The organism is Acidovorax sp. GW821-FHT09B03 (assembly GCF_059418305.1).
In genome coordinates this window covers 1-56361 of the sequence record NZ_JBWKPP010000009.1, presented here as the reverse complement: position 1 = coordinate 56361, position 56361 = coordinate 1, and the positions used below count along the sequence as shown (strand labels likewise).

Sequence of the window (56361 nt, the reverse complement as noted above, 5' to 3'; positions counted from 1 at the left end):
ACCTTTCTGAACCTGGCGGTCTTCGTAGGGCTGGGCGGCGTGGCGTTTGCCGTGCAGGTGCCGGTGGCCCAGGCCCTGGGTGCCGGCCAGGTGCAGGCCGCACGGGCCTACCTGCCCGCGGGCCTGCTGGCCGCCGCGCTCACCCTGCCCTGCTTTTGGGCGCTGGCCTGGGCCGGGCCCTGGCTGTTTGCCCTGTGGCAGTTGCCCGCGGAGTCCACCGCGCAGGCCGTGCAGTACTGGCAGCCGCGCATGGCGGGCGGGGTATCGGTGGTGCTGCTGTTTGCGCTGTCGAGCTACCTGGCCGGCCTGGGCCGCACGCGGGCCAGCCTGGGGGCCAACCTGGCGGCGGCCGTGGCCAATGTGCCGCTCAACCAGTGGCTGATCTTCGATGCGGGCCTGGGCCTCGCAGGTTCTGCCCATGCATCCACGCTGGCCAACCTGGTCGGTGTAGCGGCAGGGCTGGGCATGGTTCCCCGCGCGGGCTGGAGATCGTCCCTCGGCTCCCTGCGGGCCCGCACCGTGGAGCTGCTGCGCACCGGCCTGCCCATCGGCGTGGCCGCCGCGGCCGATGTGCTGGCGATGGCGTTGTTCCAGCTCCTGATGTCGCACATCGGCCCCGCCGAGGGTGCGGCCACCTTGCTGCTGCTGTCGCTCACCGGCCTGGCCTTCTGGCCGGCGCTGGGCCTGGCCACGGGCAGTGCCACGCTGGTGGGCCATGCCATGGGAGCGGGCCAGCGCCACCAGATAGCGCCCCTGGTGCGCGCCAGCCTGTGGCTGATGGCGGGCTGGATGGCCCTGGTGGGCGCCGCCATGGTGCTCGCCGGCCCGCCCCTGCTGGCGGCGCTGCTGGGCAGCGATGCCGGGGCCGGCGGCCAGGCCGCGCTGGCCCTGGCCACCTCGCTGCTCGGGCTGGTGGCCGCGTACCAGGTGCTCGATGCCATCAACCTGGGCAGTGCCTTTGCCCTGCGCGGCCTGGGCGACGTGCGCTGGGCCAGTACCGTCAACACCGTGTGCTCGCTGCTGCTGTTCGTGCCGCTGGCGGCATGGTTGTCACTCGATGCGCTGGGCGCCAGCGTGCCGGCCCTGGGCTGGGGCGCATGGGGTGGCTGGATGGCGGCGGCGCTGCTCAGCGCGGTGCTGGCTGCGGCCTTTCACGCAAGGCTGCGGTGGGTGCTGCGGGGTTTCCAGGAGAGCGTCAGCCCTGCTCGTCGTCCGGCGTGAACACCTGGCCGGCCACCATGTCCCATTCGGCGATCTGCTCGTTGGCGGCGACCAGCCGGCCCACCAGCAGCTTGATGAAGGCCTTGTCGAAGCGCGACTGCAGGTCTTCGGACGCCTCGCGCAGCGCGGGGTTGCGGATCTTGAGCACCAGCACCTCGGTCTCGGCCACGGCGGTGGCCGTGCGCAGGCGGTTGTCGGGGCGCAGGTAGGTCATCTCGCCCAGGGTCACGCCCGGGCCCAGGGTGCTCAGCGTCCAGCCCTGGCGGCTCACGGTCACCTGGCCCTCGATGAGGATGCAGAACGAGTCGCCGGGCTGGCCCTCGCGCATGAGCACCGTGCCCTGCTCCAGCCGGCGCCAGTTGCCCAGGCGCATCAGCTCCCACAGCGCCACGTCGTGGAAGTCGGCAAAGAAGGGCAGCTCGCGCAGGCGGCCGAAGCGCTCGGCCTCGGTGTCCTGCGAGCGCTGGCGCGGCAGGTCGCGGTGGGCGTCGAGCAGGGCCTGGGCGAAGTCGCCCCAGGTGGCAAAGCGGTCGGTCGGCTTCTTGGCCATGGCGCGCAGCAGCACCGCGTCCACATGCCCGGGCAGCGACACGCGCAGCAGGCTCGGGGGCGTGGGCTCTTCGTGGCTGATCTTGTAGAGCGTGGCGAAGTCGGTCTCGCCATCGAAGGGGCGGCGGCCGGTGAGCAGCTCGTACACCACGATGGCCAGCGAGAACATGTCGCTGTGGTGTGTGAGGTCTTCCTCGCGTACCTGCTCGGGCGACATGTAGGAGGGCGAACCCACCATGCCCGAGAGCTGCGTGGCATCGCTGCGCAGCGACAGCGCGGCGCCGAAGTCGGTGAGCTTGACGTCGCCGTTGGCGGCCAGCATCAGGTTGGCGGGCTTGATGTCGCGGTGCACCAGGCCTTCGCGGTAGGCGTATTCGAGCGCATTGCAGCACTTGAAGGCGATGTCCAGCACCTGGGGCACGGGCAGCAGCGCATCCGCCCGGGCATGGGCCGCCAGGGGCTGGCCGTCCACGTATTCGAGCACCAGGTAGGGCTGGGCGGCGTCCTCGTCGGCGTCGAGCAGGCGCACGATGTGGGGGTGCTTGAGCCGGCCAGACATGGCCGCCTCGTTGCGCAGCAGGCGCCGGTAGCGCTCGGCCTGGTCGGGCTGGGCCAGCAGGTGGGCGTGCATCTGCTTGATGGCCACGCGCTTGCCGCGGAACCCGTCGAGCCCCAGGTACACGATGCCGCTGGCGCCGCGCCCAAGCTCGCGCTCGATGCGGTACTTGCCGATGGTCGGGGGGATGAGGGTGGGCGTGGCGGTCATGGGCATCCGGGTGGCGATGCCCGCATTGTGGCAAAAGCCGCGGCCTGCAACCGCATGCGGCATCCCCACGCGTGGCTTTTTGCACGCCGGCAGCGGTCCGTGGTGTGCCGCAAGTGTCCCGCCCGCTGTTCCATTTCTGAACAAGGGCTGTGCCATGGCACACCGTGCACACGGCCTGGGCGCTGGCGGCAGATGGGGCCAAAGCCGCATGGATGCTGGGTTTGCGCGCTGCCAGCGCTCCCATGCTGCGGCTGGCACGGGCATTGCGCCCATCTACTGCTGCAGGCCCCACGACAGGGCCTGGCACAACCCAACCACCGCAGGAGACAAACGCATGAACATGGCAGAAATCGCGAGCCTCGGCATCGCCAACCCCTACAAGAAGCAGTACGGCAACTACATCGGCGGCCAGTGGGTGGCCCCCATCGACGGACAGTATTTCGAGAACAGCTCGCCCATCAACGGCCAGGTGTTCACCGCCATCCCGCGCTCCAACGACAAGGACATCAACGCCGCGCTGGACGCCGCCCACAAGGCGAAAACGGCCTGGGGCAAGACCTCGACCACCGACCGCGCCAACATCCTGCTAAAGATCGCCGACCGCATGGAGGCCAACCTCTTGACCATCGCCGTGGCCGAGACCATCGACAACGGCAAGCCGCTGCGCGAGACCATGGCCGCCGACATTCCCCTGGCCATCGACCATTTCCGCTACTTCGCGGGCGCCATCCGCGCGCAGGAAGGCGGCATCAGCGAGATCGACCACGACACCATGGCCTACCACTTCCACGAGCCGCTGGGCGTGGTCGGGCAGATCATTCCCTGGAACTTCCCCATCCTGATGGCGGTATGGAAGCTCGCCCCGGCCCTGGCCGCCGGCAACTGCGTGGTCTTGAAGCCCGCCGAGCAGACGCCCGCCTCCATCCTGGTGCTGCTGGAGATCGTGGCCGACCTGCTGCCGCCCGGCGTGCTCAACGTCGTCAACGGCTTCGGCCTGGAGGCCGGCAAGCCGCTGGCCAGCAGCCCGCGCATCGCCAAGATCGCCTTCACGGGCGAGACCACCACAGGCCGGCTGATCATGCAGTACGCCAGCCAGAACATCATCCCCGTGACGCTGGAGCTGGGCGGCAAGAGCCCCAACGTGTTCTTCGAGGACGTGATGGACGCCGACGACGGCTTCTTCGACAAGGCGCTCGAAGGCTTTGCCATGTTCGCGCTGAACCAGGGCGAAGTCTGCACCTGCCCGAGCCGCGCGCTGGTCCAGGAATCGATCTACGAGCGCTTCATGGAGCGCGCCCTGAAGCGCGTGGCCGCCATCAAGCAGGGCCACCCGCTCGACAAGAGCACCATGATCGGCGCGCAGGCCTCGCAGGAGCAGCTCGAAAAGATCCTCTCCTACCTCGACCTGGGCAAGCAGGAAGGCGCCCAGTGCCTGATCGGCGGCGAGCGCAACCACCTCGCGGGCGACCTGGCCGGCGGCTACTACATCCAGCCGACCGTGTTCAAGGGCCACAACAAGATGCGCATCTTCCAGGAAGAGATCTTCGGCCCCGTGCTGTCGGTCACCACCTTCAAGACCGAAGAGGAAGCCCTGGAGATCGCCAACGACACGCTCTACGGCCTGGGCGCCGGGGTGTGGAGCCGCGACGGCAACCGCGCCTTCCGCATGGGCCGGGGCATCCAGGCCGGGCGCGTGTGGACCAACTGCTACCACCAGTACCCGGCGCACGCGGCCTTCGGCGGCTACAAGCAGTCGGGCATCGGCCGCGAAAACCACAAGATGATGCTGGACCACTACCAGCAGACCAAGAACCTGCTGGTGAGCTACACCCAGGCGCCCCTGGGCTTCTTCTGAGCCCGCAGCCCATGGCCGATACCCTGGCCCACGAAGCCGCTTTGCCCGTCCAGGACACGGGCCCACCAGCCCGTGTCCTGGCCACGCCCGAGGCCCTGGAACTCATCGCCCGGCTGCACGCGCAGCACGGCCCGCTGATGTTCCACCAGTCGGGCGGCTGCTGCGACGGCAGCGCCCCCATGTGCTTTGCGCGCGGCGAGTTCCTGGTGGGCGACTCGGACGTGCTGCTCGGCCACATCGGCGGCGAGCCCTTCTACATGAGCCGGCCGCAGTTTGCGGTGTGGGAGCACACCCAGATCACCGTGGACGTGGTGCCCGGCGGGGGCGGCATGTTCTCGCTGGAGCGGCCCACGGGCCTGCGCTTCCTGATCCGCTCGCGGCCGTTCACGGAAGACGAGTCGCATGTGCTGAAACTGCACCCGGTGGCTTGACGCGAATCCCCCTGGCGCGCGCCGCGCCCAGGGGATTTCATTTTTCCGGCCAGGCAGCCATGGCGGTCCGGGCCATGTCCTCCAGGTCCGCCAGGTCGGCCCCATCGCGCCCCTGGATGGCCATGCCCTGCACCACGCCCAGGTAGAAGCGCGCCAGCCGGTCGATGTTCGTGGACTGCGGCAACTCGCCCGCAGCCGCCGCACGCTGGAGCCCCGCGCGCAGCTTGGCCAATGAGCCCTCGCGGGCATGCCGGGCCGTGTCGGGCGAGCCGCCCGGGCACTCCTCGCCCGTGGCCAGCGTCACCATGCAGCCCGAGGGCATGCCCTCCTGGCCCGCCACGACCCCGGCGGCAGCCAGCAGTGCTTTCTGCATGCCCGCGCGCACCGTGGCGCTGCCATCGACATGGTCCCAGATCAGTTCATTGGCCGCTGCGCTGTAGCGCCCGATGGCCTCTGCGTACAAGGCCTCCTTGCTGCCAAAGGCCGCGTACAGGCTGGGCGAGCGGATACCCATGGCTGCGCACAGGTCGTTCATCGAGGTGGCCAGGAAGCCCTGGCGCCAGAAAACCTCCACGGCGGCCTGCAAGGCGGCATCGCGGTCGAACGCTCTCGGTCGGCCCAGAACCGGCATGGAATCCATCCTTTCATCATTTTTGTGTTGATCGACACAATAAATCGATTGACAGCAAAGATCAATGCCGCAATCATTCTGTGTCGATCAACACAAAAAGGTAATTCATGCTGCTTTCCAACAAACGCGCCCTCGTCACGGGGGCCAGCCGGGGTATTGGCGCCGCGATTGCAAAGACCCTGGCCGCCGAGGGCGCCGACGTCGCCATCACCTATGAAAAGTCGGCCGACCTGGCTGCTGGCGTCGTCCGCGAGATCGAGGCCTTGGGGCGACGAGGCACCGCCATCCAGGCCGACAGTGCCGACGCTGCGGCCGTGCAGGCCTCGGTACAGAAGGCTGTGGCCTTCCTGGGCGGCATCGACATCCTGGTCAACAACGCGGGCATCTTCCACATGGGCCCGGTCAAGGACGCCGTGCTGACGGACATCGACGCGATCCTGAACGTGAACGTGCGCGCGCCGGTCATCACCAGCCAGGCGGCCATCCCCCACCTGGGCCAGGGCGGGCGCATCATCCACATCGGCAGCTGGTTCGCCGAGCAGGTGCAGTGGCCGGGCTTGAGCATCTACGCGATGTCCAAGTCCGCACTGGCCTCGTTCACCAAGGGCCTCGCGCGCGAGCTCGGGCCCGAGGGGATCACGGTGAACCTCGTGCAGCCGGGCGCCATCGACACCGACATGAACCCGGCCGCCGGGCCGCTGTCCGACCTGATCCGCCAGCCCATCGCCGTGGGCAAGTACGGCAGCGGCGAGGACATCGCCCACGCCGTGGCCTTCCTCGCGAGCGCCAAGGCGCAGTACATCACCGGCACTGCGCTCACGGTCGACGGCGGTATGCTCGCGTAAAGACTTATGGAGGAGACCCCTTGACCGCACCCGCAACCACTTTCCGCACGCTGCATGCCAGCCCGACCCTGCTGCGCCTGCCCAATGCCTGGGATGCCGCCAGCGCCCGGCTCTTCGAGAGCCTGGGTGCGACGGCCATCGCCACGACCAGTGCCGGCGTGGCCTGGTCGCAGGGCTACCCTGACGGCTACGCCATGCCCGTCGACGTGGTGCTGGCGTACGCGAAGAACCTGGTGCGGGTGCTCAAGGTGCCCCTGTCGGTGGACATGGAAGACGGCTATTCGGACGACCCGGCCCAGGTCGCCGACCTGGCCGCGCGCCTGGCGGGCGAAGGCGTTGCGGGCATCAACCTCGAAGACGGGCGCAAGCCCCCCGAGCTGCTGGCGCGCAAGGCCGAGGCGATCCGCGAGCGGCTGGCCAAGGACGGGCTGGACCTGTTCGTCAATGCGCGCACGGACGTGGTGCTGCAGCGCCTGGTCGATGAGGGCAGCCAGGCAGGTGAAGCCATCGCACGCGGCCAGCTGTACCGCAAGGCGGGCGTCGACGGCCTGTTCGTCCCCGGGCTCACCGATGCTGGGCAGATCAAGGCCATCGTGGCCGGTGTCGACCTGCCGCTGAACCTGATGGCCTGGGGCGGCCTGGCCAATGCCACGCAACTGCAGGCCCTGGGCGTGAAGAGGCTCAGCGCGGGCTCCGGTATCCCGCAGGTGCTGTGGGGCCATGCCGCGAAGCTGGCGACCGATTTCCTGCAGGGCGGCGAATCGGACAAGCTGCAGGGGCAGATCCCCTATGGGCAGATGCAGGGCCTGTTCAGCTGACCTGGACGTTGGTCACGCGACCTGGGCGCGCAGGTGCCGGTACACGGTATTGCGCGACACGCCCAGCGCACGCGCCACGGCCGACACATTGCCGCCCTGCGCGGCCAGGGCCTGGGCGATGGCGGCGGCGGTGATGGCCTGCAGGGGCTGCGCAGCCGGTGCCGCTGCAGGCCCTGGGGGCATGGCGGCAACCTCTTCGCACTCTTCCAGAAAATCCTCGGGCAGGTGCTCGCGCCGGATGACCGTATCGCCCTCGGCCATGAGCGCCGCCGTGCGCAGCACATTGGTCAGCTGGCGCAGGTTGCCCGGCCAGGCGCAGCGCGCGAAAAGATCCATGACCTCAGGGCACACGGGCAGCGGTGGCGAGCCGCCCTCGGCTCCTGACTGCTGGATGCGTTGCACGATGGCCGCCAGGTCGCTGCGCTCGCGCAGCGCGGGCAGGCGCACCACCAGGCCGTTGAGGCGGTAGTACAGGTCCTGGCGGAAGCTGCCCTCAGCCATCATCTCGCGCAGGTTGCGGTGGGTGGCGCAGACCACCTGGATGTCCACTTCGACCTGGCGCGTGCCGCCCAACGGGGCCACGCTGCGCTCCTGCAGCACGCGCAGCAGGCGGGCCTGCAGGGCCAGGGGCATGTCGCCGATCTCGTCGAGAAACAAGGTGCCGCCATGGGCCTGCACGATCTTGCCCGGGCTGCCCTTGCGCCGCGCGCCGGTGAAGGCCCCCTCCTCGTAGCCGAACAGCTCCGACTCGATCAGCGACTCGGGGATGGACGCGCAATTCACCGCCACGAAGGGCGCATGGCGCCGTGGCCCGTCGTGGTGGATGGCACGGGCCAGCAGTTCCTTGCCGGTGCCGGTCTCGCCCTGGATCAGCGTGGCGATGTCGCGGCCCAGCAGCTTGGTGACGCGGGCTATGGCCAGGGCCAGCACGGGGTCACCGGTATTGAGGTAGCGCAGGCCCGAGAGCCCGGAGGATCGGGCGGCGGCGCGCGCGGGTTCGGCCGGCCGGCCCGCGACCCACAGGCGCTCGGCCTGCGGCCGGTACGCGGGCCGGGCCATCACCGTCACGCCGCCCGGCAAGCGCAGCGTGAGCGACTCCGCGTGCCCCCTGCGGCAGTGGTCGAGCACCTGGCCCATGTCCACGCCGAACAGCGAGCCAAAGGTGTGGGCCTGCAGCGCGCTGTGCGACAGGCCCAGCTGGAACTGGCCGCTGCGGTTAGCCGAGAGAAAGCGCCCGTCGGGGCTGAAAGCGGCCAGGCCCTCGACCAGCGTGCCCAGGAACTCCGGCCGGGCATGGAAGTGCAGGCGCACCGCGTCCTCGTGCACCTGGTTCCAGAGGTGGTTTTCCACCATCTGGGCGGACATGCGCACCAGGGCCATGGTGTGCTTGCTCTGGCTGCGGTGGTCGCCGCTCACGTCCAGCGCGCCCAGCGCCCTGCCCTGCGGGTCCAGGATGGGCACGCACGAGCAGGTGAGGAACTGGTTGGCACGCAGGTAGTGCTGGCCGGCGTGCACCTGCACGGCCTGGCCCAGGGCCAGTGCGGTGCCGATGGCATTCGTGCCCTTGCGCTCCTCGGTCCACACCCCGCCGGGGCGCAGGGCCACGCGGTCGGCCCGGGCCACGAAATCGTCGTCGCCCAGGGCGTGCAGGATGACGCCCTCGGGATCGGTCAGCAGCACCATGCTGTGGGTGCCCGCGATCTGGTGGTAGAGCGTCTCCATCACCGGCAGCGCATGGTCGGCCAGGGTGCGGTTGCGCTGCAGCGCACAGCGCAGGTCGGCGCTGGCCAGGGGCATGGCATCCATGGCGTCCTGCGCGCGCAGGCCGAAGGCGGCCGAACGCGCATGGGCGTGGGGGATCAGGTCGCGCGGCGCCGCCAGGGCGGTTGGCTCCAGGTGCATGGGTTTGTCTCCTTGCGGCCGGGGCAGTCAGTGCCACCTGGCATTTCAGGAAACCTTAGCATGCCCAGCTTGGCGCCAGCTTGCACGGCAAGCCGGCACCAGGGGTTTTCAAGCGAGTGCCTGCGCGAAATCCGCCTGCAGGTCTTCGAACTCTTCGAGCCCCAGCGACAGGCGGATCATGCCGTCGCCAATGCCCATGTTGGCGCGCACGGCCGGGCCTGCCTCCCAGAAGATGGTGTGCGCCACCGGGATGATGAGCGTGCGCGTGTCGGCCAGGCCCGTGGCCTTGATCGGCAGTTGCAAGCGGTTGCAAAAAGCCAGGCATTGGTCGGCATCGCGCAGCTCGAAGGCCAGCAGCCACGAACCCGCCTTGAAGTGCTTGCGCGCAATCGCGTGCTGCGGGTGCGATTCGAGCATGGGGTAGTGCACGCGGGCAATCGCGGGGTGCTGCTCCAGCCATTGGGCCAGGGCCAAGGCCGTGGTGCTGGTGCGGTCCATGCGCAGGGCCAGGGTCTCGGCGCCCAGCGCCAGTTGGTGCGCGGCCTGCGACGAGAGCATGCCGCCCATGTCGCGCAGGCCCTTTTTGCGGATCTGCTGCAGGCCCCAGCCCTTGGCGTCGCCCTTGCGGTAGGGGGCGAAGATGTTGGGGTAGCTGCTCCAGTCGAACAGGCCGGTGTCGGTGACCGCGCCGCCCAGGGCATCGCCCAGGCCGCCGATGCTCTTGGTCAGCGAGTTGACGACCAGGCCCGCGCCCACGGTCACGGGGCGGAACAGGTAGGGCGAGGCCACGGTGTTGTCCACCACGTAGAGCAGGCCGCGTTCCTTGCACAGGGTGCCGATGGCTTCGAGGTCGGGGATCTGCGTGCCGGGGTTGGCAATGGTCTCCACGAACACCATGCGCGTGTTGGGGCGCACGGCGGCGGCGACCTGGGCCGCATCGGTCACGTCCACCGTGGTCACTTCGATGCCCAGGTCGGCCAGGGTACCAAAAACGCTGTTGGTGTTGCCGAAGACAAATTGGCTGGCCAGCAGGTGGTCGCCCGCCTTGAGCAGGGTGAGGAACACGGCGCAGACGGCCGCCATGCCAGTGGAGAACACGATGGTGCCCTGGCCACGCTCCATCTGCGTGACCTTGGACTCCAGGGCTGCAGTGGTGGGCGTTCCCTGGCGGGCGTAGTTGAAGCCGCCCTTGAGCGTGCCCTGGAACACACCGATCAGGTCTTCCACCTTGTCGTAGCCGTATTGCACGGAGGTGTGGATGGGTTGGTGCACCGCGCCGTATTCGGTGCCGGCCAGGCGGTCGGCGTGCACGATCTGGGTGGTGAACTGGCGGGTGGGCTTGTCGTTGCTGCTGCTCATGGGAATGCGGGCTTGCTGCTCTGCGGAATCGGGGAAAACAAAAACTCAGCGCTCGGGCGCTATCTGCTCGGCGTAATCGTACAGCGCGCCGAGGATGTCCTGGGTGCGGTCGTCGTCGGCGGTCTCCGACAGGTTATCGATCTCGGTGAACAACTGCTCCACCGTGCGCGCACCCCCGGCACCGTCGAACAGGCAGGCGGCGCGGTGCTTCTCCCAGCGCTCGTGCTCTTCGGGCGTGAGCGTCTGGGGGAAGTTGCGGGCACGGTAGCGCCAGACCAGCTCCTTCAGGCGCGCGTCGTCGAACGACAGGCGCGTGCGCGCCAATTTCTCGCCGCTCATGGCGCGCATGTCGGTGAGCTGGCGCCGGTCGCCATTGCCCACGAAGCCGCCGTACAGGTCCTGGTCCACGTCGGGCGTGGGCTCTTCGGGGCGGGCGAACACCTGGGGCCAGATGCCACTCATGTCGGGCAGCACGCGCGCGATCTCGGCGTGCTGCGCGGCCTGGGGCAGATCCATGTTCCAGTGCCTGGCGCGCTCGGCCGTGAGGGTGTTCACATTGCCCACGACCATGGGCGACTTGTTCAGATGGATGGTCTTGATCGGCAGGCGAGTCACGCCCTCGGGCAGGTCGGCCGCGCGCGAGAACATGCGCAGGCGGATCTCCTCCACGCCCATGCTGGCCAGCGGCGTCGGGTCGTGCGCCAGGTCCCAGGCGATCAGCTCGTTCTTGTTGGTCGGGTGGCTGGCCAGCGGCCACATCACGGCCAGACAGCCGCGCTCCACCGGGAACATGCCCGACACGTGCAAAAACGGCTTGGCCGTGATGGCCGTGGCCGGCAGGCGCAGCTCGGCGGCCACGCGGTCCTTCTTGTGCAGGCTGAGCGCGAAGTCGAAGAGCTTGGTGTTGTGCTGGCGGATGAGCCGCGCCAGGGCAATCGTGGCGCGCACATCCGACAGGGCATCGTGCGCGGCCTCGTGCAGCAGGCCGTTGGCCTTGGACAGGTGCTCGAGCTTGAAGCTCGGCGCACCGTCTTCCTTCTTGGGCCAAGTGATGCCGTCGGGGCGCAGGGCGTAGGTCATGCGCACCACGTCGAGCAGGTCCCAGCGGCCGCACTGGTTCTGCCACTCGCGCGCATAGGGGTCGATCAGGTTGCGCCAGAACATGAAGCGCGTGATCTCGTCATCGAAGCGGATGGTGTTGTAGCCCACGCCGATGGTGCCGGGGCGGGCCAGCTCGGCCTCGATGCGGGCGGCGAAGGCGTGCTCGGGCATGCCCTGCTCCAGGCACTGCTGGGGCGTGATGCCGGTGATCAGGCACGAGACCGGGTCGGGCAGGTAGTCGCTGGCGGGCTGGCAGAAGATGTTCAGCGGCTCGCCGATCTCGTTGAGGTCGGCATCGGTGCGGATGGCGGCGAACTGCGCGGGCCGGTCGCGCCGCGTGTTGGCCCCGAAGGTTTCGTAGTCGTGCCAGAGAAAGGTATGCATGAAATGAAATTGCTACGGTCAGAAACACCGGAACCCGCAAGTATGCCGGGCACGGGACAATGGGGAATGCCCATTTCGCTTGCCCCCCATTTTGCCCGCCGCGTCCTGCATGCCGCACCCCGCCCCGCCCTGACTGCTTTGGCCATGGCCTGCGCACTCGCCTTGCCAGGCTGCGCCACACCGCCCGCGCCCATCCCGCCTGCAGCGGCGCCCGCGCCACGGCCGCCCGTTGCACCGGTGGCACCCGCCCCGGTCACCAGCCCCACGCCCCAGGATACCGAGCAGGCAGGTTTTGCCGCCTGGATCGCCGGCTTCTCGCGCGAGGCCCTGGCCGCCGGCATCCGGCCGGCCACCGTGCAGCAGGTGCTGGCCCATGCCACACTGCAGCCGCGCGTGATCGAGCTCGACCGCGCCCAGCCCGAATTCAACCGCACGCCCTGGGCCTACCTCGACAGTGCGGTATCGGCCCAGCGCATCGCCCAGGGCCAGGCCAAGCGGGCCGAGCACCAGGCGGCCATCGACGCCGCGGCCACGCGCTACGGCGTGCCCTCCTCCATCATCACGGCCATCTGGGGCATGGAGAGCAACTACGGCAGCAACTTCGGCAACTTCCGCGCGGTGGATGCGCTGGCCACGCTGGGTTTCGAGGGCCGCCGTGCGGCCTGGGCACGCAGCGAATTGCTGGCCGCGCTGCGCATCCTGGACCAGGGCGACATCAGCGACGAGCGCATGGTGGGATCCTGGGCCGGCGCCATGGGCAACACGCAGTTCCTGCCCTCGGTCTTCCTGGCCTATGCGGTCGATGCCGACGGCGATGGCCACCGCGATATCTGGGGCAGCATCCCGGATGTGGCAGCCTCCACCGCCAACTTCCTCGCGCGCATGGGCTGGCAGGCCGGCCAGCCCTGGGGCGTGGAGGTGCGGCTGCCGCCGGGCTTCGACTACGCCCGCGCCGAGCAGAATGTGCGCCAGACGGCGGCCCAATGGGCCACGGAAGGCGTGCAGGGCATGGACGGACAGCCCCTGCCCCCTCTGGACGCGGCCTCCATCGCCACGCCGGCCGGGGCACACGGCCCGGCCTTCCTGGTCGGACAGAACTTCCGCACCATCCTGCGCTACAACAACTCGGTGAGCTATGCGCTGGGCGTGGGCCTGCTCGCGCGCCAGATCGACGGTGGCACTGGTGTGGTGGCTGCCTGGCCGCGCGACCTGGCGCCGCTGTCGCGCAGCCAGCTGCAACAGATGCAGACGCAACTCAACCAGCGTGGCTTCAATGCCGGCACGCCCGATGGCGTGATGGGCCCGGCCACGCGCGCAGGCTTGCGCCAGTACCAGCAGAGCACTGGCACGGTGGCCGATGGCTACCCCACGGCCGAGCTGCTGCAGCGCCTGGCCGCACCCTGATTAACAAACACATACAATCGCGCCCTGTTGGTGCTCGCAGTCCTCTTCTGGAATGCAGTTCAACGGGAAGCAGGAGGGCTTGGCAACCAGCCCGACCTGCGCTGCCCCCGCAACGGTCGGTGGAAAGGTCGCAAGACCAGGCATCTCCCTCATACATAGCCACTGGACGCGCACCGCGTCCGGGAAGGCCGGGGACGCTGTTTTTTCCACCCAGCCCGGATACCGGCCAACGAAGTGGTCCACAGGTTCGCCTGCGTGCCGTTCAGTCCAGACCCGGCGGGGATGCCGGCGAGGACGCCCGTATCCGTTGCTGTCCCCATGAACCAGAATCTTCGCCGCCCCTCGGCCGGGCATGCCCCCGCGCGTTTCCATTTCTCGTGCCTGTATGGCGCCGTGCTCACGCTGGCTGCCGCCACGGGTGCGCAGGCCCAGACCGCCACGCTGGCACCGGTCACCGTGCAATCCGGCACCTTCATCGAAGCGCCCCAGACGCTGACCACGCCCACCACCACCGGCAGCCGCCTGGGCCTCACGGCGCTGGAAACCCCGGCCTCGGTCGAAGTGCTCGAGGGCGAAACCATCCGCCAGCGCGGTGACCAATCGATTGCCGATGCCGCCTCGCGCGCCACCGGCATCACCCAGACGGCCTCGGCCGCGGGCGGTGCCCTGGTGGCGCGCGGCTTTGCCGGCAACACCTCGGTGATGCGCCTGTACGACGGCACGCGCCAGTACGTCTCGGGCGGCACGGTGACCTTTCCGTTCGACCCCTGGCAGGCCGAGCGCGTGGAGGTACTGCGCGGCCCCGCCTCCATCATGTACGGCGAGGGTGCCATCGGCGGCGCCATCAACACCGTGCCCAAGAAGCCCACGCGCAGCCCCATCTCCAATGAAGTGCGCCTGGCCTACGGTTCGCAAGACACGGTGCGCACGGCCTTCGGCAGCGGCGGCGCCATCAACGAGCAGTGGTCGTACCGCGTGGACCTGTCGCACAACCGATCCGACGGCCAGGTGGACCGCAGCGCCTCGAATTCGCTGGTGGCCGCAGGCGCGCTGCGCTTCGATGCCACGCCCGACCTGCGCTTCACCCTGTCGCACGACTACGGCAACCAGGAGCCCGCGCCTTACTTCGGCATTCCGCTGGTCAACGGCAAGATCGATCCGGCGCTGCGCAAGGCCAACTTCAACGTGGCCGATGCCTACCTGAAGTTCCGCGACCAGTGGACGCGCCTGGACACGGAGTGGACGCCGTCCTCGGCCCTCACGCTGCGCAACTCGCTGTACCGCATCGCCTCGGACCGCCACTGGAACAATGCCGAAGGCTATGCCTATGTGCCCGCCACGCGGCGCATCACGCGTTCGGGCTTCATCGGCATCGACTACACGCTGGACCAGGTGGGCAACCGCTTCGACGCCACGCTCAAGCAGCCCATCGCCGGCTTGCCCAACACGCTGACCGTGGGCTTCGATGTGAACCGGCTGGAGTACGCCAAGACGCGCGGCGACGGCGCGGCCGCCCAGTCGCTCGACCCCTACCAGTTCGTGCCCGGCAACTTCCCGACCACGGGCGTGACCGTGGGCGAGTTGTTCAAGGCGCAGACCGACACGCGCTCGCTGTTCGTGGAAGACCAGTTGCAGCTCACGAAACAGCTCTCGCTGGTCACCGGCCTGCGCTGGGATTCGATCTCGTACGGCAAGCAGGATGGCAAGCGCATCGACCCCGATGTGAACAAGAGCTTCAACCACCTGTCGGGCCGCATCGGCGCGGTCTACGCCGTCACGCCGGTCACCTCCGTCTATGCGCAGTATTCGACGGCGGCCGACCCGCTGGGTGGCGTGGTCAACACCTCGGCGCAGCAGAGCCAGTTCGACCTGGCCACGGGCAAGCAGGCCGAAATCGGCTGGAAACAGCTGTTCGACGACCGCAAGGGCGAGTTCACGCTGGCCGCGTACTGGATCGAGAAGAAGAAGCTGCTGATCCGCGACGCGGTGGACCCCAATCTCTTCCAGCAGGTGGGTGCCCAGTCCTCGCGCGGCATCGAGGCCTCGCTGTCCTACGCACCCACCACCACCGTGCGGCTGGACCTCAATGCCGCGGTGCTCGATGCGAAGTTCGACGACTTCAACGAGGTCGTCAGCGGCCGCGTGGTCTCGCGCAACGGCAACACCCCGCCCGGCGTGCCCGAGCGCACGGCCAACGGCTGGGTGACCTGGGCCTTCATGCCTGCCTGGGAGGCCGGCCTGGGCGTGCGCCACGTGGGTGCGCGCAAGGTGGACAACGCCAACAGCAGCAGCGCGGCCTCGTTCACCGTGGCCGACGCCAGCCTGCGCTGGGCCGTGCGCCCGGGCACGGTGCTGGCGCTGCACGTCTACAACCTCACGGACCGCATCTACGCACAGACGCTGTACAGCGGCAACAACCAGTGGATCCTCGGCCGCCCGCGCTCGGCAGAGCTGTCGGCCCATGTGCGCTTCTGACCGCGCAGTGTGAACCCCGCGCTGCACGCCCTGTGGCGCCCGCTGCGGCGGGTGCTGTACTTCACCCACCGCTGGCTGGGCATTGCCGGCTGCATCCTGTTCGTGCTCTGGTTCGTGTCGGGGCTGGTGATGCTGCATGTGCGCTTTCCGGCCCTTACGCCGCAGGAGCGCGTCGATGGCCTCCCGGTGCTGGACCTGGCACCGGTGCAGGTCACGCCCGCCGAAGCCCTGGCCAAGCTGCAGGTGAATGCCCCGCGCAAGGTGCTGCTGGAGCAGAGCCTGGACACGCCGGTCTGGCGCATCATCGATGCCAAGGGCAACCACCATGTGGTGTCAGCCTCTCTGGCGCCCATGGAGCCGGTGACGCCGGAACGCGCCGAAGCCATCGCACGCGGGTTCGCCCGCTCGGCGACGGCCCGCTACCTGGACACCAGCATCGACGACCAGTGGACCCTGCCCAACGCCAACAGCTTCGACAAGGCGCGGCCGCTGCACCGCATTGCCGTCGGTGACGAAGCCGGCACCGAACTCTATGTGTCAGAGAAGACGGGCGAGGTGGTGCGCGACACCAGCGCCTTCGAGCGTCGCTGGACGGTCTTCGGCACCCTGCTGCACTACTACACCTACGCCCCCATCCGCCGGCATGCGGACTTCTGGCGCCAGCTGGTGCTGTGGACCTCGGGCCTGGCCATGGTGTCGGCCGGCACCGGGCTCATCGTCGGCATGCTGCGCGTGCGCCTGCGCCGGCGCTACCGCGGCGATTCGCCCACGCCCTACCGCGGGTGGATGGCCTGGCACCATGTGCTGGGCCTGGTCGGCGGCATCGCCATCCTGACCTGGGTGTTCAGCGGCTGGTTCTCGATGGGCCCCAACCGCTGGCTCTCGCACAGCACACCGGGCCAGGCAGCGGCGCAGTTCGGGCAGGCCGGGCCGGTGTTCACCCACAGCATTGCCAGCCTGCACACGCTGGCCAACGGCGCAGCGCCCGCCAAGGCGGTGGAGGCCGCCTGGCACGGCGGCCGCCCAGTATGGGTGGTGTCGGACGCATCCGGCGGGCGCCGCAGCGTGGATGCCGGCACGGGCCTGGCGGTAGCAGCAATGCCAGAGGACCTGGCCAAGGCCGCCGCAGCGACCTACCCAGGGACCAGCGCAGACGCCCCGGTGCTGCTCACCGAACCCGACCGCTACTGGTATGCGCGCCACGTGCCGCCCGTGTTGCCGGTATGGCGCATCGTGCTGCACGACGGGGCGGCCACCTGGTTGCACGTGGATGCGGCCACGGGGCAGTTGCTGTCCACCAGCACGGCGGACAGCCGGTTGCGCCGCTGGCTCTTCAACGGGCTGCACAGCCTCGATTTTCCGCTGTTCCTCAAGACGCCATGGTGGTATCTCGCGATCTGGCTGCTGTCACTGGTGGGCCTGGCCGTGTCGGTCACAGGGGTGGTGATCGGCTGGCGCCGGCTGGCGAAATGACGGGATCGGGACGCTATTCGCGCAGGAAGTCGTGCATGCGCGAATGCTGCTCCACCAGGGCATCGAAACAGGCGAAGTAGAACGCGGGAGCTCCGTCCGTGGCCAGCAGTTCCTCGCGCCGCAGCAGGCGGCCCGGCCAGGACGCCGGCAAGGCGATGGGCGATGCCTCGGGGTCTTCGATGCGCGCACCCCTCGGCATCGCCATGCAGCGTGACCAGCCAGTCCCGGGGATCCTGCGCAGATCCACGCGTGGCGATGGACAGCCAGATGCTGGGCTCCCCGTCCGGTCCGCGCATCAGCAGCGCCCGAAAGTAGCCGCCGCCGTGGACAAAGTGCACCAGGCCGTCGTGCTGTTCGCACAGGGCCGCGCAGCCGCAAGGGCATGGAACCATGGCCTGGGCGGTTTCCTCAACGCGGAGGGGTCCGTGTTCCATGCGATGGGTTCTCGTGCCTCCAGGGCGGCAGCCCGGCCTGCCACGCGGGCGTCGCTCAGCGCGCCTTGGCCTGGACGGTCTGGCTGATCCCCACTTCGCGCGCCACATAGGCGTACTGGCGGCTGTGGATGTCGGCCACGGCCCAGGCGCTGGCCTTCACCTGCTTGGCGGCGGTGCATTTGGAGACCCGGGGGTCGGGGCCGGAGCTGGAGGTCACGGCCTGCATGAGCGTAGACACGTGCGGCTGCTTGGCCTTCTCGAGCTCCCAGTAGCCTGCAGAGCTGTAGGCCTTGCGCAGCATCTCGGCCTGCTGCTCCGGCGACCAGCCGCGCGTGGCCCCGCTGGCCTTGAGCTGGGATTCCAGGCGCGCCCGGTTGCGCAGCGGCCCATCACCCACGGTCTTGAGCGCGGCATCGATCTCGGCCTGTGCCGCGGTGAACCGGGCCCCCACACTGCATTCGGTCGGGCTCGCATGCGCGCCCCATGCCAGGGTGGATCCCAGCAGCAGCAACGATGCGGTGAATCGGGTCAGTGCCATGGTATCGGTGCCTCGGCGAAAGAAGGGGCCGCGCGGGAGCGGCCGAATCGCCCAATGTAGCGCGCACTCCACGCGGCGCCAAGGCCCGGCAGGCCCCAGGGGTCGCATACCGCGGCCGGGTGATGCGCAAACCAGACACTCCCTCCGGCCAGCCCGGTCCGTGGGGGCTTGCGCTGGCCTGCCCTGTGCGGTCGCCCGCCAGGCCGTAACATGCCGCCTTTGCCCTGCGCTGCTGCCCATGCCCCTGCTCGACCCCGCCCTGATCCGCGACTGGCACGCCCATGTCTACTTCGACGCCGAGAGCCGCGACACGGGCTGGGCACTGCGCGAGACCATCGCGCGCGAACTGGCGGGCCGGGTGGAGATCGGCCGGTTCCACGAGCGGCCCGTGGGCCCGCACCCGATGTGGAGCTACCAGCTCGCCTTTGACCCAGCCGACTTCACCCACGTGCTGGGCTGGCTGGCACTCAACCACGGCACGCTCGACGTGTTCGCCCACCCCAACACCGGTGACGGCCTGCGCGACCACCGCGATTGCGCCCTCTGGCTCGGGCACTCGCACACGCTGAACCTGGCGGGCTTTACCGGCTGAGCGAGCCCGGTCCATGAAAAAAGCCCACCGGGTGGTGGGCTTTGGCTGGCTGCAGCACCACGGGGTGCTGCGCCGGGGAGGATCAGCGTTCCAGGGCCAGGGACACGCCCATGCCGCCGCCGATGCACAGCGCAGCCACGCCCTTCTTGGCGTCGCGGCGCTGCATTTCGTGCAGCAGGGTCACCAGGACGCGGCAACCCGATGCGCCGATGGGGTGGCCGATGGCGATGGCGCCACCGTTGACGTTGACCTTGGCCGGATCGATCTCCAGCTCCTTGTTCACGGCGCAGGCCTGGGCGGCGAAGGCTTCGTTGAGCTCGAACAGGTCCACATCAGCGGCGCTCCAGCCGGCGCGCTGCAGGGCCTTGCGCGTGGCCGACACCGGTCCCATGCCCATGGTGGCGGGGTCCAGGCCGGTGGTGCCGAAGGAGGCGATGCGCGCCAGGGGCTTGAGGCCCAGGGCTGCGGCCTTCTTGGCGCTCATGACCACCACGGCGGCGGCGCCGTCGTTCAGGCCCGAGGCATTGCCGGCCGTCACGCTGCCGGCCTTGTCGAAGGCGGGGCGCAGGCCGGCCAGGGCTTCGGCATTGGTCTTGCGGTTGAGGTACTCGTCGGTGTTGAAGAAGATCGGGTCGCCCTTCTTCTGCGCCAGGGCCACGTCCACGATCTCGTAGGCGAACTTGCCGGCGTCCTGCGCGGCAGCGGCCTTGAGCTGGCTGTTCAGGGCCAGGGCGTCCTGCTGCTCGCGGGTGATGCTGTACTGCTTGGCCACGTTCTCGGCCGTGATGCCCATGTGGTACTGGTTGTACACGTCCCACAGGCCGTCCACGATCATGGTGTCGACCAGCTTCCAGTCGCCCATGCGCTGGCCATCGCGCGAACCGGGCAGCACGTGGGGTGCCAGGCTCATGCTTTCCTGGCCGCCGGCCACCACGATCTCGCTGTCGCCCCAGGCCACGGCCTGGGCCGCCAGCATCACGGCCTTGAGGCCGGAGCCGCAGACGGCATTGATGGTGAGCGCAGGCGTTTCCTGCGCTACGCCGGCCTTCATCGACGCCTGGCGCGCGGGGTTCTGGCCCACGCCGGCCGTCAGCACCTGGCCCATGATGACCTCACCCACCTGGCCGGCTGACAGGCCGGCGCGCGTGATGGCTTCGCGGATCACGATCGAGCCCAGCTCGGTCGCGGGCACCTTTGCCAGTGCGCCGCCAAACTTGCCCACCGCGGTGCGGGTGGCCGAAACGATGACGATGTCTTCCATGGAATGTCCTTCTTTTCTGGAGGTGGATGTCTTGGGTTGGATTGTCTCAGGTCAGCCGGTCACGCCTTTTGCTGGACATAGCGGCCGGGGGCCGGCTCGATGGCCTTGAATTTCGTGCCCTTGCCATAGCCCTTGGGCGCGGCGACCTGCTTGCCGGCGTGGCCCTTGAGCCAGGCGGACCAGTCGGTCCACCAGCTGCCGGGGTGTTCGGTGGCGCCCTGCAGCCATTGGTCGAGCGTGCCGGGGAACTTGCCGTCGGCACGGATCCAGTGGCTGCGCTTGCCCTTGGCGGGCGGGTTGATGACGCCCGCGATGTGGCCCGAGGCCCCCATCACGAAGCGCTTCTTGCCCGGCAGCACCTGGGTCGAGGCATAGGCCGCCGTGGCGGGCACGATGTGGTCCTCGCGCGAGCCGTAGATGTAGGTGGGCAGCGTGAGCTGGCCGAGGTCCATCTTCTCGCCGCAGACGGTGAGCTTGCCGGGCTTGACGAGGTTGTTCTCGAGGTAGAAGTTGCGCAGGTACCAGGCGTAGAACGGCCCGGGCAGGTTGGTGCTGTCGCTGTTCCAGTACAGCAGGTCGAACGGCGGCGGCGTCTCGCCCTTGAGGTAGTTGCCCACCACGTAGTTCCACACCAGGTCGTTGGGGCGCAGGAAGCTGAAGGTCGAGGCCAGGTCCTGGCCCTTCATCATGCCGCCGCTGCCCATCTCCATCTCGCGGTACTTCACGAAGTTCTCGTCGATGAAGACGTCGAGGATGCCGGTGTCGGTGAAGTCGATCAGCGTGGTCAGGAAGGTGGCGCTGGCCACGGGCTCGTCACCGCGCGCGGCCAGCACGGCCAGGGCGTTGGAGAGGATGGTGCCACCCACGCAGAAGCCGAGCGCATTGATCTGGTCGGCACCGGTGATGTTCTGCACCACGTCGATGGCGGCGATGGCACCGTCTTCGACATAGTTGTCCCAGGTCTTCTTGGCCAGGGCGTCGTCGGGGTTGCGCCAGCTCACCACGAAGGTGTGGTGGCCTTCACTCACCGCATAGCGGATCAGCGAATTCTCGGGCTGCAGGTCGAGGATGTAGAACTTGTTGATGCACGGCGGCACCAGCAGGAAGGGGCGCTCGTAGACCTTGGCCGTGAGGGGCTTGTACTCGAGCAACTGGAACAGCTCGTTCTCGAACACCACCGCGCCCTCGGTGGTGGCCACGTTGCGGCCCACCTCGAACAGGCTTTCGTCGGTCATCGAGACATGGCCCTGCTTCAGGTCGTGCAGCAGGTTCTGCATGCCCTTGGCGATGCTTTCACCCTTGGTCTCGATGGCCTTTTTCTGCGCTTCGGCGTTGAAGGCCAGGAAATTGCTGGGCGCCATGGCCGCCATCCACTGCTCCACGCCGAAGCGGATGCGCGCACGGGTCTTCTCGTCGGCTTCCACCGCATCGGCCAGGCCCATCAGCGTGCGGGCATTGAGCAGGTAGGCCGCGGCCGAGAAGGCGGCCACGGGGTTGGCGGCCCAGCCTTCACCGGCAAAGCGCTTGTCCTTGACCTCGGGCTTGCCCTGCAGGCCCTGGGCCCACAAGGCCTTGGCCTCTTCCAGGTATTGCTGCTGCAGGGCCTGCAGCTTGGCAGGCGACAATTGCACAACCGCCGGGGCAGCGGTGCCCGTGGGGGCACCCAGGTCCATTTTCTGGAAGGATTGGACGGCCTGTGCCCAACCTTGACCGAAAATCTGCTGGAACTGCTGGGCGCTCTGGTCCCAGATAGATTCTGAACTCATCCCGTCTCCTATCCCTGTCATGGTGTTCCGGCATCTCGGTGACCTGATTGTTGCCCACCCTGCAGGGGCTGGCAACCCGCAATCCTGTGAAGGGCTGTCAACAACCCTGATCACGCAAACACAATGTACCTGATCGTCATCGCCTGGCTTTACGTCACCCTCATGATGGCCGTGGCCGAAGCCACCAACACCACGGGCACGCTGCTCGGTGCCATCGTCACCTTCGTGCTCTACGGGCTGCTGCCCATGGGGATCCTGGTCTACATCCTGGGCACGCCCTCGCGCAAGCGGGCGCTCAAGCAGCGCGAGCAGGCAGAGCAGGCCGCCTGGGATGCCGAGCAGGCCGCGCAGCGGGCGGCGCAGAAGGACTCAGCCGCGCCAGATGCAGGCGGCGAAACGCCCGCTGCCCCCGAGGACGGCGGTGTCGCGCCGGTGCGAAAAGAACCGTGAGGCATTGCCCACGGTGCACCACGACGCCGTACCGTCGTTGCCGTAGACACCATTGATCCCCAGCGCCGCCAGGCGCAGCCGGGCCAGGCCCGCGAGGTCAGCCAGGAACTTGCCCCCGGGCCCGGCCACGAAGCAGGCCTCGGCAGCCGGATCCTGGTCGCAGAATGCGGCGCGCACCTCCGCCCCCACCTCGAAGGCCGAGGGCCCGATGCAGGGCCCGAGCCAGGCGATGACCTCGGCCGCAGGCGCGCCCTGCTCCGCCAGGCTTTTCACGGTGGATTCGAGCACGCCCAAGCCCGCCTTGCCTGCCAAACCACGCCAGCCGGCATGGGCGGCTGCCACCACGCTGCCCGAGCGGTGGGCAAACAGCACGGGCAGGCAGTCGGCCACCATGATGGTGCACACGGCACCGGGCACGCTGGCCAGGCAGGCGTCGGCCGCAGTGGCGTCGGGCGTGGCGGTGTCGATCACGGCGACATCGGTGCCATGCACCTGGTTCAAGAAGACGGCGCGCGCGCCAGCAGTGCGCTGCTGCAGCACGGACTGCAGCACCTGTCGGTTGGCCTGCACGGCCACCGCGTCGTCGCCCACATGGGCGCCCAGGTTCAATCGGTCGTACGGGGCAGCGCTCACGCCGTCGGCACGGGTGGTGCACAGCGCATGCACACCAGGCGGCGCAGGCCAGTCGGGCACCAGCCAGTCGGCAATCGAGATCAATGTGTGCATGCAAACAAGCGGTTTAGAACAAGGACGAAGCCTAAGGAACTGGCGCGGCCAAAGCCAGTGCCCCCGCGCAAGGGCCGCCCCGCCGCGAAGGCGGCGTATCCAGCGCTTGCGCTGGGGGCGTCCCCCTCCCGCATGGCGCAGCAATGCGAGAGAGGGGTGAAGGCGCGAAGCGACTCAGGGGGTGCTTCACCTCAGGCGCCGGAGGTGCCTGCGGGGTCCTGGTGCTGGTAGACGACCTTGGTCAGCAGGGCCATCAGGACGGTGCGCTCCTCGGAATTCAGGGGGCCCATCAGGCGCTCCTGCACGCGCTGGGCGGCGTCGCGCATCTGCAGCGCGGCGGTTTCGCCCTCGGGGGTGATCCACAGCAGCTTGCGGCGCCGGTCGCGGGTGTCGGCCTCGCGGCGCACCCAGCCGCGCTTTTCGAGCCGGCCGATGACCGATCCCGAGGTGGCGGCATCAAAGGCCACGCGCGAGGCCAGGGTGACCTGGTCCTCGCCCGGCTGGGCCAGCAGCTCGTGCAGGATGGCAAACTGCACCGGGGTCACGTCGAACCCGGCCGTCTCCTCCATGAAAAGCGCCACGGTCCGCTGGTGCGCGCGGCGCACCAGGTGGCCCGGCGTATTGTGGAAATCGAAGCTCTTTGCCATGGGCGCGAGTGTAGCGCCCCCGCCCCAGCGCCCCGCCACGGCCCTGCCTGGTTTGCCTGCAGGTGGCCCGGGAGCGTGGCACACTGCCAACAGGTACGGTGATGCACAGGCATGGCACCACGGCACCCCCCAACATTCCCCGAAAGGCAGAACATGAGCTATGTGTTTTCTCCCGCTCCGGTGGCCAGCGTCCCCGTGGTGGGCAGCAGCGACCGCTTTCCCGTGCACCGCATCTACTGCGTGGGCCGCAACTACGAAGAACACGCCAAGGAAATGGGCTTCACCGGCCGCGAGCCGCCCTTCTTCTTCATGAAGCCAGCCGACGCCATCGTCGTCGTCGATGCCGGCCAGACCGGCGAGCTGCCCTACCCCAGCCTCACGGCCAACCTGCACCACGAGATCGAACTGGTGGTGGCCATCGGCAAGGGCGGCAAGGACATCAAGGCCGCCGACGCCTTCTCGCACATATACGGCTACGCCACGGGCCTGGACATGACGCGCCGCGACCTGCAGAACGACATGAAGAAGCAGGGCCGCCCCTGGTGCATCGGCAAGGGCTTCGACGCCAGCGCCCCCATCGGCCCCATCACGCCTGCGGCCCAGGCCGGCGACGTGGCCAAGGCCTGCATCTGGCTGCAGGTCAACGGCACCGACAAGCAGCGCAGCACGGTGGCCCAGCTGATCTGGAACATCGCCGAGACCATCGAGCACCTGTCGGCCGCCTGGGAGCTGCAGCCCGGCGACCTGATCTACACGGGCACGCCCGAAGGCGTGGGCGCCGTGGTGCGCGGCGACACGCTCGAAGGCGGCGTGGACGGCCTCACGGGGATCAAGCTCAAGGTGGTCTGATACGGATTTGCATTCGATCGTATAACTAGGCGGGAGCCGCAGACAGTGCTGTAGCACGGCAAGGCGAACCAACGAAGTTATACGGTTGAAGGCAAATCCGTATGAACCCTGCGCTCCCGCAAACGGGGCGCCAAGAGACGGGGCAAGGCATGCCATTGCGGCGGGCCTTGCCCTTTTTTCATGCCCCTGCGCACCGCTAAGTGTCCAGTAAGAGAGGCGAAATTAGGATCGCGTCCCGTGGCGGCCAATGGACCCGCCACGGAACTTCGATCCAAGCCTCCTGGAGCACGCGATGCCACACCTGTTGTCCCGCCCCTTGCTGTCGAGCCGCACCGGGCTCGCCATGCTCGCGCTGATCACTGCGGCCCTCTCGACGGGATGCGCCACCACGGCGCACAGCCAAGACCCGCTGGAGCCCGTCAACCGCACGGTCTTTTCCCTCAATGACGGCCTGGACCGGGCCGTCTTCCAGCCCACAGCCAAGGCCTACCAGAAGGTGGTGCCGCCCGTGGTGCAGACGGGAGTTTCCAACTTCTTCGCCAACCTGCAGACCCCATGGTCGTCGGCCAACCTGCTGTTCCAGGGGCGAGCGCGCGAGGGCGCGTCCACCATCGCGCGGTTCGGCATCAACACCACCGTCGGGGTGCTGGGCGTGGTGGACGTGGCCACCGGCTGGGGCATGCCGCAGCGCTCCGAGGACTTCGGCCTCACGCTGGACACCTGGGGCGTGGGATCGGGCCCGTACGTGGTGCTGCCGATCTTCGGCCCCTCCAATGTCCGGGACGTGCTCTCCCTGCCCGTGGACAGCCTGGGCAGCCTGCAGGCCAGTGACGTCGCCGTGCGCAACAGCCTGACCGCCCTGAAGATGGCGAGCAAGCGTGCCGATCTGCTGGAGATGACCCGCATGCTCGACCAGGCCGCGCTGGACAAGTACGCGATGGTGCGCGATGCCCATCTCAAGCGGCGCAACCGCTCCGCTGCACCGACCGAGACACAGGGCGCCCTTCCCGCCGAAGACCCCGCGGACGGCGAGCGCCTGGTGCGCTGACGCGGCAGGCGGCCCTGCGTGCCCGGGTGGATCCGGACACGCCGCAGGCCGCCCGATCCGCTGGCTGCCGATCCCCTTCCTTCACCCACCCCCGCCCTGAGCCCCGGAGCATCGCTGCGCCGGGGGCGGCCGCCGCATGCCCATTACGCCCCTGCCCTCCATCGCGCACATCCGCCGTCTCCAGTCCGCGGGTGCGGCGGTGGCCTTCCTGCTGGCCATCCGGATCGATGCGCCCCTGGTGCGCCTGGTCCACGCCCACAGCACACCCGCGCTGGACCAGACCTTCGATGCCTTGAGCCAGCTGGCCAGCGCCGAGCTGGCGACGGCCGTTGCCATGGGGCTGTACCTCCTGGGTCACCGGTCCCTGGCCCGGGGGCCGTCGCCCACCCGGGCCGGGGGCGAGCGCTGGGTTCGCAGAGGCGTGCTGCTGCTGCTCACCCTGCTGAGCGGTGGCTTCCTCACCTGGCTTCTCAAGCACCTGGCGGCACGGGCGCGCCCGCAGTTGCTGATCGATCACGGGTTCAATGGCTTCGGCCTGCCCTTCGCGGGCCACCCCTTCAACTCCTTTCCCTCCAGCCACGCGTTCACGGCCTTTGCCGTCGCGGCCGTGGCGACCAGGCTCCAGCCTGCCTGGCGCTGGCCCGTGCTGGCGCTCGCCCTGGCCGCCGCGGCCTGCAGGGTGCTCACGCTGGAGCACTACCCCTCGGACGTGCTGTTCTCCGCGCTGATCGGCTATGGCTGCGCCCATTTCTGGGCGGCACGCACCCTGGACACACACGCCGACTGGCCACTGCACCGCCCCTGGAACCGCCGCACCAACCGCGCCTGACACCCCATAGGAACCCACCATGCCATCCGCCATCCTGGCCCCCCTGCATTCGAGAATTCCGGCCCAGGTGCTGGCCCGGGGACTTGTCGCCGCCGCGCTGCACGGCCTGGCCATGGCGGCCCTGCTGCAGGCCGGTGCCCACCCCTGGCTGGCCAGTAGCCTGGGCTTTGCCGGCGGGCTGGCCGCCAACTACGGGCTGCAAAGGGGCTACCTGCTGCGCCACCACGAGCCGCCGGGCCGTGCGCTCAGCCGCTACATCGCCGACACCAGCGTGCTCTGGGGGCTGCACCTGTTCCTCTTCGGCCTGTTGACCGGCGTAGCGGGCACCCCGGTGGTCAGCGCCCAGGTGGCCAGCAGCGCGCTTGCGGCGGGCCTGGGCCTGTGTTTCCTCGCCGGGCCGCGCCGCTATGGGCCGGTCTGACCCACTGCCAGGCGCAGCCGCAGGCCGGGCCCGGCCGGCTCGGCCGTGAGGGAGCCGCCATGCGCAAGCGCAATCTCCTGGCAGATGGCCAGGCCCAGCCCCGCGCCCAGGTCGCGCCGGTGCGCGCCGCGCCAAAAGCGTGCGAACAGCAGCGGCAACTGCTCGGCCTGCACCCCCGGGCCGTGGTCGCGCACCGTGAGGGCATGGGCCTCGATGCCCACGTTCACCGTGCTGCCTGCGGGCGCATGCTCGATGGCGTTCTCCAGCAGGTTCTTAAGCAAGGTGAACAGTGCGCCATGGTCGGCTGTCCAGCGCAGGTCGGCGCCGGTGCTGGACACGGCCATATGCACACCGGCCGCCTCGGCCCGGCGCTGCAGGTAGGCCACGGCCTCGTGCGCGACCTCCTCCACGCGGACCATGCCGAACTGGTAGTTGTGTGTCTCGCTGGCCTCGGCCAGCAGCAGCAGTTGCTGCACCTGGCGCGACATGTAGGCCACGTCGCGCAGCAGCGCATCGCGGCTGCCGCCCCCGCCACCCGGCTCCAGCTCGATCTGCGCGCGGATCAGCGCCAACGGGGTCTTGAGTTCGTGTGCTGCATTGGCCAGGAACTCCTGCTGCACGCGGTAGCCCTGCTCCACGCGCTCGAGCACGCGGTTGAAGCTCTCCACCAGCGGCCCGACCTCTGCCGGCACGGCCCCGGTGTCCAGGCGCGCGTGCAGCGAGCGCGGTGAGATCGCCGCCGCCGACTCCGACACCTCGCGCAGGGGCCTCAAGGTGTAGCGCAGCGTGATGAAGGCACCCAACCCAAAGACGGCCAGCAGCACCAGGCTGAATGCCAGGATGCCTCCAGCCACCAACGGTATGGCCACGCGGTGCAGCAGCGTCATGAACCGGTTGCTGGCCGCCATCTGGAAGTACCAGGTCGCCCCGCCGCGTTCAAGGCGCTGCGTCATGCCATGCATGACGACGCCTTCGCGCTCGAAGTCGAAGGCGCCGGGCGCCAGCCGGTCCAGGTCACCGCCCTGGGGCCAGAACTGTGCACCGGCGGGCGACAGCAAGGCCACCTTGCCCGCGCTGTCGAGAACGCGATAGGCCGTCTCGCGCCCCAGGCTGTCAAACACCCAGGCCAGGTTGCCCACGTCGTGGTCCTCGTCATCGACCTGCAGGTCCACGGGCCGGCCCGCGCCGTCGAACAGGACCCTGCCCGCCATCTCCTCTGCCGCATCGGCCAGGTCCAGGCGCGCCAGGAAAGTGCCCTGCAGCACCACCGCGGCCACCGCCACGAGCAGAGCGATGCTCAGCACCATGCCCGCCAGGTAGGCGAGCATGAGCTTGGTACCCAGGCTATTGAGCCGGATCATCTTCGCGAAGCGCATAGCCGAGCCCCCGCACGTTGACGATGCGCTGCACCGAGCCGATGGCCAGCAGCTTGCGCCGCATGCGGTGCAGCGCCACGTCCAGCGCATTCGGCGTCACGGCCTCGCCCACGCCCCAGCCCGCGGCCTCCAGCGCACCGCGGCGCACGGTATCGCCATGGCGGCGCACCAACAGCAGCATCATCTGCATCTCGGCCGGGGCCAGGGTCACGGCCTCCTCGCCGCAGCCCATGGTGCCCTCGGCGGTGCGCAGCACCACGTCACCGGCCTGCGGGTCCAGCGTGCGGTGCTCCGCCGGCCGGCGCAGAAGCGCGCGCACGCGGGCCACCATCTCGTCCATGGCAAAAGGCTTGGGCAGGTAGTCGTCGGCGCCGGCCTCCAGGCCCTCCACCCGGTCGCGCAACGCATCGCGCGCGGTGAGCACCAGGCAGGGCACGCCCAGGCCGGCCTTGCGCATGCGCTGCAAAAGGGCCAGGCCATCGCCATCGGGCAGGCCCCGGTCGAGCACCATGGCCTGGTAGGGCACCTGCGCCAGGGCCGTCCAGGCCGCGTCGCCGCGGCCCACCACGTCCACGGCCACGCCGCTGGCCGCCAGGCCCTTGCTGATCAGCCCGGCCAGGCGCTCATGGTCTTCCACCAGAAGGATGCGGTTCATCGAAATCTGTACATATAGCCCAGGAAGACATTGCTCTCGCTGGAACGGTCCACCAACGGGCTGTTCTTGATGCCCGCGTGCAGGCGCGTCACGCCCACGTCCACGAACAGCGAGTGCTGGCGATCGAACAGGTACATGCCGCGCAGCGCCAGTTCGGTGTTCACGCCCGATTCTCCCTGGTAGGCCGCGCGCCCCGCCCGGGCCTCGCCGGCACGCACGCCATGGTAATAGTCCACGGTCTTGCGGTCCTGCCAGGTGGCCACCAGGCGCGGGCTCAGCATGAGCTGTGGGCCCAGGCGAAAGGAGCGCTCCAGCCCCAGGCTGAACTGCTGGCCCTTGCTGTGGCCCGAGGCATCGGCCGTCCAGCGTGCGGACAGGTTGGCCAGGTCATTCTCCCACTTCACCTGGCCGCCGAGCCAGAAGCCGCCCTCGCGCTCGGCCATGCCAGCCAGGAAGGGCGAATCCTTGGCTTCGTAGCCCGAGCCATCGTACTTGCCGATGAGCCCGAAGGAAAGGCGCTGCGTATCGCTGATGCGCAGCCCGGGCAGCTTGAGCTCCGCCCCCGGCCCCATGATCTTGAGGTACTGGTTCTCGAACTGGAGCAGCGGCAGCGCCTTGGTGTCCCGGTCCATACCGCGGTAGGCCTGCTGCTTGACACCCTCCCCGAGGCCCAGCCCCCATGACGAGCCCTCGGACTCCCCCGGCTTCCCCTGGGCCAGGGCCTGGATCGGGAAGACCAGCGCGGCCGCGGCGATGGCGGCAGCAAGGCCTGCCGATGGAACGGCACCTGCCTGGAAGCGGGAGGCGAAGGTGGGGGATGCATGCATGAACGGTTCCCTGGTGGAAGTTGGAAGGCCGCCATGCTCCCGTGGGTCGTCTTACCGAGGACTTACCGGGCGGCACCGCCTGCCCCGGGGTGGCCGGTGCCCCGACGCTCCATTCCCGCGCATCCGCCGGGGACGCTACACTCTCATTTTCATAGCTGAGGATGGCCGCCGGGGCCGCCTGCTCCACGACCGATCCCACCGCATGACGACCACCTTCCGCAGCCCGATCCGACACTGCCGCGCCTGTGGCACCGCCGTGGTGTACCGCCTGCCCGACGACGGCGACACCAAGCTGCGTGCCGTGTGCCCGGCCTGCAATACGGTGCACTACGAGAACCCGCTCAACGTGGTCGGTACCGTGCCCGCGCTGCCCGATGGCCGGGTGCTGCTGTGCAAGCGCAACATCGAGCCGCGCTGGGGCAAGTGGACGCTGCCCGCGGGCTTCATGGAACTGGACGAGACCACCGCGCAGGGCGCCGCGCGCGAGACCGACGAAGAGGCCGGCGCGCAGATCGAGATGGGCCCGCTGTTCAGCCTGCTCAACGTGCGCCGCGTCGGCCAGGTGCATTTCTTCTACCGCGCCACCTTGCTAAGCGAGGTGTTCGACCCCGGCCACGAGACCATCGAGGCGCGCCTGTTCACCGAAGCCGAAATCCCGTGGGAAGAGATCGCTTTCCGCACGGTGAAGGAAACGCTGGAGTGCTATTTCGCCGACCGCAAGGCCGGCGCTTTCGGGCTGCACTGCATCGATATCGAGTGACTCCTGAGAGGTCCGCCATGAACAGCACCCCGCCCGACAACCTGCCAACGTACCGTCTGCTCACCGGCCCCGACGACGCGGCGTTCTGCCGCCGCGTGAGCGAGGCCCTGGCGCTGGGCTACGAGCTGTATGGCTCGCCGGCGGCGACCTTCAACGGCGAGCGCGTGATCGTGGCGCAGGCCATCGTCTGGCCGGGCGTGAAACCCGCCTGAGCCGGCTCCCCCTCAAGGAGGGGTTTCGCCACCCGGCACCTGCGTGCTGCCGGGGGGTGGAATGCTCCCCTGCGGGGGCATGGCCGGTGGCATCGGTGGCAGCACCATCTGTTCGGCCGGCGGCGCGGGTACGCGCTGCGGCGATGCATCGGGCAGGGGCTGCAGGTCCGGCTCGCGGATCACGGGTGGCAGGGTGCCCGGGGGCGGGTAGCCGCCGGGCTGGCCTGGCTGGTTGGGTTGCTGGCCCGGGGCATCGCGCCCGAACAGGTCCATCACCCAGTTGCGCATGCCGGCCATGGCATTGCCAACGGCGCTGGTGTCTTCCTCATCGATGAAGCGGTCCTTGCCGTCGAGCACCTGCGAGCGGAAGGCCTGCTGCACGAAGTCACCGACCATGGGCAGCGCACTGTGGGCGCCCTGCCCCCAGTAATCGCTGCGCAAGGTCACGCGGCCGTCGTTGAAGCCCACCCAGGCGCCGGCCACCACGCGCGGATGCATGAGGATGAACCAGCCATCGGTGTTGTCCTGCGTGGTGCCGGTCTTGCCCGCCACATCGCCCTGGATGCCGTAGCGCGAGCGGATGGCACGGCCCGTGCCCTTGTCGATCACGCCGCGCATGGTGGCGCGCAGGGTCTGCGCCACGCCGACGGGCAGCACCTTCTCGGCCGCAGGCGGGGTGAAGGTCTGCAGCACCTTGCCATGGCGGTCCTCGATGCGCGTGATGAGCACGGGCGACACATAGCGCCCGGCATTGGCGATGGTGCCGTAGGCCGAGACCATCTCGCGCAGCGTGACGGGGCTGGTGCCCAGGGCCAGCGAGGGCACCAGTTCCAGCTTGCTCTCGCGCACGCCCATGGCACGCGCCAGCTCGGCCACGTGGGCCGGGCCGACCTTGTGCATGAGCTGGGCAGTGATGGTGTTCTTGGACAGGGCCAGGCCATCGGCCAGGGTCATGGGTTCGTCGCTCGGCGGGCCGCCGTCGGTGGGGCGCCAGACCTGGCCGCCGCCCAGCGGGATCTCCACGGCCTCGTCCATCAGCGTGTCGCCGGGCAGCGCGCCCTGCTCGAAGGCCGCGCCGTAGACGAAGGGCTTGAAGGTAGAGCCCGGCTGGCGCCGTGCCTGCTGCACGTGGTCGAACGGGTCCTGGCCGAAATCGCGGCTGCCCACCCAGGCCAGCACGTGGCCGGTGACCGGGTCCATGGCCATGAAGCCGGCCTGCACGCGGGTCTTGTTCTGGCGCAGGGTGCGCATGAAGGCGGTGTCGGCGACCAGGGTCTTGAGTGCCTCGTCGGGCGTGGCGCCCTGCTCCACCGCCGTGCGGTACTCGGGGGTATCGCGCACGAAGTCCTGCACCAGGTCGGACTGCGGGTTCCAGGCGCTGCGCTGGGCCCAGGCCGTGTCGGCAATGCCCTGCAACTGCCTGCCCTGCTTGGCCACGGCCTGGTTGGCCATGGCCTGCAGGCGCGAGTCGATGGTGGTGTGCACCATCAGGCCGTCGGCATGCAGGCTGTAGCCATTGGCATCGGCCCAGGCGATCAGGGTCTTGCGCAGCTGCTGGGCGAAATGCGGTGCCAGGCCCGTGGCCTCGGTCTGGCGCTCGAAATCCACGCGCAGGGGGCGCTTTTGCAAGGTGTCGAACTGGGCCTTGTCGAGCTTGTCGCGCTTGACCATCTGCGCCAGCACGGTGTTGCGCCGGGCCTGGGCGCGCTCGGGGTTCATCACCGGGTTGTAGTAGGCCGTGCCCTTGAGCATGCCGATCAGCGTGGCGCTCTCGAGCAGGTTGAGCTTGTCGGCCGACTTGTCGAAGTAGGTGCGCGCCGCCATCTCGATGCCGTAGGCGTTGTACAGGAACGGCACGGTATTGAGGTAGGTCTCCAGGATCTCGTCCTTGGAGTAGGCCATCTCGATCTTGATCGCGGTGATGGCTTCCTTGAGCTTGCGCGTCAGGGTGCGCGAGCGCCCGATTTCCTCGGGGAACAGGTTGCGCGCCAGTTGCTGGGTGATGGTGGAGCCGCCCTGCGGGTCACCGCGCAGCGTGTGCACCACCGACGAGGCCGTGCGCCGCCAGTCCATGCCCCAGTGCTCGTAGAAGCGGTGGTCCTCGGTGGCGATGAGCGCATTGACCACGTGCGGCGCAATGCGGTTGAGCGCCACCCACTCGCGGTTGGCCCAGCGGTATTCGGACAGCACCTTGCCATCGGAAGAGATCAGCTGCGCGGGCCGCTCGGTCTTGGCCTTGGTGATGTCGCTGATGGAAGGCGTGAACGGGACCAGCGCCAGGGTGTAGAGCACCACGGCGACCGGAAGGGCCAGGATGGCCAGCAGCCAGGTGCGGCGCCGGGAACCGCGCGCATAGGCCAAAGCGCGACCGAAGCCCGTGGCCAGACGGGTCGCTAGGGAAGAGAGAAAGGGGGGCATCAGGCAAGCCCCCAAGGGGCATCCGTACGGAAAATCAGGGACAAGGGAAACAAGGTGGCGGCCCGATGGGAAACAAGCTAGGACTCAGGAAACCGGCGCAAGTTCTCAGGCCGCATCGCCGCCGCCCAGCAGCGCCAGCATGCCCGCCTCGTCGATCACGGGCACGCCCAGTTCCTCGGCCTTGGCCAGCTTGCTGCCGGCCTCTTCGCCGGCGACCACGTAACTGGTCTTCTTGCTCACCGAGCCTGAGACCTTGGCGCCCGCCGCTTCGAGCATGTCCTTGGCGGCATCGCGGCCCAGGGTGGGCAGCGTGCCGGTGAGCACGAAGGTCTTGCCGGCCAGTACCTGGGCGACCTTCTCTGCCGGCGCGCCTTCGGGCCAGCGCACGCCGCAGGCGCGCAGCTGCTCGATCACTTCGCGGTTGTGCGGCTGCTGAAAGAAGGTGTGGAAACTCTGCGCCACGATGGGGCCCACGTCAGGCACTTCGAGCAGTTGCTCCACCGTGGCGGCGGTCTCTGCCGTGGCGCCGATCATGGCGTCCAGCGTGCCGAAGTGCTTGGCCAGGTCCCTGGCCGTGGACTCGCCCACGTGGCGGATCCCCAGGCCGAACAGGAAGCGCGCCAGCGTCGTCTCCTTGGACTTCTCCAGGGCGGCCAGCACGTTCTGCGCCGATTTCTCGGCCATGCGCTCCAGGGCTACCAGCGAGGTGAGCCCCAGGCGGTACAGGTCGGGCAGCGTGCGGATCACGTTGGCTTCCACCAACTGGTCCACCAGCTTGTCGCCCAGGCCCTCGATGTCCATGGCGCGGCGCGCGGCGAAGTGCAGGATGGCCTCCTTGCGCTGGGCGGCGCAGAACAACCCGCCGGTGCAGCGGTGGTTGGCCTCGCCGGGCTCGCGCACCACGTCGCTGCCGCACACGGGGCACTGCCTGGGCATGCGGAAGTTGGGCACGTAGGCCGGGCGCTGGCCGGGCATGACGCCCACCACCTCGGGGATCACGTCGCCCGCACGGCGCACGATCACCGTGTCGCCCACGCGCACCTGCTTCTTGCGGATCTCGAACAGGTTGTGCAGCGTGGCATTGGTCACCGTGACCCCGCCCACGAAGACTGGTGCCAGACGCGCCACGGGCGTGAGCTTGCCGGTGCGGCCGACCTGGATGTCGATGCCCTCCACGCGCGTGGCCATCTCCTGCGCGGGGTACTTGTGGGCCACGGCCCAGCGCGGTTCGCGCGTCTTGAAGCCCAGGTCGCGCTGCAGGTCCAGGCGGTTGACCTTGTAGACCACGCCGTCGATGTCGTAGGGCAGCTGGTCGCGCGAAGCGCCCACCTGCTGGTGGAAGGCCACGAGCTCGGCCGCGCCCTTGGCGATCTGTACCTGCGCCGCCACGGGAAAGCCCCACTCCTTGAGCGTCTGGAGCATCTCGTAGTGCGTGGCGAACACGCGCCCGCCTTCGTTTGCGGGCGTGGTGGCACCCAGGCCGTAGGCGAAAAAGCTCAGCGGCCGCTGGGCCGAGATGCCCGAATCGAGCTGGCGCACCGCACCCGCCGCCGCGTTGCGCGGGTTCACGAAGGTCTTGCCGCCCTGCTCGCGCTGGCGTTCGTTCAGGGCATCGAAATCGGCGCGGCGCATGTAGACCTCTCCGCGCACTTCGAGCAGCGGCGGCACGCCGGCCGGCAGGATCAAAGGGATCTGGCGGATGCGGCGGATGTTGTGCGTCACGTCCTCCCCCACCTCGCCGTCGCCGCGCGTGGCCGCCTGCACCAGGCGGCCGCCCTCGTAGCGCAGGCTCATGGCCAGGCCGTCGAACTTGGGCTCGGCCACGTACTCGATCACCGGGTCGGCCTCGGCCAGGCCCAGCTCGCGCCGCACGCGCGCGTCGAAGGCCTGGGCGCCCGTGGCCTCGGTGTCGGTCTCGGTGTGGATGCTGAGCATGGGCACGGCATGGCGCACCGGGGCCAGGCCGTCCATGACGCCACCGATCACACGCTGCGTGGGCGAATCGGGGGTGATGAGGTCGGGGTGGGCTTCTTCCAGCGCCTGCAGCTCGCGGAACACGCGGTCGTACTCGGCATCGGGCACCGTGGGCTCGTCGAGCACGTAGTACTGGTGCGCCCAGCGGTTGAGCTGGTCGCGCAAGGCTTGTATCTGGGTGGCTGGCAACACGTTGGAATCCTGCGCTGGAGCAGAGAAAAGGTCAAAATTTTCGGTCATGGCCAGAGGGCCCCGCCGGGCTCAGTATCCGTCACCCCGGATGGAGCCGAGCACGGCAGACGGCTGCGCCACGACCACGCGCACCTTTGGAGGCATCTGCCGGCGCAGGAACTCCACCACCCGTTCGTCATGAACCCCGTAGGCGGTGGTAAAGCGCGTGGCCTCGCCATGGCGCCGCTCGAAGACGAAGACACGCCGGAAGGCATCGCCCTGCAGGGTCAGCGCCTTGACCTCCTGCAGTACCACCTCCACCTGCCGGGGCACGAGGCGCGACGGCAGCGAGAAGAAGGCCACGCCATCGCGCACCCGCACCAGCGGGCGGCCCAACGGGCCGAAGGCTCGCCGGTCCTGCCATTGGCGCCAGGCCAGGAAAGCGGCCAGCGCAAGGTACACCGCGCCCATCAGGTACCACTGCCCAAAGGCGATCACCCCGATGCCGGCAGCCACGAGCACGCCGGCCTTGGCCATGCCCAGCGCCAGTTGCCCGGGGCGGAACAGCCCCTGGTCGCGCTCGACCAGCGGGGGAAAGAAAAGTGCACGCCAGCCCAAACCGTCCGGTCCCATCGGTTCAGCTGAACAGGCGCCGCGCCAGCACCGAGCCGGCCGACAGCTCGCGCCCGTCGAGCTGGTCGTACAGCAGCTCCAGATCGGCGGCGATCGGGTCCATGGCCATGGCAGGCAGCGGGTGGCCGTTCTGGTCGCAGAGCACACCGTCCATGGCCTCGCACAGTGCGGCAGCCACCTCGCGCAGGCGCGTGAACGGCTGCTCACCACGGTGCACCTGCGAGACATCGAGGCTCAGGGTGACGTCGCGGATCGCGGACTGGTCCGGGTCATCGGCCAGTGCCGCCTGCGTGTCGTAACCCAGGGTGAGCAGAGGCGGCAGGCCCGGGTTGCCCGTGGGCAGCACCAGGCGGCCCGGCATGGCACCGGAGACGAAGCCCAGGCGTGCGGCGTTCTGGTGGATGTAGCCAGGGCTCCATGCGGCCTGGCGCGCACGCAGCATGAAGGCCAGCTGCGCATCGTGGTCGCTGGCGAACTGGTCGAGTTCGCGGGCACGGGCCACTTCCTGCAGCATGTCGGGGAAATCGGGGGCGGCGTTCACCGCGTCGGCAAAGGCCTGGGCCTTCATGACGAATTCCGAGAACTCGATCTCGTTGAGCGCGCCCATGCGGTTGGCCAGCTGCACGCCGGCCTGGAAGCTCTGGTAACGCTGGCCGGGCGACGGTGTCTCCCACTGCTGGCTGGCTTCGTTGTAGCCCTCGATGGAAAAGGGCTTGCTGCCGGCGCGGCGGGTGGGCGGCATGGCGGCCAGCGCGGCATCGCCCGAGACGATGAGTTCGGGCTGCAGGGTGGCGATCACGTCGATCAGCGGATCGAGCCCCGGGCGGCGCTCCAGCGACGTCGGCGGCACCGGCATCTGCAGCGAGTCGAGCACATCCACCGTGTGCACCGAGGGGTCGGGGCCGCGGTCCAGGCTGTCCAGTTCCGCTGCCGTGAGCTGGGTGGCGCCGGCATCGAAGCCGGGCTCCTGGCGCAACGCCGGGTCGGCCAGGTGCTCGGGCTCCTCGGGCGAGGCGCGCCGCGGGGCATTGCGGTGCGACGTCCAGGCGTTGTAGGCCACGATGAGGGCCAGCACCAGGCCGCCGATGATGGCCAGACTCAGTTGCAATGTGCTCATAGATCTCGATTCCGTCCTGCGCAGACAGGAGGGCAAGGGAAATGGGTCATCGTCATCATGTCATGCATCGGCCATCGAGAGGGCCGATTCCATGTCCACCGCCACGATCCGCGAGACGCCCTGCTCCTGCATGGTCACGCCGATCAGCTGCTCGGCCATTTCCATGGCGATCTTGTTGTGGCTGATGAACAGGAACTGCGTGCCCTTGCTCATGCTGGAGACCAGCTTGGCATAGCGTTCGGTGTTGGCATCGTCCAGCGGTGCGTCCACCTCGTCCAGCAGACAGAACGGCGCAGGGTTGAGCTGGAAGATGGCGAACACCAGCGCGATGGCCGTGAGCGCCTTCTCCCCGCCCGACAGCAGGTGGATGGTCTGGTTCTTCTTGCCCGGGGGCTGGGCCATCACCTGCACGCCGGAATCGAGGATTTCGTCGCCGGTGATGATGAGCTTGGCCTGGCCACCGCCGAACAGCTCGGGGAACATGCGCCCGAAATGGCCGTTCACCGTGTCGAAGGTGCCCGAGAGCAGTTGGCGCGTTTCGCCGTCGATCTTGCGGATCGCGTCTTCCAGCGTGTTCATGGCCTCGGTCAGGTCGGCGGTCTGCGCATCGAGGAAGATCTTGCGCTCGCTGGCCAGCTTGAGCTCGTCCAGCGCCGCCAGGTTCACCGCGCCCAGCGCGGCGATCTCGCGGTGCAGGCGGTCGATCTCGCCCTGCAGGCCACCCACGCGCACGTTGCCGTCGGCAATCGACTGGGCCACGGCCTCCAGGTCGGCCTGGGCGTCGGCCAGAAGGGTGGTGTACTGCTCCAGGCCCAAGCGCGCGGCCTGCTCCTTGAGCTGGAATTCGGTGATGCGCGCGCGCAGCGGGTCGAGCGCGCGTTCGAGCTGCATGCGCCGCTCGTCGCTGGCGCGCAGCTTGGCGGTCAGGTCGTCGTACTCGCTGCGCTGCGCACCGAGCGCCTTCTCGCGCTCCATCTTCACTTCCAATGCGGCCTGCAGGCCACCCTGTGCGGCCGCGTCGGACAGGCGGGCCAGCTCATCGCGCGCGCGCTGCTGCTCGTCGGTGAGCGAGGTGGTCTGCTGGCTGGCGGTCTCGATGGATCGGTTCAACTCGCCGCGGCGCGCTTCCAGGCTGCGCTGCGAGAAGGTGGCCTCCTGCGCCTGGCGCTCCAGCGTGCGCTGCTGCTCGCGGCAGGCGGCCAGCTTGCGCTCGGCCTCGATCACCCGGTCACCCAGCTGCGCCTCGCGCTCCTGGCTGTCGGCCAGTTGCATGTCCAGCTCTTCGAAGCGGGCTTCGGCCGCCACGCGGCGCTCCTGCAGATCGGACAGCTGGGCCTCGATCTCGGCGATGTCGGCACCGATCTGCGCACTGCGCGCCCGCGTCTGCTCGGCCAGTTGGGTCAGGCGCAGGGTCTCCACCTGCAGCTCGTGGGCCCGGCCCTGGGCCTCGGTGGCCTCGCGGCGGGCGCCCACCAGGCGCTGCGATGCATCGGCATAGGCGGCTTCGGCGCGGACCAGGGCAGTGCGCGACTCCTCGGCGATCAGGGCCTGGGCGCGCAGCTCCTTTTCGAGGTGTTCGATCTCCTGTGCGCGCGCCAGCATGCCCGACTGCTCGGAGTCCTGGGCGTAGAAGCTCACGCTGTGGGCGCTGACGGCGTGGCCCGAGGGCACGAACACCACCTCGCCCGGCTGCAGCGTGCTGCGGCGGTTCAGGGCCTCGTCCAGCGTGGGTGCGGTATAGCAGCCCTGCAGCCAGTCGACCAGCACGGCGCGCAGGCCGGCATCGTGGATGCGCAGCAGGTCCGACAGGCGCGCATGCGGCGAAGCGACGTCGGGCGTGCCGGCGGAGGGCATGCTGTAGAAGGCCAGGCGCGCGGGTGGCGCATCGGTGCCGCCCGAGCCCAGGAAGCCGCGCACCATGTCCAGGCGCCCTACTTCCAATGCGGCCAGGCGCTCGCGCAGCGCGGCTTCGAGCGCGTTTTCCCAGCCTGGCTCGATGTGGATGCGGCTCCACAGGCCTTGCAGGCTGTCGAGGCCATGCTTGGCCAGCCAGGGGCGCAGCTTGCCATCGGTCTTGACCTTTTCCTGCAGGGCCTTCAAGGCCTCCATGCGGGCAGACAGATCGGCCTGGCGCGCGCTTTCGCTGTTCACGGCCTGCTGGCGGGCGCGGCGTTCGTCGTCGAGCTGTGGCACGGCCTCCTGCAGCTCGGCCAGGCGCGCCTCGGTGGTCTCGGCCAGTTCCTGGGCCTCGTCCAGCTGCTCCTGCAGGTTGGCCAGGCGCGCCTCGTCGGGTGCGGCAAGGGCGTTGCGGTCGGCGCGCAGGCGCTCGTAGCGGCCATCGAACTGGCGGCTCTGCTCGTCGATGCTGCGCTGCTCGGCGGCCAGCACGCCGATCTGCTGCTGCACCTGGACCACGCTGGCGCGCTGCTCGCTGGTGCGGCTTTGCGCCTGGCGCAGGGCGTCTTCGAGGTCGGGCAGCTGCATGGCCTGCTCTTCGACCTGGGCGGCCAGCAGCTCGGCGCGCTCCTCGGCATCCACACCGGCACCGGCGAGGTTTTCAAGCTCGATGTCGGCCTCTTCCTTGCGTGCGGACCACTGGGCGATCTGCTCGGCCAGGGTCACCAGGCGCTGCTCCACGCGCAGGCGGCCTTCCACCACGTAGCGGATCTCGGCCTCCAGGCGGCCCACTTCGGCCGTGGCCTCGTAGAGCTTGCCCTGGGCCTGGTTGACGTGGTCGCCAGCGGCATAGTGCGCCTGGCGGATGGTTTCGAGGTCGGACTCGACGGCACGCAGGTCGGCCATGCGCGACTCGAGGTCGTTCACGGCCTGCAGGCCATCCAGGCGCACCTTGGCCTGGTCGGCCTCGGCATCGGCGCGCTTCAAGAACCACAGCTGGTGCTGCTTGAGCGTGGCGTCGGAATTGAGCGCGTTGTATTTGGCAGCCACCTCGGCCTGCTTTTCGAGCTTTTCGAGGTTGGCGTTGAGCTCGCGCAGGATGTCTTCCACCCGCGTAAGGTTCTCGCGCGTGTCCGAGAGGCGGTTTTCCGTCTCGCGGCGGCGCTCCTTGTACTTGGAGACCCCGGCCGCCTCTTCGAGGAACAGGCGCAGCTCTTCGGGGCGCGATTCGATGATGCGGCTGATGGTGCCCTGGCCGATGATGGCGTAGGCGCGCGGCCCCAGTCCCGTGCCCAGGAACACGTCCTGCACGTCGCGGCGGCGCACGGGCTGGTTGTTCAGGTAGTAGCTGCTGGTGCCGTCGCGCGTGAGCACGCGGCGCACCGCCACCTCGCCGTACTGGCCCCACTGGCCGCCGGCGCGGTGGTCGGAGTTGTCGAACACCAATTCCACACTGGCGCGGCTGGCTTGCTTGCGGGTGGTGGTGCCGCTGAAGATCACGTCCTGCATGGACTCGCCGCGCAGCTCGCTGGCCTTGCTCTCGCCCAGCACCCAGCGCACCGCATCCATGATGTTGGACTTGCCGCAGCCGTTGGGGCCCACCACGCCCACGAGCTGCCCCGGCAGCATGAAGTTGGTGGGCTCAGCGAAGGACTTGAAGCCGGAAAGCTTGATGGAGGTGAGACGCACGTGTCAGGGGGCGGGCAAAAATGGGTGTGGCGCAAGGGGGCGCACAGGCGCCAGACGGAAAAATACCGGCCAATGTAAAGCGGGATGATACCGCGCCGCCTGCTGGCTCCCGTGGCATGGAGCCCCCTCGCGGCCAATCCCCGCGTATCCATCGGCAATATTTAACAAATATGGCGTGTGCCGCTTGCCCGCCAAGGCCTGGCCGCTATCAATTTTGCATGCAATCGGGCACGGCGGCAGCCCGCGCCTTGCGCTGCCTCCCCCTGCCACCCCGGCGCACGGTCGATTTCCCGGTTTCAGTGGACCACGGCATTGTGCCGGCGCACCAGCTCCTCGAACTCGGCCACCTGCAGCGGCGGGCTGAGCAGGTAGCCCTGCCAGGCATGGCAGTTGTTGCGCGCCAGGAACTCGCGCTGGGCCTCGGTTTCCACGCCTTCGGCGATGACGCGCAGGCCCAGGCTGGTGCCCAGGGCCACCACGGTGCGGGCGATGGCCGCGTCGTTGGGGTCGGTGAGCACGTCGCGCACGAAGCTCTGGTCGATCTTGAGCTGGTCCAGCGGCAGGCGCTTGAGGTAGGACAGCGAGGAATACCCGGTGCCGAAGTCGTCCAGCGAGAAGCCCACACCATAGGCCTTGAGCTGGCCCATCTTGGCGATGGTGTCTTCCACGTCCGAGAGCAGCAGGCCTTCGGTCATCTCCAGCTTGAGGCGGCTGCCGTCGGCGCCCGAACCGGCCAGCGCGGCCAGCACCTGGGCCACGAAGCCGCTCTGGTGGAACTGCCGGGGGCTCACGTTCACCGCCAGGCCCAGGCCGGCCAGGGCGGGCTGCTGCGCCCAGCGCGCCAGGCGCTGGCAAGCCACCTGCAGCACCCACTCGCCCAGCGGCAGGATCAGGCCGTTCTCCTCGGCCAGCGGAATGAACTGTGCCGGCGAGACGAACCCATCGCGCGGGTGGCGCCAGCGCAGCAATGCCTCGGCACCGGTGATGCGGCCCTGGTCGATCTGCGCCTGGTAGTACAGCTCGAACTGGCCCTGCGCCAGGCCCACGCGCATGTCCAGCTCCATGGCAGCGCGGGCACTCACGGCGGCCTGCATCTGGGGGTCGTAGAAGCGCAGCGTGTCGCGGCCTGCCGACTTGGCCTGGTACATGGCCAGGTCGGCACGGCGCAGCAGTTCGTCCACCGTCTCGCGCACGCCGCTGAACAGGGTCACGCCCATGCTCAGCGAGCTGTGGTGCGCCTCGGGGCCCAGCGCATAGGGCTCGCGCAGCACCGCGAGGATGCGCTGGCCGGCTTCCTCGCAGCGCGCAGCGGCCTCCTCGGGCGTGGCACCCAGGTCCTCGAGCAGCACCACGAACTCATCGCCGCCCTGGCGCGCCACGGTGTCGTCCTCGTGCACGCAGGCGCGCAGGCGGTTTGCCACCTGCATCAGCAGGGTGTCGCCCTTGTCGTGGCCCTGGGTCTCGTTCAGCGTCTTGAAGTTGTCCAGGTCCAGCAGCAGCAGCGCGCCATGGCTCTGGTGGCGTGCGCTGGTGGCCAGCGCCTGCTGCAGCCGGTCGATCAGCAGGCGGCGGTTGGGCAACTGGGTCAGCGGGTCGTAGTAGGCCAGGTTCTTGATCTCGTCCTCGGCCGCCTTGCGCTGGCTCAGGTCCTGCAGGGTGACGAGGTGGTCGTCCCCGATGCGCACGCCGGACACCTCCACCGGCCGCACCACGCCATCGCGGCACAGGAAGTGGTATTCGGCCGCGGCGATGATGCCGTCGCTGTCGTCCGCGCGCTGGCGCTCCTCCATCCAAGCCGTGCGCATCACCTCGCGCTCTTCGGGATCGGGGTAGCTGCGCTCCCACCACACGTCCACATTGGGCACTTCCTGCGCGGTGTAGCCGCAGATCTGCAGAAAGCGTTCATTGCGGAACGAGATGGTGCCGTCCTTCTGCACCAGGCACAGGCCCATCGGTAGGCGCTGCAGGATGCCGCGCAGGTGCGCCTCGTTGCCGCGCAAGGTGTTCTCCATGCGCTTGCGCTCGCTGATGTCCTGCACCACGGCCATGTGGAAATCGGGCGAGGTGCCCGGTGTCCACATGGGCGAAACGGTCAGGTCCACCCAGACCTCGGAACCGTTCTTGTGGAAGTAGCGCTTCTCCATGCGGTATTCGCTGATCTCGCCGGATTTCAGGCGCTCCATCTGGGCCAGGTCGATCGCCAGGTCCTCGGGCTGGCTCACGCCCTGGAAGTCGAGCGCGCGCATCTCCTCGCCCGAGTAGCCCAGGATGTCGCAGTACTTCTGGTTGATGCGCACGAAGCGCCCGCTTCGGGTGTCGATTTGCGCCACGCCCACGGCGGCCTGGTTGAACAGGGCACGAAAGCGGTCTTCGCTCTCGCGCCGGGCCTCGTCGGACACCTGCGCGCGCGCCAGGGCCAGCGTGCGCTGGCGCGCCAGCAAGGTGACCAATGCCGCCAGCAGCAGGGACACCAGGGCCCCCGAGCCCCCCGCCGCCCAGGGCAGGCTGCGCTCGGACAGCGACAGCAAAGACTGCGTGGGCATGAAGCTCAGGCGCCATCGCCGGTCGTGCACCAGGATGTCCCGCTCGTAGGGCACGGTATCCGGCAAGGCCTCGGCGGTGGGCGGCAGCAGCACGCGCACCGTGGTGTCGGTGGCGCCGGCGCGGGTGGAGCCCTGGTCGGTGATGGACACGGCGATGCCGTTGAGCAGGCCCTCGCCGCGCATGAAGCGCACCAGGTCGTAGACCCGGATGGTGGCGGCCACGGCCCCGAGGAAGACCTGCGGCTTGAGGTCGGCCGTCCCCGATCGGTCATACACCGGAACGCGGATCACGAAGGCTGTGCGGTGCGTCTGCTCCTGCACCAGGTCGAACGGCGCCGACGCCACGGTGTTCCCGCTGTCGCGGCTGTAGCGCATGGCCGCCAGGTTGGTGGGCTGGGCGCTGATGTCCAGGCCCAGCACGGCCTCGTTGCCCTTCATGGGCCACAGGTACTCGGCCACGAAGTACTCGGGGCGCTCGCCGGGCGGCCGGATCGAAAACTCGGGATAGCCGGCGGGGTTGATCGAGGTATCGGCCCGCACGCGGGCTTCATAGTCGGCCTTCTCGTCCAGGGTCACCCGCCGCGTGAACGACAGGTTGCGCACGCCGGGGTAGCGTTCGGAGATGTCGAGTTCGCTGGCCACCCGTTCGAACTCGGCCCGCGTGAGCCCCGGGTTGGCCGAAAACAGCCCGCGCAGGCCGTGCACGATCTCGGTGTGGGTGGCGATGCGCTGCACCAGCGCGTCGGTGAACAGCCGTGTCTCCTGCGTCAGGCGCGCCTTGGCGACCGCATCGACCGCATCGGCCTGTTGCCGCGCCAGGCCGAAGCTCAGCAGCAAGCCGGCCGCAGCCACGCCCAGGCCGGGCAACCAATGCCGATAGAAGCCGTTGAGGGTGAGCGAAGCCATTCAGGACAGGGAGTCAGCGAAAGCCAGACAGGGTTGCACACGGCGTGCCAGGGCACTGCCGCAACAGCCCATGAGGATAGCGGGATTCGGCCCCTCCATCCGGCATGCAAGGGCCCACATCTTGTAACAGCGTCGCTGTTTTTGCCGTACCGTTTATGCAACACCGGGGGGCGGGTTTGCCAGCACCCGAGGCGATCCCCCCACCACCACGGGATAGGGGGCAAAACGACTGCGATTCTCATTCACATCCAGCACCTGGCCGATGGGTGGGAACGCCCGCTGCGGGCAGGCCTCGCGCTCGCAGACCTTGCAGCCCATGCCGATGGGCACGGCCGCCTCGGGGTCGGCCAGGTTCAGGCCGCGTGAGTACACGAGCTGCGCCGCATGGCGCACATCGCAGCCCAGCGCCACCGAGAACTCCTTGCCCGGCGCACCCCAGCCCCCGGCCCCGCCACTGCCGCGCGAGACGGTACGCGCCACCCACAGGTAGGCCCGGCCGTCGGGCATGCGCGCCAGCTGCGGCACGATGCGCCCGGGCTGGGCAAAGGCCTCGTACACGTTCCACAGCGGGCAGGTGCCGCCGATCTTGCTGAAGTGGAAATGCGTGGCCGACTGGCGCTTGGAGATGTTGCCCGCCCGGTCCACGCGGATGAAGAAGAAGGGCACGCCGCGCGCGCTGGGCCGCTGCAGCGTGGACAGGCGGTGGCACACCGTCTCGAAGCCCACGCCGAACTGGTGGCCCAGCCGGTCGATGTCGTAGCGCACCGCCTCGGCCGCCTGCAGGAAGACCGTGTAGGGCAGCAGCAAGGCCCCCGCGAAGTAGTTGGCCAGGCCGATGCGCGCCAGTGCCCGCGCCTGGTCGCCCGACAGGCCCGCGCCGTCGGCCAGGCGGCGCAGCTCGGGCCCCATCTCCAGGAAGGCCAGCTGCGTCGCCATCTGGAAGGCGCGCTGCCCGGCTTCGAGCCCCTGGGCCAGTTGCAGCACCCCGCTGCCAGAATCGTAGTGGCGCTGCGCCCCGCCCGGCAGCTCGGGCACGGCCACCATGTGCACCCCGTGGGCCGCCTGCAGGCGGCGCGCCAGCCCCTCGTCGGCACGGCCGGGCTGCAGCGCCCAGTCGGCCGCCAGCCGCTCGGCCGCATCGTCGAGTTCGGCGAAGTGGTTATGGCGGGCAAAGAAGAAATCGCGCACTTCCTCGTAGGCCATGGGCTGGTGGCCGGCACTGGCCAGGGCACCGCTGCGGCCATCGCCAAGCTGGGCGCTCAGGGCATCGAGCCGCTCCAGCGCCTGGCGGTGGCGCTGGTGCAGGGCCAGCAGGGTGCGCGCCACGGCGGGCATGCCCGAGGCCAGCTCGCGGATCTCGGCCAGCGACACCGCCTCCGGGTCCAAGCCCGGCTCGGCAGGCGTATCGGCCAGCACCTCGCGCAGGCCGGTGATCAGGCGCGCCTCGTCGTCGTCCGAAAAGCGCTGCACGTCCACGCCGAACACGGCGTTGATCTTGAGCAGCACCGGCACGGTGAGCGGCCGCTGGTTCTGCTCGATCTGGTTGAGGTAGCTGGCCGACAGATCGAGCGCGCGCGCCAGCGCGATCTGCGTCATGCCGCGCTCCTCGCGCAGGCGGCGCAGGCGCACCCCCATGAAGGTCTTCTTCATCGCCCGGCCACCGCCACGCGATTCATTCGCAAAATTAGCAACTGGTCCATTTTTACTTCGCAATCATTCGCCATTTCAGCCCTGTACCTGGTGCAAGGTCTTGCGTACATTGCGAATCATGCAACAAACCAGCGCCGGGCACCAGCCCATGCACTTCACGGAGATGGTGTTCCCCGAGCGCACCAACCACTACGGCACGCTGTTCGGCGGCCAAGCCCTCTTGCTGATGGGCCAGGCGGCCTTCGTCACGGCCAGCCGCCATGCGCGCTGCGCGGTGGTGATGGCACGCTGCAGCGACGTGCAGTTCATGGCCCCCGTGCCCCAGGGCCAGGCGCTGCGGCTCACGGCCGAGGTGGTGCGCACCGGCAACAGCTCCATGACCGTGGAGGTCAGCGGCAGCGCGGAGAACCTGCACACCGGCCACCACCAGCCCGCGCTGCGCGGCGCTTTCGAGATGGTGGCCGTGGACGGTGCCGGCCGGCCCAGACGCATCTGATTTCGTTCCATTCAATCCCCCCACCGCTTTCGCAACAGGAGACAGCCCCCATGAGCGACACCCTCGCCACCGGCTTCAAGCCCAAGAAATCCGTCGCCCTCTCGGGCGTGACCGCCGGCAACACGGCGCTGTGCACCGTGGGCCGCACGGGCAACGACCTGCACTACCGCGGCTATGACATCCTGGACATCGCCGACGTCTGCGAGTTCGAGGAGATCGCCCACCTGCTGGTACACGGCAAGCTGCCCACCGCGGCCGAATTGCGCGCCTACAAGGGGCGCCTGAAGGCCTTGCGCGGCCTGCCGGCCAATGTGAAGGAGGCGCTGGAGCAACTGCCCGCCAGCAGCCACCCCATGGACGTGATGCGCACCGGCGTATCGGCCCTGGGCTGCGTGCTGCCCGAGAAGGACGATCACCACACGCCCGGTGCGCGCGACATCGCCGACCGGCTGATGGCATCGCTCGGCTCCATGCTGCTGTACTGGTACCACTGGTCCACCCAGGGCAAGCGCATCGAGGTGGAGACGGACGACGACTCCATCGGCGCGCACTTCCTGCACCTGCTGCACGGCAAGAAGCCCCCGGCCGCCTGGGAGCGCGCCATGCACACCTCGCTGAACCTGTATGCGGAGCATGAGTTCAATGCCTCCACCTTCACCGCGCGCGTGGTGGCCGGCACGGGCAGCGACATGTACTCATGCATCACCGGCGCCATCGGCGCGCTGCGCGGGCCCAAGCATGGCGGCGCCAACGAGGTGGCCTTCGAGATCCAGAAGCGCTACGACAACGCCGACGAGGCCGAGGCCGACATCCGCCGCCGCGTGGAGGCCAAGGAGGTGGTGATCGGCTTCGGCCACCCGGTCTACACCGTGAGCGACCCGCGCAACGAGGTCATCAAGCGCGTGGCGCGCCAGCTCTCCGAAGACGCGGGCACGACCAAGATGTTCGACATCGCCGAGCGGCTGGAGACGGTGATGTGGGAGGTGAAAAGGATGTTCCCCAACCTCGACTGGTTCAGCGCCGTGAGCTACCACATGGTGGGTGTGCCCACGGCCATGTTCACGCCGCTTTTCGTCATTGCGCGCACCAGCGGCTGGGCAGCGCACATCATCGAGCAACGCATCGACAACAAGATCATCCGCCCGAGCGCCCACTACACGGGCCCCGAAGACCTGGCCTTCGTCCCCATCGGCGAGCGCAAGTAGATTCGACAGGAAGCGACACGCCCTGCCCCACGTCCATGAACACAAGATACCGCAAGAACCTGCCCGGCACTGCGCTGGACTACTACGACGCCCGAGAGGCCGTCGACACCCTGGAGCCCGGCGCCTGGGCCGGGCTGCCCTACACCTCGCGCGTGCATGCCGAGAACCTGGTGCGCCGCTCTGACCCTGCCACGCTGGAAGCCTCGCTGCGCCAGCTGATCGAGCGCCGGCGCGACCTGGACTTTCCGTGGTACCCGGCGCGCGTGGTGTGCCACGACATCCTGGGCCAGACGGCGCTGGTGGACCTGGCCGGCCTGCGCGATGCGATTGCCGACATGGGGGGCGACCCGGCCCAGGTGAACCCGGTGGTGCCCACCCAGCTCATCGTCGACCATTCGCTGGCCGTGGAGCACGGCGGCGACGACCCCGAGGCCTTTGCCAAGAACCGCGCCATCGAGGACCGGCGCAATGAAGACCGCTTCCACTTCATCGAGTGGACGAAGAAGGCGTTCAAGAACGTCGAGGTGATCCCGCCGGGCAACGGCATCATGCACCAGATCAACCTGGAGCGCATGTCGCCCGTGGTGCACGCCCAGGGCGGCGTGGCCTACCCCGACACACTGGTGGGCACCGACAGCCACACCCCGCACGTGGATGCGCTCGGTGTCATCGCCATCGGCGTGGGCGGGCTGGAGGCCGAGAGCGTGATGCTGGGCCGTGCCTCGTGGATGCGCCTGCCCGACATCGTGGGCGTGGAGCTCACGGGCCAGCCGCAGCCTGGCATCACCGCCACCGACACCGTGCTGGCCCTGACCGAATACCTGCGCCAGCAGAAAGTGGTGGGCGCCTACCTCGAGTTCTTCGGTGCCGGCGCCTCGGCGCTGACCCTGGGCGACCGGGCCACCATCTCCAACATGGCGCCCGAGTTCGGCGCCACGGCGGCGATGTTCTACATCGACGAGCAGACCATCGCCTACCTGCGCCTCACGGGCCGCGAGGCGGAGCAGGTGCGGCTGGTGGAGACCTACGCCAAGGCAACCGGCCTGTGGGCCGATGCCCTGGCCACGGCCCAGTACGAGCGCGTGCTGCGCTTTGACCTGGCGACCGTGGTGCGCAACATGGCCGGGCCCTCCAACCCACACAAGCGCCTGCCCACCCGCGACCTGGCGGCACGCGGCATTGCCGCACCGTGGACCGAGGTACCAGGGCAGATGCCCGACGGCGCGGTCATCATCGCCGCCATCACCAGCTGCACCAACACCAGCAACCCGCGCAACGTGATCGCCGCCGGCCTGCTGGCGCGCAATGCCAATGCGCGCGGCCTGGTGCGCAAGCCCTGGGTCAAGTCGTCCCTGGCGCCCGGCTCCAAGGCCGTTCAGCTGTACCTGGAGGACGCCGGGCTGCTGGCCGAACTGGAGCAGCTGGGCTTCGGCATCGTGGCCTTTGCCTGCACCACCTGCAACGGCATGTCGGGCGCGCTGGCACCGGCCATCCAGCAGGAGATCATCGACCGCGACCTGTACGCCACGGCCGTGCTCTCGGGCAACCGCAATTTCGACGGGCGCATCCACCCCTATGCCAAGCAGGCCTTCCTCGCCTCGCCCCCGCTGGTGGTGGCCTACGCGATCGCCGGCACGGTGCGCTTCGACATCGAAAAGGACGTGCTCGGCACGGACGCCCAGGGCCACCCCGTGAGGCTCCAGGATATCTGGCCCAGCGATGCAGAGATCGACGCCATCGTGGCGCAAAGCGTCAAGCCCGAGCATTTCCGCCGCGTGTATGGGCCCATGTTCCGGCTGCAGGCGGCCAGCGGCGAGGCGGCCGTGAGCCCGCTGTACGACTGGCGCCCACAAAGCACCTACATCCGCCGCCCGCCCTACTGGGAAGGCGCCCTGGCCGGCGAGCGCACCCTCAGCGGCCTGCGCCCGCTGGCCGTGCTGCCCGACAACATCACCACCGACCACCTCTCGCCCTCCAATGCCATCCTCATGGACAGCGCGGCCGGCGAATACCTGCACAAGATGGGCCTGCCCGAGGAGGACTTCAACTCCTACGCCACGCACCGCGGCGATCACCTCACGGCGCAGCGCGCGACCTTTGCCAACCCGCAACTGGTCAACGAGATGGCCGTGGTCGACGGCCGGGTGAAGAAAGGCTCGTTCACCCGCATCGAACCCGAGGGCCAGGTGGTGCGCATGTGGGAGGGAATCGAGACCTACATGCAGCGCGGCCAGCCGCTGATCATCATTGCCGGCGCCGACTACGGCCAGGGCTCGTCGCGCGACTGGGCGGCCAAGGGCGTGCGCCTGGCGGGGGTGGAGGCGATCGCGGCCGAGGGCTTCGAGCGCATCCACCGCACCAACCTGATCGGCATGGGCGTGCTGCCGCTGGAGTTCAAGCCAGGCACCAGCCGCCTGACCCTGGGCCTCGATGGCACGGAGACGTACGATGTGGTGGGCGAACGCCGCCCGCGCGCCGACCTCGTGCTGGTGGTGCGGCGCAGGAATGGAGAGCACGTCGATGTGCCCATGACCTGCCGGCTGGACACCGCCGAGGAAGTCTCGATTTACGAGGCCGGCGGCGTGCTGCAGCGCTTCGCCCAGGACTTTCTTGCTTCCGCCAACACCGCATCCCCCCAGCCACAGGCCGCCTGACATGCCCCACGCACCCCAGATCCAGATCCCCGCCACCTACATGCGCGGCGGCACCAGCAAGGGCGTGTTCTTTCGCCTGCAGGACCTGCCCGCCGCAACCCAGGTACCGGGCGCCGCGCGCGATGCGCTGCTGCTGCGCGTGGCCGGCAGCCCCGACCCCTATGGCAAGCAGACCGACGGCATGGGCGGCGCCACCTCGAGCACCAGCAAGGTGGTGATCCTGGCGCCCAGCACCCGGCCCGGCCACGACGTGGACTACCTCTTCGGCCAGGTGTCCATCGACGCGGTCTTCGTCGACTGGAGCGGCAACTGCGGCAACCTGTCGGCCGCCGTGGGGCCGTTCGCCATCGCCAACGGCCTGGTGGATGCCGCCCGCGTGCCGCCCGACGGTATCGCCACGGTGCGCATCTGGCAGGCCAACATCGGCAAGACCATCATCGCGCAGGTGCCCATCACCGGCGGGGCCGTGCAGGAGACCGGCGATTTCGAGCTCGATGGCGTCACCTTCCCTGCGGCCGAGGTGCAGCTTGAATTCAGGGACCCGGCGGCCGACGAGGACGGTGCGGGCGGCGCCATGTTCCCGACCGGAAATGTGGTGGACGACCTGGCCGTGCCCGGCGTGGGCACACTGCGCGCCACGATGATCAATGCGGGCATCCCCACCATCTTCGTCAATGCGGCCGACATCGGCTACACCGGTACCGAGCTGCAGTATGCAATCAACGGCGACCCCGCTGCGCTGGCCCGCTTCGAGGCCATCCGCGCCCATGGCGCTGTGCGCATGGGGCTGATCGCCACGGTGGACGATGCCGCGCGACGCCAGCACACACCCAAGCTGGCCTTCGTCGCGCCACCGGCCAGCTACACCGCGTCGAGCGGCAAGGCGGTGGCCGCCGCCGATGTGGACCTGCTGGTGCGCGCCCTGTCCATGGGCCGGCTGCACCACGCCATGATGGGCACGGCGGCCGTGGCCATCGCCACCGCTGCGGCCATCCCCGGCACGCTGGTGAACCTGGCCGCCGGTGGCGGGCAGCGCAGCGCCGTGCGCTTTGGCCACCCCTCGGGCACCCTGCGCGTGGGCGCCGAGGCCACGCAGCAATCCAATGGCGAATGGACGGTGACCAAGGCCCTGATGGGCCGCAGCGCCCGCGTGCTCATGAGCGGCTGGGTGCATGTACCCGGCGACGCCTTCTGACGCCTTTCAAGAACCCTGTTCAAGATCTCTCATTCATCCCTCCATGTCCACCCGCAAGACCCTCAAGGCCCTGGCCGAATCGCGCCGCGGCATCCTCGTTCCCGGTGCCTTCAACGCCCTGTCGGCCCGCGTGGTCGCCGATCTGGGCTTCAAGGCCATTTACGTCACCGGAGCCGGCGTCACCAACATGTGGTTCGGCCTACCGGACCAGGCCTTCATGGGCCTGACCGACATCGCCGACCACACGGCACGCATCCGCGATGCGGTGGAACTGCCGCTGATCGTGGACGCCGACACCGGCTTCGGCAACGCGCTCAACGCCTACCACGCCGTGCGCACGCTGGAGCGTGCCGGCGCCGACTGCATCCAGCTCGAAGACCAGGTCAGCCCCAAGCGCTGCGGGCACTTCAACGGCAAGGAGGTGATCAGCACCGAGGAGATGCTGGGCAAGATCAAGGCCGCCGTGGACGCCCGCCGAGACCCCGACACCCTCATCCTGGCCCGCACCGATGCCTGCGCCACCCAGGGCTTCGAGGCGGCCGTGGAACGCGCGCAGCGCTTTGGCGAGGCCGGCGCCGACATCCTGTTCGTTGAGGCCGTGACCACGGCCGAGGAGATCCGCGCCCTGCCCCGGCGCCTGGCCGACAGGCCCCAGCTCATGAACATGGTGATCGGCGGCAAGACCCCCATCTTCAGCGCCGAGGAACTGGCCGGCCTGGGCTACGGCATCGTGCTGTACGCCAACGCCGCGCTGCAGGGCGCGGTGGCGGGCATGCAGAAGGCGCTGACCGTGCTGCGCGAAACCAAACGCATCGACGAGGACCCGGCCCTGGTGGCGCCGTTTGCAGAGCGCCAGCGGCTGGTGCGCAAGAGCGAGTGGGATGCGCTGGAGCAGAAGTACCAGTGACACAGGGCATATGGCCATCAGCCGGGCGGCAGGCACAAGCAACAGCGCTGCCACAGCACTGCGTCGGACCGCTCGCGCACACGGCGCACAACGCCTCGCATGGAATTCAAGCCTGCAGATAGGCCTGCACAGTCACCTGCTCAGCGGGGTGTTGGGCGATATGCAACAACACCGTTCGCACAATTTCTATCCGGTGGTGAAACGCGCAATGCTTGCAAAAGTGGAAGACCTCCGCCAGGGCACAGCCCTCGTGCCAGGTCGTCATCACAAAGCGCTCCTCGGGAATGTCCTCAAAATGGAACTCCTCGATCAGCGCCCAATCCACCATGTCGTCCCAAGAGCTGCAATCCTCGCCCCAGGCCATCATGTAGAGGCAGCCGGAACGCACCATCCATGTGCTGACCTGCGCCTGCCAACGGGGATCCACACCCATCTCGGCAATGACGACCACGCGCCACGGAGCGCCATCCGCCACATCGGGCATGCGGTCGCCAGACTTCACATGAAGGTATGAAAGGTTCTGTCGAACAGACGAGCCTGCATCAATCACCGTCAGAGCCGCCTTCGTACCGGAACACAGTCAGGTGGGGCGAGTCATTGAACTGGGGCATCGCGTCCGCCAGATGCAGATGGCCGTAAGCGCCTCCCAAACGGTCCATTGCATCAGCTGCAGACAGAAGGAATGCAGCCATTGCGCGCAGCTCATCGGGAGTGGCCTCAAGCGTCACCTCGGCCAGCGTCTCGGGGATGATGTCTTGTGGGTCCTTGCCTTCGTCGGCATATCCGTGGAGTTTCATGCCTGCAGTCTAGGTCATGCGAGGTTATCGCATACGTCCCATTACATCCGCCGCCGTCTGACTGCGGCGCAGCCTTCCAAGAACGACCTGATCAATACACAGCAGCAGGGATCGCAAAGACAGGCCTATCGAACCTCGGAGCAGGCCTCTATCGCGGACTGCAGGCAACCGAACCAATAGCCCTTGCGCTCGCTGTCGTGAAGCCCGTCCGCAAGTGCGTGCAGCGCAGGTAACAGCAAGGGACTGGCAACCTGCTCCGCAGCCTCCAGCTGGTACACCAAGCAATCGGGGCCCAGCTGCGCCAGCAGCTGGTCGACCACACGCGGATCGCGCCGTGCAGCGAGGCCCACCAGGGCCTCGCCGCGAACGTCCTCATCGGCGTCGCCAAGGTTGTGCCAGAGCACCTCGCGCACCTGCGGCGTATCGACGGTCTGCTGGGTGCCCAGGCCGAAAGTGGCCCAGTCACGCACCTCGGGATCGGCATCCACCGCCAGGCGCATCAGTGCGTCGATGGCGATCGGCCCGTGGTAATGACCCAAGGCCACGGCCACATCCCAGCGCATCGCACTGTCGGCATGTCCAGCCAACTCGACCAGGCTCGCCAGAGCATCTGGATGCGGCCGGTGTCCCAGCCCTGAGACCGCGGCGCGGACCACTTCGGCATGGACATCCTCCAGGCCCGCGAGCAGCAGTGCCTGCGTGGCATCCAGGGCATAGGCAGGCGCGGACAGGCCCTCGGTGCGCCGGCGTTGCTGCAGCTGCGATGCGACGTGCAGACCCAGGGCGCGGCGCCTCCAGCTGCGGCTGGCGCACAGCGCACGCACCCGACGCAAAAGCGCGGGTGAAGCGCGCAGATGCAATTGCTGGATCGCCTTCCATCCCCGGTCGGTGTCCCAGGCGCGCAGCGCCATGCGCTCCAACCTTTGCGATGTCTGCGGCGTGCCCAGATTCCTGGAATTCCTTTTCACGGCTGCACCACCAGCATGTTCGCATCCCGCGCCAGCAGCCAGCGCCCCTTCTCCTTGCGGAACACGCTGAGCACGGGCCCCGCACGCACGATGGGCGCAGCGCCATCACGGGGCGTCATGGTCACCGTGAGCTGCGATCGGGCAAACGCCCACTCTCCTGCCACCTGCACCTCCTGGATATCGCTGCTGCCGTCCACCCGGGGCCCGGCATTGCCGGCCTGGCTCTGCATGGCGGCCCGGAAATCTGCTTTGAACATGGGCGCCCTGCCCGGCACGAGGAAAACCACGTCCTCGGTCATCAGGTCCATCACTGCCTCGGTGTCGCCGGCCCTGGTGGCGGACATCCAGGTAGCGACCAACTGGCGGATCTGATCTTCATCGCTCAACATAAGAATCCTTGCTTCAGGGCGAGGCGCGCTCAGCCACCATCGTCACGCAGCAGCAGCGCCATGGCCAGGCTGTCGTGGTACACACCGTCCACCCGCACCGACCGGCGGCGAATGCCTTCCAGCTCGAAGCCCAGGCGTTCGTACAGGGCCCTGGCGTTGGCATTGTCAGCGCGCACGCTCAGCTCGATGCGGGTCAGGCCCCGCGTCCATGCGCCGTCAATGGCGGCACGCATCAACCGGGCCCCGATGCCCCGGTGACGCGCAGAAGGGATCAGCCCGATTCCCAGGGTGCCCACATGCGCCCGCGTTTGCCCCATGCCGGGCAGCACGTCGCACCAGCCCACGACCTGGCCATCGGCCACGGCCACCACCTGGCACTGGTCGTTGGCGATGATGTGCTCATAAAAGCTGCGCGAGGACTCAAAGGGCGGAGCCTCGGTAAAGGCCAGAAAGCGCTTCTCGCGCGCGACCGTGTCGAGCGCGCGCCACAGGCCCTCGAAATGCGCTGGCGCCACCGGTTCGATGGACAGGTTCATCCCACGGATCTCCATTCAGCCAGGGCCCCTTCCCCGGACCGAAGACAGTCTACAGCGCGGCGGAGAACACCCACCCGGCTCCGAGGTCGGCAGGAGGCGCCGCAGCGCTGGCACCTGCCGCATCCGCACGGTGCTTGTCCATGATGCGGTGCAGGTTGCCCTCGATCCAGTCCACCAGGCCTTCGACCTGGCGTGCCACCTCGGTGCCCATGGGGGTCAGGCTGTACTCGACGTGCGGTGGCACCACGGGGTGCGAGACGCGCAGCACGAAGCCATCGCTCTCCAGCCACTGCAGGGTCTGGGCCAGCATCTTCTCGCTGACACCACCCACCTTGCGGCGCAGGTCGCTGAAGCGGTGCGTGCCGGCCAGCAGGGCCACCAGCACCAGCACGCCCCAGCGGCTGGTCACATGTTGCAGCACGGCGCGCGAGGGGCAGTCGGGCGAGAACAGCTGGCCACGCTGCAGCTTCTCGGCAATGCCTTCGCGGGGAGCAGTCTCGGCGGGGGTGGATGCAATGCGGGCAGGCATGTGGTACTTACCTTTATGTACGTACTTACGAAAAGTTAGCTTGACCGCTATTCTGCCTTCTCTGTCTTTTTCAACCAAGGGTTTTTCACCATGATCGCCATCACCGGAGCCACCGGCCAGCTCGGCCGCCTCGTCATCCAGTCCCTGCTCAAGACCATCCCTGCCGCTCAGATCGTTGCGGCCGTGCGCAGCCCCGAAAAGGCCCAGGACCTTGCTGCCCTGGGCGTGCAGGTGCGCAAGGCAGACTACACGCAGCCCGACACGCTCGATGCCGCCTTCCAGGGCGTGCACAAGCTGCTGCTGATTTCATCGAGCGAGGTGGGCCAGCGCACGGCACAGCACAAGGCGGTGATCGATGCCGCCCAACGTGCCCGGGTGCAGCTGCTGGCCTACACCAGCGTGTTGCGCGCCGACAGCTCCCTCTTGGGCCTGGCGGCAGAACACGTGGAGACCGAAGCCCTGCTGCGCGCCTCGGGCCTGCCCGTGGTGCTGCTGCGCAATGGCTGGTACACCGAGAACTACACGGCCAGCGTGCCGGCCGCGCTCGCCCATGGCGCCGTGCTGGGCAGCGCAGGCAGCGGCCGCATCGCCTCGGCAGCCCGTGTGGACTATGCCGAAGCCGCGGCCGTGGTGCTGGCCACCGATGGCCAGGCCGGCCGGGTGTACGAGCTCGCAGGCGACAGCGCCTACACCCTCGCCGACTTGGCGGCGGAAATTGCGCGCCAGTCGGGCAAGAACGTGGTCTACAAGGATCTGCCCGAGGCCGACTACCAGGCCGCCCTGGTGCAGGTGGGCCTGCCGGCCGGCTTTGCCGCGCTGCTGGCCGATTCGGACGCCGCAGCGGCCAAGGGTGCGCTGTTCGACGATGGCCACCAGCTCAGCCAGCTGATCGGCCGCGCCACGACGCCGCTGGCAACCACGGTGGCGGCAGCGCTGAAGGGCTGATGGGCATTGGGGCCGCACAAGGCGGCCCTTTTCTGAAACTGGATAGCCTGTTGGCAGCGCATTTCGGCCGCCCCAAAGCAAACGCCCCCAATACCAAAATGGTACTGGGGGCGGTTGGGCTGTAAGAGCCTGACGATG

Annotated in this window: 49 protein-coding genes and 1 riboswitch (1 of these 50 only partly in view); of the genes, 22 read left to right on the top strand and 27 right to left on the bottom strand. The window is 68.8% G+C overall.

Annotated features, from left to right (window positions below):
* Positions 1-1221, top strand: partial view of an MATE family efflux transporter gene (locus tag AC07PA_RS17380; RefSeq protein ID WP_494607420.1) — the 3' portion only. 162 nt of this gene lie to the left of the window's left edge; the window shows 1221 of its 1383 coding nt (coding positions 163-1383); the start codon falls outside the window, past its left edge; the stop codon is at positions 1219-1221.
* Here the strand turns inward: AC07PA_RS17380 and AC07PA_RS17375 are convergent.
* Positions 1196-2536, bottom strand: coding sequence for a protein kinase domain-containing protein (locus AC07PA_RS17375; protein ID WP_145696471.1), 1341 nt, complete (start codon positions 2534-2536; stop codon positions 1196-1198). The two genes, AC07PA_RS17380 and AC07PA_RS17375, sit on opposite strands and share 26 nt — an antisense overlap.
* A gap of 334 nt (positions 2537-2870) precedes the next feature.
* On the opposite strand from AC07PA_RS17375, the gene adh reads away from it, so the two are divergent.
* Together adh and AC07PA_RS17365 are read left to right on the top strand one after the other, a co-directional pair.
* Positions 2871-4391: an aldehyde dehydrogenase gene (adh, locus tag AC07PA_RS17370; RefSeq protein WP_494607418.1), complete on the top strand. Its 1521-nt coding sequence runs from the start codon at positions 2871-2873 to the stop codon at positions 4389-4391.
* A gap of 11 nt (positions 4392-4402) precedes the next feature.
* A complete protein-coding gene (locus AC07PA_RS17365) occupies positions 4403-4822 on the top strand; it encodes a DUF779 domain-containing protein (RefSeq protein WP_494607416.1) in 420 nt (139 codons plus the stop codon).
* Positions 4823-4859: 37 nt separating this feature from the next.
* Here AC07PA_RS17365 and AC07PA_RS17360 read toward each other — a convergent pair whose 3' ends face one another.
* Entirely contained in the window at positions 4860-5453 is a 594-nt protein-coding gene (locus AC07PA_RS17360; protein WP_494607414.1) for a TetR/AcrR family transcriptional regulator, read from the bottom strand.
* 107 nt (positions 5454-5560) lie between these two features.
* On the opposite strand from AC07PA_RS17360, the gene AC07PA_RS17355 reads away from it, so the two are divergent.
* Both AC07PA_RS17355 and AC07PA_RS17350 read left to right on the top strand, forming a co-directional pair.
* The gene (locus AC07PA_RS17355; RefSeq protein ID WP_494607412.1) at positions 5561-6298 is read left to right on the top strand and encodes an SDR family NAD(P)-dependent oxidoreductase; all 738 of its coding nucleotides are present in this window, start codon (positions 5561-5563) and stop codon (positions 6296-6298) included.
* A 20-nt stretch (positions 6299-6318) separates the two neighbouring features.
* Complete coding sequence (locus tag AC07PA_RS17350; protein ID WP_494607410.1) at positions 6319-7116, top strand: isocitrate lyase/PEP mutase family protein; 798 nt, start codon at positions 6319-6321, stop codon at positions 7114-7116.
* Positions 7117-7128: 12 nt separating this feature from the next.
* On the opposite strand, the gene AC07PA_RS17345 is transcribed toward AC07PA_RS17350, so the two are convergent.
* The 3 genes from AC07PA_RS17345 to sbcB form a co-directional block, all read right to left on the bottom strand.
* Entirely contained in the window at positions 7129-9018 is a 1890-nt protein-coding gene (locus AC07PA_RS17345) for a sigma-54-dependent Fis family transcriptional regulator (RefSeq protein WP_494607408.1), read from the bottom strand.
* A gap of 108 nt (positions 9019-9126) precedes the next feature.
* Complete coding sequence (locus AC07PA_RS17340) at positions 9127-10377, bottom strand: cystathionine gamma-synthase family protein (RefSeq protein WP_494607406.1); 1251 nt, start codon at positions 10375-10377, stop codon at positions 9127-9129.
* Positions 10378-10422: 45 nt separating this feature from the next.
* Positions 10423-11862 (bottom strand): exodeoxyribonuclease I, encoded by a 1440-nt coding sequence (gene sbcB, locus AC07PA_RS17335; protein WP_494607404.1) that lies wholly within the window; start codon positions 11860-11862, stop codon positions 10423-10425.
* 66 nt (positions 11863-11928) lie between these two features.
* Between sbcB and AC07PA_RS17330 the strand changes: the two genes are divergently transcribed.
* The 3 genes from AC07PA_RS17330 (at position 11929) to AC07PA_RS17320 (ending at position 17214) form a co-directional block, all read left to right on the top strand.
* Positions 11929-13266: a lytic murein transglycosylase gene (locus AC07PA_RS17330; protein WP_494607402.1), complete on the top strand. Its 1338-nt coding sequence runs from the start codon at positions 11929-11931 to the stop codon at positions 13264-13266.
* An 11-nt stretch (positions 13267-13277) separates the two neighbouring features.
* Positions 13278-13511: riboswitch (cobalamin riboswitch) on the top strand.
* Between the two features lie 73 nt (positions 13512-13584).
* Complete coding sequence (locus AC07PA_RS17325) at positions 13585-15741, top strand: TonB-dependent receptor (protein WP_494607400.1); 2157 nt, start codon at positions 13585-13587, stop codon at positions 15739-15741.
* Between the two features lie 9 nt (positions 15742-15750).
* Positions 15751-17214 (top strand): PepSY domain-containing protein, encoded by a 1464-nt coding sequence (locus AC07PA_RS17320; protein WP_494607398.1) that lies wholly within the window; start codon positions 15751-15753, stop codon positions 17212-17214.
* 13 nt (positions 17215-17227) lie between these two features.
* On the opposite strand, the gene AC07PA_RS17315 is transcribed toward AC07PA_RS17320, so the two are convergent.
* Entirely contained in the window at positions 17228-17419 is a 192-nt protein-coding gene (locus AC07PA_RS17315) for a hypothetical protein (RefSeq protein WP_494607396.1), read from the bottom strand.
* 284 nt (positions 17420-17703) lie between these two features.
* On the bottom strand, positions 17704-18186 hold the full coding sequence (locus AC07PA_RS17310; protein ID WP_494607394.1) for a hypothetical protein: 483 nt from the start codon (positions 18184-18186) through the stop codon (positions 17704-17706).
* Positions 18187-18424: 238 nt separating this feature from the next.
* On the opposite strand from AC07PA_RS17310, the gene AC07PA_RS17305 reads away from it, so the two are divergent.
* Positions 18425-18778, top strand: a complete 354-nt coding sequence (locus AC07PA_RS17305; protein ID WP_494607392.1) for a DOPA 4,5-dioxygenase family protein — start codon at positions 18425-18427, stop codon at positions 18776-18778.
* 82 nt (positions 18779-18860) lie between these two features.
* Here AC07PA_RS17305 and AC07PA_RS17300 read toward each other — a convergent pair whose 3' ends face one another.
* Positions 18861-20039 (bottom strand): acetyl-CoA C-acetyltransferase, encoded by a 1179-nt coding sequence (locus AC07PA_RS17300; RefSeq protein WP_494607390.1) that lies wholly within the window; start codon positions 20037-20039, stop codon positions 18861-18863.
* 59 nt (positions 20040-20098) lie between these two features.
* Entirely contained in the window at positions 20099-21805 is a 1707-nt protein-coding gene (locus AC07PA_RS17295; RefSeq protein ID WP_494607388.1) for a PHA/PHB synthase family protein, read from the bottom strand.
* 123 nt (positions 21806-21928) lie between these two features.
* Here AC07PA_RS17295 and AC07PA_RS17290 point away from each other — a divergent pair, with 123 nt between their 5' ends.
* Positions 21929-22255, top strand: coding sequence for a hypothetical protein (locus tag AC07PA_RS17290; protein ID WP_007858894.1), 327 nt, complete (start codon positions 21929-21931; stop codon positions 22253-22255).
* Here the strand turns inward: AC07PA_RS17290 and pgeF are convergent.
* Positions 22175-22981, bottom strand: a complete 807-nt coding sequence (gene pgeF, locus AC07PA_RS17285) for a peptidoglycan editing factor PgeF (RefSeq protein ID WP_494607386.1) — start codon at positions 22979-22981, stop codon at positions 22175-22177. The two genes, AC07PA_RS17290 and pgeF, sit on opposite strands and share 81 nt — an antisense overlap.
* A 191-nt stretch (positions 22982-23172) precedes the next feature.
* The gene (locus AC07PA_RS17280) at positions 23173-23628 is read right to left on the bottom strand and encodes a MarR family winged helix-turn-helix transcriptional regulator (protein ID WP_494607384.1); all 456 of its coding nucleotides are present in this window, start codon (positions 23626-23628) and stop codon (positions 23173-23175) included.
* 153 nt (positions 23629-23781) lie between these two features.
* Here AC07PA_RS17280 and AC07PA_RS17275 point away from each other — a divergent pair, with 153 nt between their 5' ends.
* The 4 genes from AC07PA_RS17275 (at position 23782) to AC07PA_RS17260 (ending at position 26775) form a co-directional block, all read left to right on the top strand.
* Entirely contained in the window at positions 23782-24477 is a 696-nt protein-coding gene (locus tag AC07PA_RS17275) for a fumarylacetoacetate hydrolase family protein (protein WP_494607382.1), read from the top strand.
* 292 nt (positions 24478-24769) lie between these two features.
* Entirely contained in the window at positions 24770-25525 is a 756-nt protein-coding gene (locus tag AC07PA_RS17270; protein WP_007859182.1) for an MlaA family lipoprotein, read from the top strand.
* A gap of 136 nt (positions 25526-25661) precedes the next feature.
* Positions 25662-26354 carry a phosphatase PAP2 family protein gene (locus tag AC07PA_RS17265; RefSeq protein ID WP_494607380.1) on the top strand — a complete coding sequence of 231 codons (693 nt, stop codon included), beginning with the start codon at positions 25662-25664 and terminating at the stop codon, positions 26352-26354.
* Positions 26355-26373: 19 nt separating this feature from the next.
* Positions 26374-26775: a GtrA family protein gene (locus tag AC07PA_RS17260; RefSeq protein WP_494607378.1), complete on the top strand. Its 402-nt coding sequence runs from the start codon at positions 26374-26376 to the stop codon at positions 26773-26775.
* Here AC07PA_RS17260 and AC07PA_RS17255 read toward each other — a convergent pair.
* From AC07PA_RS17255 to AC07PA_RS17245, 3 genes are read right to left on the bottom strand one after another with little or no spacing between them, the layout of a single operon-like run.
* Positions 26760-28151 (bottom strand): sensor histidine kinase, encoded by a 1392-nt coding sequence (locus tag AC07PA_RS17255; protein ID WP_494655380.1) that lies wholly within the window; start codon positions 28149-28151, stop codon positions 26760-26762. The genes AC07PA_RS17260 and AC07PA_RS17255 overlap by 16 nt on opposite strands.
* Entirely contained in the window at positions 28120-28806 is a 687-nt protein-coding gene (locus AC07PA_RS17250; protein ID WP_007859173.1) for a response regulator transcription factor, read from the bottom strand. Before AC07PA_RS17250 ends, AC07PA_RS17255 begins: the two co-directional genes overlap by 32 nt.
* Positions 28803-29633, bottom strand: coding sequence for a MipA/OmpV family protein (locus AC07PA_RS17245; RefSeq protein WP_494607374.1), 831 nt, complete (start codon positions 29631-29633; stop codon positions 28803-28805). The genes AC07PA_RS17250 and AC07PA_RS17245 overlap by 4 nt, the downstream gene beginning before the upstream one ends.
* 202 nt (positions 29634-29835) lie before the next feature.
* Between AC07PA_RS17245 and AC07PA_RS17240 the strand changes: the two genes are divergently transcribed.
* Together AC07PA_RS17240 and AC07PA_RS17235 are read left to right on the top strand one after the other, a co-directional pair.
* Positions 29836-30393, top strand: coding sequence for an NUDIX hydrolase (locus tag AC07PA_RS17240; protein ID WP_007859171.1), 558 nt, complete (start codon positions 29836-29838; stop codon positions 30391-30393).
* Between the two features lie 17 nt (positions 30394-30410).
* Positions 30411-30605: a DUF1737 domain-containing protein gene (locus tag AC07PA_RS17235; protein WP_007859170.1), complete on the top strand. Its 195-nt coding sequence runs from the start codon at positions 30411-30413 to the stop codon at positions 30603-30605.
* 12 nt (positions 30606-30617) lie between these two features.
* Here AC07PA_RS17235 and AC07PA_RS17230 read toward each other — a convergent pair whose 3' ends face one another.
* From AC07PA_RS17230 to AC07PA_RS17200, 7 genes are all read right to left on the bottom strand, one after another.
* Entirely contained in the window at positions 30618-33023 is a 2406-nt protein-coding gene (locus tag AC07PA_RS17230) for a penicillin-binding protein 1A (RefSeq protein WP_494607371.1), read from the bottom strand.
* 105 nt (positions 33024-33128) lie between these two features.
* Positions 33129-35237 carry an NAD-dependent DNA ligase LigA gene (ligA, locus tag AC07PA_RS17225; protein ID WP_494607369.1) on the bottom strand — a complete coding sequence of 703 codons (2109 nt, stop codon included), beginning with the start codon at positions 35235-35237 and terminating at the stop codon, positions 33129-33131.
* Positions 35238-35258: 21 nt separating this feature from the next.
* Positions 35259-35801 (bottom strand): hypothetical protein, encoded by a 543-nt coding sequence (locus AC07PA_RS17220; RefSeq protein ID WP_494607367.1) that lies wholly within the window; start codon positions 35799-35801, stop codon positions 35259-35261.
* Between the two features lie 4 nt (positions 35802-35805).
* Positions 35806-36918, bottom strand: coding sequence for a hypothetical protein (locus AC07PA_RS17215; protein ID WP_007859165.1), 1113 nt, complete (start codon positions 36916-36918; stop codon positions 35806-35808).
* Between the two features lie 60 nt (positions 36919-36978).
* Positions 36979-40503 (bottom strand): chromosome segregation protein SMC, encoded by a 3525-nt coding sequence (gene smc, locus AC07PA_RS17210; RefSeq protein WP_494607365.1) that lies wholly within the window; start codon positions 40501-40503, stop codon positions 36979-36981.
* 296 nt (positions 40504-40799) lie between these two features.
* A complete protein-coding gene (locus AC07PA_RS17205) occupies positions 40800-43952 on the bottom strand; it encodes a bifunctional diguanylate cyclase/phosphodiesterase (RefSeq protein ID WP_494607363.1) in 3153 nt (1050 codons plus the stop codon).
* Between the two features lie 153 nt (positions 43953-44105).
* Entirely contained in the window at positions 44106-45602 is a 1497-nt protein-coding gene (locus AC07PA_RS17200; protein ID WP_494607361.1) for a short-chain fatty acyl-CoA regulator family protein, read from the bottom strand.
* A gap of 118 nt (positions 45603-45720) precedes the next feature.
* Between AC07PA_RS17200 and AC07PA_RS17195 the strand changes: the two genes are divergently transcribed.
* From AC07PA_RS17195 to AC07PA_RS17175, 5 genes are read left to right on the top strand one after another with little or no spacing between them, the layout of a single operon-like run.
* On the top strand, positions 45721-46098 hold the full coding sequence (locus AC07PA_RS17195) for an acyl-CoA thioesterase (RefSeq protein WP_494607359.1): 378 nt from the start codon (positions 45721-45723) through the stop codon (positions 46096-46098).
* Between the two features lie 50 nt (positions 46099-46148).
* Entirely contained in the window at positions 46149-47303 is a 1155-nt protein-coding gene (gene prpC / locus AC07PA_RS17190) for a bifunctional 2-methylcitrate synthase/citrate synthase (protein ID WP_494607357.1), read from the top strand.
* A 35-nt stretch (positions 47304-47338) separates the two neighbouring features.
* Positions 47339-49957 (top strand): Fe/S-dependent 2-methylisocitrate dehydratase AcnD, encoded by a 2619-nt coding sequence (acnD, locus tag AC07PA_RS17185; protein ID WP_494607355.1) that lies wholly within the window; start codon positions 47339-47341, stop codon positions 49955-49957.
* A 1-nt stretch (position 49958) separates the two neighbouring features.
* On the top strand, positions 49959-51152 hold the full coding sequence (gene prpF / locus AC07PA_RS17180) for a 2-methylaconitate cis-trans isomerase PrpF (RefSeq protein ID WP_494607353.1): 1194 nt from the start codon (positions 49959-49961) through the stop codon (positions 51150-51152).
* Positions 51153-51195: 43 nt separating this feature from the next.
* On the top strand, positions 51196-52059 hold the full coding sequence (locus tag AC07PA_RS17175) for an isocitrate lyase/PEP mutase family protein (RefSeq protein WP_494607351.1): 864 nt from the start codon (positions 51196-51198) through the stop codon (positions 52057-52059).
* Positions 52060-52165: 106 nt separating this feature from the next.
* On the opposite strand, the gene AC07PA_RS17170 is transcribed toward AC07PA_RS17175, so the two are convergent.
* The 6 genes from AC07PA_RS17170 to AC07PA_RS17145 all read right to left on the bottom strand — a co-directional run bounded on the left by AC07PA_RS17170 (position 52166) and on the right by AC07PA_RS17145 (position 55278).
* Positions 52166-52561, bottom strand: coding sequence for a DUF7684 family protein (locus AC07PA_RS17170; RefSeq protein ID WP_146187890.1), 396 nt, complete (start codon positions 52559-52561; stop codon positions 52166-52168).
* A 40-nt stretch (positions 52562-52601) separates the two neighbouring features.
* Positions 52602-52856 carry an Imm32 family immunity protein gene (locus tag AC07PA_RS17165; protein WP_494607349.1) on the bottom strand — a complete coding sequence of 85 codons (255 nt, stop codon included), beginning with the start codon at positions 52854-52856 and terminating at the stop codon, positions 52602-52604.
* Between the two features lie 125 nt (positions 52857-52981).
* Positions 52982-53767, bottom strand: a complete 786-nt coding sequence (locus AC07PA_RS17160; protein WP_007859120.1) for a HEAT repeat domain-containing protein — start codon at positions 53765-53767, stop codon at positions 52982-52984.
* A 53-nt stretch (positions 53768-53820) separates the two neighbouring features.
* Positions 53821-54213 (bottom strand): YybH family protein, encoded by a 393-nt coding sequence (locus tag AC07PA_RS17155; protein WP_494607347.1) that lies wholly within the window; start codon positions 54211-54213, stop codon positions 53821-53823.
* A gap of 29 nt (positions 54214-54242) precedes the next feature.
* Complete coding sequence (locus tag AC07PA_RS17150; protein ID WP_494607345.1) at positions 54243-54749, bottom strand: GNAT family N-acetyltransferase; 507 nt, start codon at positions 54747-54749, stop codon at positions 54243-54245.
* A 49-nt stretch (positions 54750-54798) separates the two neighbouring features.
* Positions 54799-55278, bottom strand: a complete 480-nt coding sequence (locus AC07PA_RS17145; RefSeq protein ID WP_007859114.1) for a winged helix-turn-helix transcriptional regulator — start codon at positions 55276-55278, stop codon at positions 54799-54801.
* Between the two features lie 90 nt (positions 55279-55368).
* Here AC07PA_RS17145 and AC07PA_RS17140 point away from each other — a divergent pair, with 90 nt between their 5' ends.
* Positions 55369-56223 carry an SDR family oxidoreductase gene (locus tag AC07PA_RS17140; RefSeq protein WP_494607343.1) on the top strand — a complete coding sequence of 285 codons (855 nt, stop codon included), beginning with the start codon at positions 55369-55371 and terminating at the stop codon, positions 56221-56223.
* Positions 56224-56361: the final 138 nt, after the last annotated feature.

Coding starts and splice junctions, on each gene's coding strand:
- AC07PA_RS17235 (WP_007859170.1), top strand. CDS start 30,411: ATGAACAGCACCCCGCCCGACAACCTGCCAACGTACCGTCTGCTCACC.
- AC07PA_RS17330 (WP_494607402.1), top strand. CDS start 11,929: ATGCCCATTTCGCTTGCCCCCCATTTTGCCCGCCGCGTCCTGCATGCC.
- AC07PA_RS17275 (WP_494607382.1), top strand. CDS start 23,782: ATGAGCTATGTGTTTTCTCCCGCTCCGGTGGCCAGCGTCCCCGTGGTG.
- AC07PA_RS17325 (WP_494607400.1), top strand. CDS start 13,585: ATGAACCAGAATCTTCGCCGCCCCTCGGCCGGGCATGCCCCCGCGCGT.
- AC07PA_RS17150 (WP_494607345.1), bottom strand. CDS start 54,749: ATGAACCTGTCCATCGAACCGGTGGCGCCAGCGCATTTCGAGGGCCTG.
- AC07PA_RS17265 (WP_494607380.1), top strand. CDS start 25,662: ATGCCCATTACGCCCCTGCCCTCCATCGCGCACATCCGCCGTCTCCAG.
- AC07PA_RS17305 (WP_494607392.1), top strand. CDS start 18,425: ATGCCCCTGCTCGACCCCGCCCTGATCCGCGACTGGCACGCCCATGTC.
- AC07PA_RS17365 (WP_494607416.1), top strand. CDS start 4,403: ATGGCCGATACCCTGGCCCACGAAGCCGCTTTGCCCGTCCAGGACACG.
- AC07PA_RS17165 (WP_494607349.1), bottom strand. CDS start 52,856: ATGAAACTCCACGGATATGCCGACGAAGGCAAGGACCCACAAGACATC.
- prpC (WP_494607357.1), top strand. CDS start 46,149: ATGAGCGACACCCTCGCCACCGGCTTCAAGCCCAAGAAATCCGTCGCC.
- AC07PA_RS17340 (WP_494607406.1), bottom strand. CDS start 10,377: ATGAGCAGCAGCAACGACAAGCCCACCCGCCAGTTCACCACCCAGATC.
- AC07PA_RS17175 (WP_494607351.1), top strand. CDS start 51,196: ATGTCCACCCGCAAGACCCTCAAGGCCCTGGCCGAATCGCGCCGCGGC.
- sbcB (WP_494607404.1), bottom strand. CDS start 11,862: ATGCATACCTTTCTCTGGCACGACTACGAAACCTTCGGGGCCAACACG.
- prpF (WP_494607353.1), top strand. CDS start 49,959: ATGCCCCACGCACCCCAGATCCAGATCCCCGCCACCTACATGCGCGGC.
- AC07PA_RS17240 (WP_007859171.1), top strand. CDS start 29,836: ATGACGACCACCTTCCGCAGCCCGATCCGACACTGCCGCGCCTGTGGC.
- AC07PA_RS17280 (WP_494607384.1), bottom strand. CDS start 23,628: ATGGCAAAGAGCTTCGATTTCCACAATACGCCGGGCCACCTGGTGCGC.
- AC07PA_RS17145 (WP_007859114.1), bottom strand. CDS start 55,278: ATGCCTGCCCGCATTGCATCCACCCCCGCCGAGACTGCTCCCCGCGAA.
- AC07PA_RS17230 (WP_494607371.1), bottom strand. CDS start 33,023: ATGCCCCCCTTTCTCTCTTCCCTAGCGACCCGTCTGGCCACGGGCTTC.
- AC07PA_RS17200 (WP_494607361.1), bottom strand. CDS start 45,602: ATGAAGAAGACCTTCATGGGGGTGCGCCTGCGCCGCCTGCGCGAGGAG.
- AC07PA_RS17310 (WP_494607394.1), bottom strand. CDS start 18,186: ATGGCACTGACCCGATTCACCGCATCGTTGCTGCTGCTGGGATCCACC.
- AC07PA_RS17375 (WP_145696471.1), bottom strand. CDS start 2,536: ATGACCGCCACGCCCACCCTCATCCCCCCGACCATCGGCAAGTACCGC.
- AC07PA_RS17220 (WP_494607367.1), bottom strand. CDS start 35,801: ATGGGACCGGACGGTTTGGGCTGGCGTGCACTTTTCTTTCCCCCGCTG.
- AC07PA_RS17160 (WP_007859120.1), bottom strand. CDS start 53,767: ATGGCGCTGCGCGCCTGGGACACCGACCGGGGATGGAAGGCGATCCAG.
- AC07PA_RS17205 (WP_494607363.1), bottom strand. CDS start 43,952: ATGGCTTCGCTCACCCTCAACGGCTTCTATCGGCATTGGTTGCCCGGC.
- acnD (WP_494607355.1), top strand. CDS start 47,339: ATGAACACAAGATACCGCAAGAACCTGCCCGGCACTGCGCTGGACTAC.
- AC07PA_RS17345 (WP_494607408.1), bottom strand. CDS start 9,018: ATGCACCTGGAGCCAACCGCCCTGGCGGCGCCGCGCGACCTGATCCCC.
- AC07PA_RS17295 (WP_494607388.1), bottom strand. CDS start 21,805: ATGAGTTCAGAATCTATCTGGGACCAGAGCGCCCAGCAGTTCCAGCAG.
- pgeF (WP_494607386.1), bottom strand. CDS start 22,981: ATGCACACATTGATCTCGATTGCCGACTGGCTGGTGCCCGACTGGCCT.
- ligA (WP_494607369.1), bottom strand. CDS start 35,237: ATGACCGAAAATTTTGACCTTTTCTCTGCTCCAGCGCAGGATTCCAAC.
- AC07PA_RS17270 (WP_007859182.1), top strand. CDS start 24,770: ATGCCACACCTGTTGTCCCGCCCCTTGCTGTCGAGCCGCACCGGGCTC.
- AC07PA_RS17355 (WP_494607412.1), top strand. CDS start 5,561: ATGCTGCTTTCCAACAAACGCGCCCTCGTCACGGGGGCCAGCCGGGGT.
- AC07PA_RS17140 (WP_494607343.1), top strand. CDS start 55,369: ATGATCGCCATCACCGGAGCCACCGGCCAGCTCGGCCGCCTCGTCATC.
- AC07PA_RS17315 (WP_494607396.1), bottom strand. CDS start 17,419: ATGGCGATGCCGAGGGGTGCGCGCATCGAAGACCCCGAGGCATCGCCC.
- AC07PA_RS17215 (WP_007859165.1), bottom strand. CDS start 36,918: ATGAGCACATTGCAACTGAGTCTGGCCATCATCGGCGGCCTGGTGCTG.
- AC07PA_RS17255 (WP_494655380.1), bottom strand. CDS start 28,151: ATGCGCTTCGCGAAGATGATCCGGCTCAATAGCCTGGGTACCAAGCTC.
- AC07PA_RS17360 (WP_494607414.1), bottom strand. CDS start 5,453: ATGCCGGTTCTGGGCCGACCGAGAGCGTTCGACCGCGATGCCGCCTTG.
- AC07PA_RS17290 (WP_007858894.1), top strand. CDS start 21,929: ATGTACCTGATCGTCATCGCCTGGCTTTACGTCACCCTCATGATGGCC.
- adh (WP_494607418.1), top strand. CDS start 2,871: ATGAACATGGCAGAAATCGCGAGCCTCGGCATCGCCAACCCCTACAAG.
- AC07PA_RS17250 (WP_007859173.1), bottom strand. CDS start 28,806: ATGAACCGCATCCTTCTGGTGGAAGACCATGAGCGCCTGGCCGGGCTG.
- AC07PA_RS17155 (WP_494607347.1), bottom strand. CDS start 54,213: ATGTTGAGCGATGAAGATCAGATCCGCCAGTTGGTCGCTACCTGGATG.
- AC07PA_RS17245 (WP_494607374.1), bottom strand. CDS start 29,633: ATGCATGCATCCCCCACCTTCGCCTCCCGCTTCCAGGCAGGTGCCGTT.
- AC07PA_RS17195 (WP_494607359.1), top strand. CDS start 45,721: ATGCAACAAACCAGCGCCGGGCACCAGCCCATGCACTTCACGGAGATG.
- AC07PA_RS17300 (WP_494607390.1), bottom strand. CDS start 20,039: ATGGAAGACATCGTCATCGTTTCGGCCACCCGCACCGCGGTGGGCAAG.
- AC07PA_RS17260 (WP_494607378.1), top strand. CDS start 26,374: ATGCCATCCGCCATCCTGGCCCCCCTGCATTCGAGAATTCCGGCCCAG.